Here is a 51,669-nt window from a genome sequence, read left to right as displayed (position 1 = left end):
GGCTCAGAACCGTTTTCCGGGCGCCGACTCGAACGTACCGCACAGTCAGTCGAATTTGTCGCCGACGAGCGGCCGCGACAGTAACAGTTGAAACGATTTACACACCGACCGCATCGCTCTCATGCGGTCGTGTATACAATGACTTTCAGTGGCTACGATAGGTCAGCTCCCTACCGCATCGTCTGCACGTCGACGAACGACCCTTCTCTCGCGGTCACCCACGTCGACATCCGTTCGATGCCGTCACTCGCTGAAGGGAAAATCGTACACTGGTCGGGTCTGTCCTCGTACTTTTCCACGATGGCCTGCAGTTGCTGTGCGGACACCTCTCTCCCATTCCCGTATCGACTCATGCTCGTCACCTCCCACGTAGAACACCTACTTTTCTATACGCTCTCTACCAACTGCGAATCCTGAATTACATCGTTGATACTTCCACTTTCTGTGGGGAGACTCCTGTTTTTCGGGCTCAAATCCCGCGGTAAGCTACTCTTACCGACGGCTCGTCTCGCGACGCCGCGATGGTCGGCCGCGCCCGCGTCACAATAGGGGCATCGAGCGGCTGGCAGCCGTCAGTTTCGCAGTCACTCTGTAGCTATCCCGCAAGAAACCGTGGTCCAATAGTACCCACACCTCACGCAATGTGACAGAACGCTTATCCGCTTAATTGTACCCTACCACGATATGCAGAGAGACGAGGACGATGGTAAGCACCGCTTGCTCGACAGACGAACGTACCTGAAGGCAACGGGCCTCACCGCACTGGCCGGAGTCACAGCCGAAACCACGGGTGCAACGGGTAGCACGGAGAGTTTGCTCGTCGATGCAGACGGGACCGTTGCGTACAGCTTCGACGTGAACGGGACGGTCGATCCGGTGTCGACGGACGCAGACGTGGCCGATTCCGTCGACAGCGGGTCAGTGACTGGCGAGGTAACGGACGGGCTCGCCGCGTATCGGCTCACGGGAACCCTCGATACAGTCGCCGTCGATGGTCGCGCACGACTCGCGTACGGCCCGGCAGCCGGCGACGACCTGCCGGATTCGCCGACAGAACTGGTCGTTACCTCTCCATCGAAAATCAACTACGAATTTACCGCGACTGGTCCCATCGAACCGCAGCAGACCGATAGCGACGAGGAGAGTCGCCGAGTCACTGCGAACGACGACGGCACCTGGACTGCTGCGGGCACCACCGGCGATGGGCTCGTCGACAGCTACGACGTTCACGGCGGGGTAACCTCGTTCAGCCCCAGTACCGGCGACTTCTCGATTCTGGTCGACGGAACCCCGATCAGTACGTACGAACTCACAGGGACCGAGCCACCGACCCACTCCCAGGCACAGGTCGGTGGCGATGGCGACGACACGGTCGATCCGTCGGCGGCGACTGCCACAGCGACAACTGTCGAGGAACTCACGTCGGCACTGAACGCGGCGAGTCGGGGCGACATCGTCTACGTGCCTGGCGATGCAGAACTCGACCTCGGGACGACGACCCTCTGGGTTCCATCGGGGGTAACACTCGCCTCAGACCGCGGTATCGACGGCGCTCCGGGCGGATTGCTTCAGACCACCGAGGCAACCTGGCCGATGGCCGTCGTCGAAGCCGACGCCCGCGTCACCGGGCTCCGGTTTGGGGGCTCGCAGACGACGTTCGTCCAGCACGACACTGACGAGCTCAGTGTGGGGCTGGACGTGGTCGGCAGCGGCGTCGAAATCGACAACTGCGACATCTTCGGCTTCACCTACGCGGCCGTTCACTGTGGCGCAGACACGCACGTCCATCACTCACGGATTCACCACAACCCGATGCACGGGCTGGGGTACGCCGTCTGCTGCCGGAACGGCCACCCTCGTATCGAATACAACGACCTGAACTACAACGGCCACGGCGTGACGGCCACCGGGACCGGTGGTTACACGGCAGCGTACAACCACTTCGGACCCGATACGCTCGGCCACGTCATCGACGCGCAGCGACCGGGAGAGACGGGTGTCGAGATTCATCACAACACCGTCGAAGCGACCACTCGGGTGCAGGACAGCACCACTCCCGAGAGCGTCGTCGTCCGCGGCGCTCCCGAGGACACCGTCACGATTCGAAATAACTGGTTCTACAACGACGACGCACCGAAGGCCTCACCGGACGGCCATGATGGGTCTGCATTTACGCAACTCCACACCGAGTCCTGGGACAGCGTCGAGTTCTCGGACAACCACTACGGGACCGACGAGCCGAGAGCACCTGTTGGCCACCCACGCTGAGCGGGCATCTCTGGCCGACGGACTCCCTGCTTAGAGAGACGACGAACTACCGAGGCAATTCTCCTGTACGGTGTAGCTGTTGCTCGCCAGAGTGAGAGCGAAAAAGAAAGAGTTGGTGTGTGTCCAGAATTACCCGAACATCTGGCGCATCATGGGGTGCATCTCCATGAGTTGCTCTTCTGCGATCTCCTCGTAGAGCTTGTAGGTAATCGAGACTGTCAGCAGCAGTCCAGTCCCAGAGACACCGCCGATGGTGCCGAGCATGTTCGCCATGACGGCGAGGAGCCCGACGAGTGCCCCACCGATGACAGTCACCTGTGGGATGTACTGCTCCAGCACGCGCTCGATAGAGCGGACGTTCTGGCGGAAGCCGGGAATCTGCATCCCGGAGTTGTGTATCTGCTGGGCCGTCGCGTCCGGACCCATGTCGGTGGTCTCCACCCAGAAGATGGCGAAGATGGCACCGCCGATGACCATGAACGTCAGGTCGACGCCGATCCGGAGCAGAATCTCCCACGGCGCGTTCCCGCCACCACCACCCGCAAACCACATCCAGTCGGATGGGTCACGGATGGGTGCCAGGAAGTAGAACAACCCGCCGGTCGGGGTGCCCTGTGAGTAACTGCCGAGCCACGTCGGCATATTCGCCAACTGTGCGTCGAGGATGCGCCCGAGGAACTGGATGTTCGCCTGCAGCGCGCGGACGAGGATCATCGGCAGGACGCTCGCGTAGATGAGCTTCACCGGGAAGCGACCGCGTGCGCCCTTCACCCGGGCGTTCGAGAGCGGAATCTCGACGCGGACGGACTCGGCGTAGACGACCACGACGAAGATGCCGATGGTCGTCAGGATCGGGACGACTTGCCCAACACCGAGCAACAGCGCCTGAATGCCGTCAGGTGTGAGCAGCGGTGGTACCGACTCGTTGCCCAGCAGTATCCCAATCCACGTCGGGATGATACCGCCAGACGAACCTTCCGGTGCGTTGAAGCCGGGAATCTGGATGAGCCCACCGATGAGTCGCTGAGAGACACCGGCGATGATGAACAGCCCGATACCGCTTCCGACGCCCCACTTGCTGATGACCTCGTCCATGTAGAGGATGAGGATTCCCCCAGCGAAGATCTGGGCGAACAGCAGGAAGCGGACGCCGGTCAGTCCGATACCGAGCGAGCTTGCGAGCGCCTGACTCGGTGGCAGGAAATCCCCACCGAAGACCATCGGCAGCCCCGTCAGGACACACATCACGACGACGAGGAACTTCTGCAGTCCCTGGTAGAGGACCTGGTCCCGCGGGTTGTTCTGCGTGTCGAGTCCGAGCAGGTCGGCACCGCCGAGTAGCTGGAGGACGATGCTCGCCGTGACGATTGGCCCAATGCCGAGTTGCAACACTGTGCCCTGTCCGCCAGCGATGATCGACCGGAAGCGGCCGAAGACGTCTCCGCCGCCACTCCCGAGACCGAAGAGGAAGACGTTAGTCAGGAAAAAATACAGCACCAGAATACCGACCGTCCAGCCCAGTTTCCGCTTGAACGGAACGTGTCCCTGCGGGCGACGGACGGACGGCATCCGGGTGAGTACCGGTTCGGCGGTGTCCTTCCAGCTCATGTTAGTCCTCGTCTGTCTCGTCTGCTGTATCCTCTTCGACTTCTGCTTCCTCGGCGCGCTCGGAGAGTGCTGCGGAGCCGCCCGACTCTTCGAGCAGTTCGCGTGCACTCGCGGAGAACGCGTCGGCGGTCACGTCCAGAGCGTTTCGGACCTGACCGGTGCCGAGCACCTTCACCGCGTCGGCGTCGTAGCTGTCTTCTGCCACGTCACGCGCGTCGACCGCGTAGCCGTCGTCGGTCTCCTCTGCAACGCCGTCTGCGGCGAGCAGTGCGGCGTCCTCGTCGAGTTTCTGCACGTCGACGGTAACGACATCGTCCTTGACCTTGTCCGGCCGGGAGAAGCCGTGTTTCCCGAGCGGTTCGTAGTTGTGAAACTCGTGTTTGTCGCGGCCGGCCGCACCGCGGCCACCGCGGTGACCGGCACCGCGACGGTTCTTGTGTGTGCCGCCACCGTGCGTGCGCGACCCGCGCTGTCGTTTCTTTTTGTTGCTCATTATCGCATCGCCTCCAGAAGGTCGTCGATAGCGGCAGGGTCGTGTTTACCGAGCTGCCCGCCCTCTTTGGTCGGGTGCTTGATACCGTCGTGACCGCCACGCGGCGGGTGCAGACGGAGCGTCGGCGAGAGACCCTCGTCCTGCAGTCGTGTCTCCTCGTCGACCAGCGCCTCGGCCAGCGCTTCGATGTCTTCGTAGTCCGTGTTCTCGGCGACCCACTCGTCGGTGATGTCGCCGTCGCCCTCGGCGGGTTCGCCGCGGGTTTCGAGCAGGAGTTCGACCGTCTCCACGCTCGGTTCGCCGTGTGCGACGTAGTCGTTGACCTTCGACACCATGCCGGTGTACGCGTCCGTCTCAGGGACGAACGTGGCGTGGTTGACGCGGTGGATGTTGAGCATCGCGAGCGTGTCCTGAATGTCGCCGTTCATGTTGACATTCCCGCGAATCTGGACGAGTGCGCGCATTACTCGATCACCTCGCGCTTCTCGAAGGTGCGCTGGGGAACGCGTGCCTCGGCCGTGTTCTGCAAGGCGTTGAACGTCGCCTTGGCGAAGTTGACCGTGGTACGGGTGTTCCCCGACGAGCGCGTCCAGATGTCCTCGATTCCGGCGAGTTCGAGCACCTTGCGGACGGTCTCACCGCCTGCAAGACCCAGCCCGCGCGGTGCGGGCTGGAGCTCGACCTCGACGCTCCCGGCCTTGCCCGTGGTGCGCAGCGCGACCGTGTGGGGACGGCCACAGCCACACTCCCAGGACCCGCAGCCGCGGGAGACGTCGATGAGGTTCAGCTTGCCGATCTCGATTGCTTTCTGGATTGCGCCACCGACCTGGTCGTCACGCCCCTCGGCGTAGCCGACGAGGCCGTCGCGGTTGCCCACGACGACGACACAGCGGAACTTCACCCGCCGTCCAGAGTCGGTCATCCGCTGGACCATATTGATGTCCAGCACTTCGTCCTCGAGTCCGGGGACGAGCTGGTCGACTATCTCGGGTTCCTTCAGCGGCAGCCCGGCGTTGAGCGCGTCCCGCATCGTCTCGATGTCGCCGTCTACGACCTTCTTGCCGAGCCGCGTCTGTGGTTCCCATCCGTTGTCAGCACTCATAGTTCGATGTCACCCATTAGTGTCTCCCGCGTCTCGTCGAAGTGCGCGGGCAACTCTGTGGCGTCGAAATCGCCGCTGTAGCCGCCATCGCCCTCCTCGGCGTACTCGGCGATGTGCTCGCCGCGGGTCCGCTCCCAGTCGGCGAGTACGTCGTCGTTGTGCGGGATTTCGAGCCCGGCGTCGATTGCGCCTTCCTGTACTGCAAAGACCTTGCTCCCCGGCGTCGGGGAGTTCAGTCCGATGTCGAGCACCGCTTCCTCGATGCCGGCCTCGATGGCCCGCAGTCCCGCGAGCAGCCCGGTGAGGTACGCGGCGGGCATGTTGCCCGTCGGTGCCTCCCAGCCGTACTCGGCGAGGTCGTTCGATTCGGCGGCGGCAACCGTCTGGTCGCCGGCGGGGCCAGTCGTCACCAGCTGCGCCCTGACTTGCTTGTTGCTCTTTCGAGCGACGAGCCGTGGCTTGCCGGATTTCAACAGGCGCAACCGCTGATGGTAATCTGTACGGGCCTCGCGGCGACGCCGCATCGGCACCGTGTATCGTGGTCCTGTCGCCATTATGTGTCACCGTAGTTGTTGTCGTCGATGAACCGATCCAGATCCGCGACAGAGTCGAACTCCCCACCGCCTGCTTTGTTGTACAGGTCGCGGTACTCCGACGGTTCGAGGGTCCCCTCGTCGCGGAGCTCACGCAGGTGTTCGCGCTGTGCGCGGATTCTCGATTGCCAGTTCTCCTTTTTGCCCTGGCGGGCACCGGCCTTCCCCTTCCGGGAGCCGGCTCCTTTCTGGTGCCCGTAGGAGCGTTTCTGCTGTCGTTCGCGAGCGCGGCCGCGGGAGTTGCCCTGTGGCTCCTCGGTGCGGATGACGCCCTCGTCGACCAGTTCGCGGATGTCTTCGCGGGTGATCGCTTCCGCGAGGTCACCCTGTCGTTCGGGGTCGAACCAGAGTTTGTTCTTCCCGACGTCGAGGACGTCCGCTGCCAGTCGCTTCTGTGCACTCAGGTCAGTCATTCACTTCGACCTCCTCGTAGGTGGGGTTGAGGACGCGGATATCGCGGTCCTCTGCTTCCTCCTCGATGCGTTCGCGCTTGCGGCCACCGACTTTCGAGGCGATTCGCACTGCCTCGGTGTCGCCGTCGACGCCCTCTAAGTCGTCGACGTTGTGGACGCGGACCTCTTCGAAACCGGACGGGTGCAGGCCACGGACCGCCTTCGGGGTACGGAATCCCGCTTCGACGGTGTCGCCCTTGCCCTTGTGTCCGCGGCGCTGCTTCGAGAGTTGGCCACGCGGGCGTCGCCACGACGTGCCGACGCGCTTTTTCTTGTGGTGGTCCTGCCGGTTGAACTGCGGTTTCCCCTCGCGTTTGCGCTGGGTGAGCAGGCGCTTTGCCTCGTCGTCGAGGTCCGGCGTCTTCTCGACCAGTCCGCGGGGCTGCAGTTCCGTCTCGACGTCCTCGTCTTCGACGTCCGGCGTCTCCTCTTCGACGTCGGCTTCGACTTCCTCGCTGACTTCGAGGTCGCCGACGTCGGCTTTGATACGGGCTGCGAGTGCCATCCCGACACCGTCGACGTCTGCCAGGTCGTCCTGGCTCGCGACGCGGATGTCGTCGACTGTCTCGTAGCCGGCTTCGGTCAGCGCGTCGGCCTTCGAATCGCCAACGCCGCTGATGTCGGTCAGCTCTTCGATTTCGTCCTCGGATTCCGTCTCCGCCTCGGTGGCCTCCTCGTCGGAGTCTGTCTCAGCCTCGACATCCTCTTCGGGTTCGTCGTCAGTCGACTCCGTGGCTTCCTCCTCGGTGAAGGCTTCCTCTTCGTCGACGTCCTGTTCGTCGTCTTCGAATGCGACTTCTTCGTCGTCGTTGTCTGCCATTAGGCGTCACCTCGACTCGGTTTCTGCGTGATGTAGACGCCGTCCTGGAAGACGCGAACGTCCTTGTCCGTGACGCGCGTCAACTGCTCGATGTCGGCGGCCGTCTGGCCGACGTCTTCGACGTTCGGTCCGCGCAGCGTCACGTTCTCGTCGCTCACTTCGACCTCTGTCTCACCGCGAATCTCGGTCCGTCGTGGGGCCTTCTCACCGAGGAAGTTCTCGATGACGACCTCGTCACCCTCCACTGCGACCTGCATCGGGAAGTGAGAGTAGAAGACTTCCATCTCGTACTCCCAGCCCTCGGTCACGCCGTGGAACATGTTGCGGACGTGGCTCTCGAAGGTGCCAAGCGTCGAGTTCGTCTTGGCGTCGTCCTCGTCGCTCGTGATGAGAACCTCTCCGTCCTCAACTGTAACCGAGATATCCGGGTACCAGAGGCGGCGCGTGACGCTGCCGTTCGGTCCCTCTACTGTGAGGTCGAGATGATCCATCTCGGCGCTCACGTCGTCGGGTATCTCTAGTGCTGTTCGTGTCATTGTTAGTAGACGTATGCGATGACCTGGCCGCCGACGCCCTCTTCGCGGGCCTCGTAGTGGCTCATAACGCCACGCGAGGTGGTGACGACGAGCGTCCCGTAGTCACGGGCGGGGAGGAATCGCTTCTCCCACTTTTCGAACTCGTCGGCCGTCGCGGAGTAGCGCGGCTTGACCGGGCCACATTCGTTGATTGCTCCTTTCAGGTCGACCTCGAACTGGCCGGCTTTGCCGTCGTCGACGAACTGGAAGCCGTCGATGTACCCGCGGTCGTAGAAGACCTCGAGGACGCTGCCGATTTCGTTCGAGGCGGGCTGTACTGTCTGGTCGAGATGGCCGACGCTCTCTGCGTTGTCGATTGCCGAGAGTGCGTTGGCGAGTGGGTCCGTTCCTGTCATGAGTATTTCTTGAATCCCATGCTCCGGGACACCTCTCGGAAGCACTGCCGGCACAGGTAGATGTTGTACTTTCCAACAAGTCCCTGTTCGCGGCCACAGCGCTGACACGACTGTAGCTGTCCCGTGCGTTTCGCGGCGTGCTCGCCGGTGCGCTCCTCGTCGCCGTCCTCAGTTTCACTCTCGCTCATTGGTCGACCTCCACGTCGAAGGTTTGTTCGACAAAGGCGACTGCGTCGTCGATGTTCAGCCGGTGAGCCGGCGGAATCGGTCGCGATGCCTTGTCCCGCTTTGCCACCCGGTAGCCGGGGCGGACGAGGTTGACCGTCACGTCCAGCCCGAAGATACCGATGGTCGGGTCGTACTCCTGGCTCGGGAACTCCGTGTGTTCCTCGACGCCGAAAGAGAAGTTGCCCGTGTCGTCGAACTGCGTCGCCGAGAGGTCCACCAGCGGGAGTGCCGTCCGCAGGAACTCCTCGGCGTCGTCGTCACGCAGCGTGACTTTCGTTCCGATTGGGTCACCTTCGCGGATGTTGAAGTCCGGTTCGGTCTTCTTTGCGGTGGTCCGTACGGGGTTCTGGCCAGTAATCTCGGCCAGAATGTCCTCGGCCAGTCCGAGTGGTTCCCCACCCTGACCGATGCCCATGTGGACGACGACTTTCTCGACGCGGGGTTCCCGCATCTCGTGGAACTCTCCGCCTTCAGTTTCCGAGCTCATTCGTCGTCACCCTCCTCGGATTCGTCGTCTGCGGTTGCGTCTTCCGATGCGGTCTCCGCGTCGCCCTCGATGAAGTTCTCGTCGATGACGACGACGTACTCCTCGACGGTCTCGAAGCCGCCCTCGTCTTCGATGCCCGGGATGTCGTCCTGGGCAGTGATGACGTTGTTCTGGGCACTGCTCGGCGTGACCTGGATCTCTTCGATTCGGCCAATGTCGCCGGCGTGTGCGCCGTCGACGGCCGTCACGAGTGCACCCTCTTCGTACTCGAAGTGAGCGACGATTTCGTTGTCCTCGTTGCCGACGACGAGCGAATCGCCGCCGTCGTAGTCGCTGTCTTCCTCGACGAGCAGCGTCTGCCCGTCGTGGAGTGTCAGCTGAACGTCGCCGCCAGGGATGTGTCGCTTCTCGGTAATCTTGCCGAGTTTCGACTGCGCGCTGTCCTCGTCGATGGGGGTCAGCGACAGCCGACCACCCTCGCCGGGGAACACGCGGTAGTACTCTTCGCGCTCGTCGAAGGCCAGAATGTCGAACATCCCGACCGGTCGCTCCTCGTCGGAGACGGCCGTGCCGTTGATGACGACGTTGTCCTCGTTGAGCGCGTACCGTGCTTCTTTGCGGCTATCGGCGTAGCCGAGCACGTCCCGCAGGATGATGAGCAGGGGAACCCCCGCCTCACCGTGGGGACCCGCGTCGGCTTTGACCGTGAACGTCTCGGTCTTTCGCTCGATGGGCCAGCTTTTCGGCACCGAAAGTCGTTTCTGATGTTTCGTCATGCGCTGTCCTCCTCGGATTCCAGGCGTGCCTCACGCCGCTCGTCGGAGAGGTCCAGACTGGTGACGCGAAGGTTGCTCGCATCGACCGGTCGTGGCACCTCTTCGCCGTCTGCTGTCTCCTGGGTGACCTCTTCGACGTGAATGATGCCCTCGCGGAGGTCGACGTTCACGACGTCTTCCTCCGTTCCGGCGTGGTCACCACGGAGCACTTCGACGGTGTCGCCTTCGTTGACCCGCACGTTGCGCTGTCCGTACTCCTCACGGAGGTCGTCGGACAGCGTCGCGCGCACGTCCTTGTGGCGTTTGTGCAGCGGGGCTTCGGCAGCCTGCTTTCGCTGTTTGCGTGGTTGTTCTGTCATACTATCATTGTCGCTGTTGACGCGACGCTTCCGAACCGCTCTGCGACTTCCCGTGCGATGGGGCCCTTGAGTTCGGTCCCGCGCGGTTCCTCGTTCTCGTCGATGATGACCGCGGCGTTGTCTTCGAACTTCACGCGGGTCCCGTCCGGGCGACGGATGGGCTTTCGCTGTCGAACGACGACAGCTTCGAGCACCTGCCGACGCATCTCGGGGGTCCCCTTCGTAACCGAAACCGTGATCTTGTCGCCGAGCCCCGCTTTGGGGTGGCGATTGACGGTTCCCGAGTAGCCGGCCGTGCTGATAACCTTCAGCTGCCGTGCGCCCGTGTTGTCCGCACAATTGATGAGCGAGCCCTTCTCCAGGCCCTGCGTGACGTCGGCCTTCAGTGCCTCCATCACTCCTCACCTCCTGTATCGGATTCCACGCTAACGACAACGTGGGATTTAGTTTTCGAGAGCGGTCGTGTCTCTGCTATCGTGACCGTGTCGCCGACTTCCAGCTCCACGCACGGTGGTGCGTGTGCCGGGACGCGGCTCCGTCGCTTCATGAGCCGGTCGTACTTCGGCACCGTTACGTCGTACTCTCGTTCGACGACGACGGTCTTGTCCATGTCTGTGGAGGCGACCTCTCCGTCGAGCGTCTGCCCGCGGACACTCAGTGTGCCGTGGAACGGGCAGTTCTCGTCTTCGCAGGTCTCCTCCGGTGTTGCTACGTTCAATCCTAGCGCCATTTCGAATCACCTGTCTGTTCCGTGCGTCGTGCCGGTCGCGCGACGAGTCGATCTCCGTCAACGGTGACGACCTGGTGGCCGCCGCCGCTCGGAATTGCAAACTCGAATGTCGTTCCGGCCTTCGGCACGTGAGACACCCGATCGTCCCGTTGAATGCCGAGCGTCTTCGTCGTCTCCGTCACGACTTCACCTGCAATGCCGACGAGGTCTTCGTTGTCAGCCGAGACAATCTCGGCGTCGAGTCCGACCAGTTCGTGTCGCGGGAGCGACTCGGGTGTCAACGGCATTTATTCGGCCTCCTCGGCGGCTGCGCCGCCCGCGAGGTCGCCCTCTTCGTTCTGAATCGTCTTGATGCGCGCGATGGTCCGCCGGAGTTCCTTGATACGGCCAGGACTGTCCGGCATCCCACCTGCTGCCTTCACTGCTTCTGCGTTGAGCAGTTCCGTTTCGAGGTCTTCGAGCTCCGACTCGCGTTCGGCGGCGGTCATGTCTCGAATCTCGGAGGTGTGCAGAATCGTCATTCCTCGTCACCCTCCTCGTCCTCGTCTTCCATCTCGTCCATCAGCTCTTCTGCTTCGGCTTCGGTGTCCTCGTCGAGTTCTTCGTCGACATCGGCCGCGAGGTCGTCGAGGTCCTCTTCGACGTCCGCCTCGTCGGGAACGTCGGGGTCCTCGAACTCCTCGTCAGCCTCCTCGATGACTTCCTCGTCGACTTCGACGTCAGCCTCTTTTTCGGTGTCCTCGGGTTCGTCCTCGGCGGACGGCTCTTCGGGTTCACCCTCTTCGTCGGGTTCGCCGGCGAGCAGTTCTTCGACGCCCTCGGCTTCCTCGACGTAGTCCTCGACCTCGACGTCCTCGTAGATCTCGAAGTCGTCGGGGAGTTCCGCGTCCGGCGGAATGATCTTGACCTGTACACCGATGGTACCGAGCTTCATCACTGCGGTGCCGATACCGTGGTCGACGATCTCCTCTGCGGGTTCGCCGTTGTGCTTGATGTAGCCACGGTTGAACTTCTCCACGCGCGAGCGTGCGCCTGTCACTTTTCCAGACAGGACGATCTCGGCACCGAGCGCGCCGGCTTCCATGATGCGGTCGATGGTCGTGTGACCGGCTTTCCGGAAGTACCAGCCACGCTCGAGTGCGTTGGCCAGTCGGTCGGCGACGATTGCCGCGTTGAGGTCCGGCTCGTCGACTTCCTGGACGTCGACCTGGGGGTCTTCCAGCCCGAACTCCTCTTCGAGCGTCGTCGTGACCTTCCGGATGTTCTTCCCGCCCTTCCCGATGACCATGCCGGGCTTTTCTGCTTTGAGCACGATCTGGGTGCCCATCGGCGTCTTGGCGATCTCCATCCCGCCGTAGCCGGCGCGACCGAGTTCGTCCTGGAAGAACTCGTCAATCTGCGTGCGCTGGAGACCGTTCTCGATGAACTGTTGTTCGTCCGCCATCACTCATCGACCTCCTGCAGGATGAGTTCGACGTCGAGTTCCGGCGCTGCCGTCGGGGAAGCCCGCCCCATCGCGCGGGGCTGGCGGCCTGCCTGTTCGCCGACCTTGTGGGGGGCGACGTGGACGATTTCCATCGACTCGCCGTCGAATCCCTGGTGGTCGGCGTTGCCGACTGCGTTCTCGAGCAGGTCGAGGAAGGCCTTGCTGGCCTTCTCGGGGTAGCGGCCGGCGTCCCAGCCGTCGATGTCGTTGCGGTGGCCGACGCCCGTGTTGTGCTGACGGAACGGGACCGACTGGTCCTCGTTGATGACGCTCTCCAGATAGGAGACCGCATCCTCGGCCGTCTTGCCCTTGATCTCTCGGGCGATGGCCTTGCTGTGCTTGAGACTTACCTGACGCTCCCGGAGCATCGCTTTCGCCGTCGTGTCCGGGTCTGCGTCGACTGAGTAGCTGATTCCCATATTATTTGAGTGGCACGAACTTCGAGGAGCGTGTCGCTCCAATCCCGGCCTGTCCGTGCTCGACCGATGTCCGGGTGAGCTGGAACTCGCCCAGGTAGTGCCCGATCATCTCGGGTTCGACCTTGACGCGTTCGAAGCTCTGGCCGGTGTGGACGGCGAAGGTCAGCCCAACCATCTCCGGGAGGATCGGCATACTCCGGAGGTGTGTACGGATGGGGTTGTTCGCCGTCTCCTCCTCTTCAGCCTCGCGGGCTTTCTCGAGGAGTTTCTCGTGTTCGACGGACAGTCCGCGTTCGATAGTTCGCCGCTGGCGCGCGGGAAGCAGTTCCGCAACCTCGTCGATGCTCATCTCCTGCAGTTCGTCGAGCGTGTAGCCACGGTAGGTGAACTCACCTTCGTGACCGATTTGGTAATCCGAGCTCATTCTGAGTCACCACCGCGACCGGTGCGCCGTGAAGCGATGTCACCGACTTTGCGGCCCGGCGGGGCGTTCCGCGAAATCGACTTGGGTTTGCCGGGGTGTTGCCGGCCACCGCCACCGAACGGGTGGTCGACGGCGTTCATCGCAACACCGCGGACGGTCGGGTACTTCGACCCGCGGGATTTCATCTTGTGGTACTTGTTGCCTGCCTTGACCATCGGCTTCTCCGTCCGGCCGCCACCGGCGACCACGCCGATGGTGGCGCGACACTGCGGGTCGAGTCGAACCACGTCGCCACTGGGCAACTGGACGACCGCGACGTTACGGTCGTGTGCCATCAGCGTCGCGTTGACGCCGGAGGCACGGGCGAATTTCCCGCCGTCGCCCTGGTTGGACTCGACGTTACAGACGGGGACACCTTCCGGAATCTCCGCGAGCGGAAGGGTGTTACCCGGCTCGATGGCCGAGGAGACGCCGACCTGAATCGTGTCGCCCACGCCAACGCCTTCCGGCGCGAGCACGAGGCGGTGGTCGCCGTCCTCGAACTCGACTGCGGCGACGGGTGCGCTCCGCGCCGGGTCGTGTTCGATGTCGACGACCGTCCCGGAGACGACGTCGCCGTCTTCGACGTTCCGATGCTGCAGGTCCGATTTGTAGCGGTGCGACGGTGCCCGGAACGTGGGCGTGCCGCGTCCGCGTCGTTGTCCCTGAATTCGTCGTCCCATCTCAGAACACCCCGATACGGCTGGCGATTTCCTGTGCGTCGTCGTCCGCCGAGAGGAGCACAGTTGCCTTCTTCTTGCCCTGTGGCGTGACCATCGTCGTCACGTTCTCGACGGTGACGTCGTACTGGTCAGCGATGTCCTCGGCGATCTCGCCCTTGTTGGCGTCGATGTCGACGATGAACTGCATCTTGTTCTCGAAGTCCATCTTGTCGACGGCCTTCTCGGTGACGTGCGGATGATGAATTACTGTCATCGGTCAGCCACCTCCTCGAGAGCGCTCTCGGTCCAGACGGTCAGTCGACCGCCCTGGCCACCGGGTGCGAGGTCTTCTGCGTTGACCTCGCCGGCAGTCGCCACGTCTGCGCCCGCGAGGTTGCGTGCGCCACGCGACGGTTCTTCACTGGTGACGAACAGAACCGACGTCGGACGGCGGTACTTGCGGCCCCGGGAGGAGCCACGACCGGCCCGAATCTTGGTCTCGTCTGCGCGCTCGATATCGGCGTAGATGTCGAGTGCTTCGAGCACATCGACGACTTCCTGTGTTTTGTGAACGTCCTCGAAGTCGTCGGAGACGACCAGCGGGAGGTCCACGTCACCGAAGTCGTGTCCGCGCTCTTCGACGACCTCGGCGTCCGTCGTGGCCGCGATGGCCGAGCGGACGGCGAGTTGCCGCTCTTTGTCGTTGATAGACAGCGAGCGGTCTTTCTCTTCTTTCGGCGGGTGTGCGCGACGGCCACCCACGGTCTGGGGGACGCGAGCGCCCTGGCCGTTCTCACGCGGTACGTGGGCCTGCCCACGACCGCTTCCGAACGATTCTGCTGGCGTTCGCAGCCCGGCGTAGTCGTCGGAACCGTAGTCCTGCTTGCGGTTTGCCTGCGCGGCGGTGACGGCCTTCCGGATGAGGTCCGGTCGGTACGTGGTCTCGAAGACCTCGGGAAGTTCGACCTCCCCGTCGTCGTCGCCGTTCAGGTCGTGTACTGTTGCCTGCATAGTTTATCCCTGATTCGACTCCTCGGAGACGTAGCGCACCTCGGGGTCGAGGCGCGGTTGGTCGTTCGGACGCACTGCCGGGCGCATGCGCACGAGGCGCTGCTCCGGTCCGGGCACCGAGCCCTTGACCAGCGCGAACGAGCCGTCGACCTCGCCGTAGTTGACGAAGCCACCGTCGACGGAGGCTCCCTCGTCGTCGAGGTCGATGAGGCGCTTGTTGAGTTCGGTCCGCTGATGGTAGCCCATCTGCCCCTGCTGTGGGACGGTCGACCGAACGCGGCTCGGGTTCCACGGGCCGAGGTTGCCGATACGGCGTCGCCACCCCTGGCGGGCGTGTTTGCCCTTCCGCTTCTGGACGCCCCAGCGCTTGACGGGACCCTGTGTCCCTTTGCCCTTGGTGACGGCGGCCACGTCGGCGTACTCGCCGGCGCGGAACACGTCGGTCACGTCGACTGTGCCCTCGTCGAGCAAGTCGAGTCCGAAATCAACGCGGTCAGCAAGAGAGCCGCCTCCGATGCGATTCTCCATGACATCGGGTTTCTTCTTCGGGACGCCGTCGAGTTCGCCGGGGACGGTGTGCGTGACCGCACGAACGTCCGCCAGGTCGCCCGATTCGAGTGCGTCTCGTACCTGTTCCTCTGTCGCCGCGGCGTCGTGGTCCTCGGGTACGTCCAGCGCGCGATCGAGTTCCGGGAGGAACTCGTCGGTCCAGACGTCCGTCAGCGGACGTTTGCCGTACGGCGTGTCTTCGTAGGCTCGCAGTGCTACGACCCGCATCGGAGGGGTTTCGAGGACTGTCACCGGGACAGTCTCCTCCATCCCTTCGCGTGCGGAATTTGGCTCGTCGTTGATCATCACGACGTGGCTCATACCAGCTTTGTAGCCGGCAAAGCCCTGTAGCCCCGGCTGGCCGTCGTCGTCGGGCCAGCTATTGAACCGCGGCGTCTCGTCTGACGCGCGGCTCCGCGGGCCGAAGCCCAGCGAACCTTTTCGTGGTCTGCTTGATTGTGGCATTGGTTCACTCCGTGAGGTTGAGGCAGGCGAGGGTGGCGAACATCGCTTCTTCGGTTCGCACCACCTCGCTGCCTTGATTCGGAACCGTATTCAGCCAGAGGTCAAATCTGCCTGTCTCGCCGTGGCCTCTCCCGATGTCGTCCGTGTCGGTGCCCAGAATGGCGGGGAGCCCCCGCTCGGGTGCACCGAACGCGACGGTCAGTTCCGGTTCGCCGCTCGTATATATCGTCCCAGCCAGCTGGCCGAGACGCGTCACGTCGAGCTCCTCCCCGTGCCGCGAAGCGGCGATGGCAGTGCCCGAATCGTCACGTGTGAGCGCCGAATCGAGGTCCGTGGCGTCGACGGCAAATCCCGGTGGGGATCTGTCGACGAGCTTCGCCCGGACCGGTTCTCGCGAAGAGACCCTGACGGTGACACGCTCTCGCTCCCTGACTTCCATTCCGGAAGGGACGGGAAGCGAGATTGGGTGTTGCAGTCCGCAATTGACCCGAACGTGCCCATCAGCACCGACCTCGGTCACGATTCCCTGTCTTAACGACCCCGAACCCTCGGATCCGGAGCCGGTCTGTGAGCGCACGCGGAGCGGTGGCAGGACGCCCGCGAACTCCAGTTCGTCCCGCTTGTCCCAGACCTCCTTTCGAAGGTATGGGGGCGTCGCGGCGTACCGAAGTACGGTTTCGACGAACCCCTCGTCCCATCTCCGGGTCCCGTCTGGGTCCGGATAGACCGTGAGTCGGTCCACCCGGAAGACGGTGGCCGCGCGGGCCACGTAACCGATTTTGCGAGTTGCCTCGCGTTTGTCCTCGGCTTCCCGGATGAGAGACGACGGCACGAGTACGCTGACAGTCATGCCGTAACGCTTCCACGTCGCGCCACTAGACTGTGCCGATTAATCTCCATCCCTAACTTAAAAACTACGCGCTTCACGCGCGCGGTGAGACGCGTTCACACGGCTCGCTGGGTCCCCTGCCGCTCGAATCTCGTTCACTCCCGGTATCGATAGCCAGGTGACCAGTCTCCAGGTAGCAGAAGAGCTGATAATAAACGGAGAGTGTCCGGAACGGATACCGACCGGGGAATCAGCGCCAGATGTTAGCCAGTCTGATTGGCCGTACCCGCCTCCGTCGGTGTCGTGACTGGCGTTTCGGTCATCTCATCTGTCTCGTTCGTTTCGGTCGTCTCGTCGACGGTTCCCTCTCCGTCCATCTCAGTCTCGTCGGCGACAGTCTCAGTCGTACCGTTCTCGTCCATCCCGGATTCGGTCTCGCCGGGCGTCTCGGTGGGCGTTTCATCGAGCGGTTCCTCGGGCGTCTCGGTGGGCGTCTCGTCGAGCGGTTCTTCAGTCTGCCCATCGTCTTCGCCGTCACCGGCGGGTGATTCACCGTCAGTTTCGTTGCCGTCGTCGGGGGAGCCACATCCTGCGAGGGCGACAGCCGTACAGAGGCTTAGGCCGGTCGCGGTCAGTACCATCCGTCGACTGGTGGAGGGTTCGTCTGTCATTGGTATCGGGGCTCTGGTAGGCCCATTTCGACCCCCGACAGGTCAGTCGAATTGTTATGTCGTCCGAATCGCCAAAACGGTCGGCGTCCTGATGTCTGAGATTCGAATAACCCTATCTTATCCGCGGCCAGACCGCGCAATCGGTGGCACGTTCCGCACGCAAGCGGCAATGATAGACGGCGTCGCCAGATGATTCGGCAGAACACATTTGGCTCCCGGAATCGAAGTGAAGACGCCATGTCTTCAGACAGCGTCGTCGAACTCCTCCGGAAGGCGTACAGCGACGAGATCGAGACGGTGATGAACTACCAGACGAACGCTATCGTCCTCGACGGTGTCCGCGCCGAAGAAATCAAAGAGAGTCTCCAACAGGACATCCAGGAAGAACTGGGCCACGCCGGACAGTTAGGTCAGCGGCTCAAACAACTCGACGCGCGCCCGCCCGGGTCCGCTGAGTTCACTGCCCGGCAGGATTCGCTCCAGCCACCAGAGGATTCAACAGACGTACTCTCGGTCATCAACGGTGTTCTCGACGCAGAAGAGGGCGCTATCGACACCTACCGCGACCTCATCGACGCCGCCGAAGAGGCGAACGACCCTGTCACCGAAGACCTCGCCGTGACGATTCTCGCCGACGAGGAAGCCCACCGTACCGAGTTCCGTGGGTTCCAGAAAGAGTACCAGAACGACTGAGCGACGCCGCTATTCGTCAACTTCGAATCCGATTTTTACTTTCGTTTTGAACTCCGGGTCTGACGGTGGATCGACCTGAATGGACTGGTCCTGGACCACGGCCCACTGCAGTTTTTCGATGGTGGCATCCATCCGGTCGACGGCGTTCAGCGCGGCGTCTTCCCACGACTCCTCGCTCGTCGCTGTGACAATAACCTCTTTGTGCACTGTCATTGTACGACGAGCTACTTCGTGCGGTATGTTAAGTATGAACAGAGTAATTGTATTTGATGGTGACACTGACGAGAGAGTGAAGGACATATTTTATATGATTTACATACAATTGTGTGGTATCTAGCGGGACAGGGTACGAAGGTAAGAACGAATGACCGAGACCACTGAAGCGATTCGCATCCTCCACGTCGACGACAACCCCGACATCTCCGAGTTGACAGCGACGTTTCTCGAACGGGAAGACGACCGCTTCGCCGTCGAGACGACTGCGACGGTCAGTGAAGGACTATCTTACCTCGCGGAGACCGACATCGACTGTATCGTCTCCGATTACAATCTGCCGGGTGAGAACGGGATCGAATTTCTCTCCACTGTTCGGGAATCACGTCCCGACCTCCCGTTCATTCTCTTTACTGGCAAGGGGTCCGAAGAGGTCGCCAGTGAGGCGATATCGGCGGGCGTCACGGATTACCTGCAGAAGGAATCGGGGACGAGCCAGTACGCTGTTCTCGCGAACCGCGTTACCAACGCAGTCGAACAGTCCCGGTCGAAACGCGCACTCGAAGCCAGCCAGAAGCGGCTCTCGCTGTTCGTCGAGCAGTCACCGCTTGGGGTTATCGAGTGGAACGACAACTTCGACATCGCGCGTCTCAACGATGCCGCCGAAGCGATTCTCGGCTATACCGAAGACGAGTTGGCCGGAGAGACGTGGGAGACCATCGTGTCGGACTCAGATGCGTCGTCGGTCGGTGACGTAGTGGACGAACTACTGAACGGCAGCGGGGGCTACCACAGTATCAACGAGAACATCCGGAAGAACGGCGAAACCATTGTCTGTGAGTGGCACAACCGCATCGTCACCGACGAGAACGACGACGTCGTCGCTATCTTCTCGCAGTTCCAGGACATCACCGAGCGAAAGAACCAGCAGTGGGAACTCGAACGCGACCAGAAGATAATCCAGGCGGCGACCAGTACCATCATTACGGTCGACGAGGCGAATACGATTCTCTCTGCGAATCCCTCCGTCGAACGGACGTTCGGACACGACCCCGACGAACTCGTCGGCAAACCGCTGACGGTTCTGATGGCCGACGAAGTGGCCGAGCGACACACCGCTGCGTTCGAGCGATATCTCGAAACAGACCAGAGAACGCTCGACTGGAACGACACCGAATTCCAGGGACAGCACCGAGACGGGACTCCGATTCCGCTCTCGGTCACGTTCGGCGAAGTGACGTACGAGGGCGACCGATACTTTGTCGGCGTCCTCCGTGACATTACGGACCGAAAAGAACGCGAACGAAAACTCGAAGAGACGAACAGCCTCCTCTCGACGCTGTTCGACACACTCCCCGTCGGTGTTCTCGCAGAAGACACCTCGCGAAACGTCCTGTCGATCAACGACCAACTGCTCGAGTTGTTCGAGATGCCCGGCACACCCGAGGATGTCATCGGGTCCGACTGTGAACAAGTGGCGACGGCAGCCAGCGAGTTGTTCGTCGACTCGGAGGCGTTCGTCGAACGGACGACCGAACTCGTCGCAGACCAGACCCCCGTCGTCGACGAAGCGTGGGAACTCCAAGATGGGAGGACGTTCACGCGGAATCATCACCCAATCGAACTCCCCGACGGGGAGGGGCATCTCTGGGTCTACCACGACGTGACAGACCGAATGGAACGCGAGCGGAGACTCGAAGCCCTGAATGGGATGACTCGAGAGCTGGTGACCGCGGAATCACAGGAACAAGTGGCCGAGATCGGGGTTAGTGCTGCCAGAGATATCCTGAACCTCGAAGCGAGTGCGATTCATCTCTACGACAAAGAGCGGTCCGAGCTAGTCCCGCTCGCTGCGACCGATGCGGTCTACGACCTCATCGGCGACGTGCCGACGTTCACGGGAGAGGACAGCATCGCCTGGCGCGTATACCAACAGGGCGACCCACTCGCTCTGGACGACATTCACGACGACCCAGACATCTACAATCCAGACACGCCAGTCCGGAGCGAACTCTATCTCCCTATCGGTGAGGTCGGTATCCTGGTTGCAGGCTCACCGACACCCGAGGCGTTCGACCAGCAGGATGTCGTCCTCGGTGAGATTCTGGCCGGAAACATCGCCACTGCACTCGAACAGATAGAGCGGACCGAACAGGTGCGCGTGCGCGAACAGAAGTTACGCGCTCAGAACGAGCAACTCGAAGAGTTCGCGAGTGTCGTCTCACACGATCTGCGGAACCCGTTGAACGTCGCGACCGCCAGACTTGCACTGCTCGGCGAGGAGTGCGACAGCGACCACATCGCCGCCATCGAACGCTCCCACTCGCGGATGAACAGGCTCATCGACGACCTGCTGGCACTGGCGCGTCACGGAAACAACCTACACGAAACCGAACCGGTCGACCTCGGGAAGCTGACTCGGAATTGTTGGCAGACCGTCGCGACCGCGGAGGCGACACTCGACACCGACACCACTGGCGAGGTTGTCGCCAACAGAAGCCGACTGCAGCAACTTCTGGAGAACGTCTTTCGGAATAGCGTAGAACACGGCGGGGACTCTGTGACAGTCACTGTGGGTGACCTCGACGGCGGGTTTTACGTCGAAGACGACGGCACCGGTATCCCCAAGTCAGACCGGGAGACGGTGTTCGACTCAGGATATTCCACGGCGGCAGGTGGGTCCGGGTTCGGCCTCTCCATCGTCGAACAGATTGCAAATGCCCACGACTGGGATGTCACTGTGACCGCCTCCCCCGAAGGCGGCGCTCGATTCGAGATTACGGGCGTCGAGTATACCGAGACGTAGAGCCGAGAGGACACGCGACACGGTGCTCGTCGAAATTATCAGTTACAGAAGTGCGCTGACCGAGATATTGAACGCGCCGAGACGTGCTCGCTTCGCTCCTGGCTTGCCTCCACTCCCTTCGGTGTCCTTCCCCTGTGGCACCCGTAGCCGGGCGTGGTCGTCGACGTGCTTCAGGTGCTCTGGTCGAATCTGTGGAATCTCGAACGACCGCAGGCCCAGCTCCCCACCCAGTTGGATGATGAGCGAGTCTCGATAGCTCCCAGCGGCCTGCTTCAGCTGCTTGTACTCGTCGGGGTTCATCCAGCAGCGGTACGAGTGGTGATTCTCGTTGCGCTCTATTCGCATGACGTTTGTTCCAACAACAGCGATAACTTGAATGTCCGAATCGGGCGGGCCCTGCTGAATATCAGGGCGATTCAGGGCTTCGCTGTCGCACTTGTGGTACAACTGCGACAGTGAGAATAGCCGGGTAATCTTTGAAGCGGCAACTGCTCACTAAGCGTGCAAACTTATCGATTTGCCCGCCTAAGTGGAAAGTCCCTTCAGTTCACTAAGTGCGTATCCAATAGCCACACCTCCAGACAGAAGACCTACCGTCCCCAGAAGTTGGTTTCGAGGTGCGACAGTCGTTTGAGACACGACCAGCAAGGCCATTAGGATGATATGTACGGCGAGTAGACGGTCGGTGAGATCGGACATATGATAATATTCCCTCTGTTTGATGTGAATCGTTCGGTTTTCTGTCTGTATTGACCGGTGCCCGACTTGTAATAGAACTACGACGGTGAGAAAAGCGGGTTTGGGCTGAGAACCGGACGCCCCTTTCGCACACTAAGCGTGCGTAGTGAGCGATACCGCAGTCGGACAGAGTAGGACAGTAATACGGAGATTACTGCCAGCAAAAGCACCGTGTTACTAATCGTGATTCGTTGGTTGAGTGTTGTAGGAAGGGTAGCTAAGTGGTATAGCACCATGGACCAGCGTCGTCCGTGGGGGCCCTCTTGGCCTCGTGGCGTTCAATTCCCACCCCTTCCGTTCCCCAGTCCGTACCAACACTATACTAACCAATTCACAACTTATCGGCAAGACATTACTACAGTGACTAGCTCATCTGAGTGAATGCGCTGCTCAGTAAGCGTGCGAATTGATCACTCAATTTCTAACTGGCCGCTCCCGCCATCCCCCTCATTGCCGTTCTCGTTCCATTCGAGTTCGAACTCAATACTCAATTCACCGGACCCGTCCGTTGGTCCCTCGCGTTCGGCTTTGACCTCAAACGTCGGTCGCGCTGGTGGTTCCATTGTCACAGACTCGGAACCGGATTTGAGTGTGATTGCATCCCCTTGTTCGAGCGTATCAGCGACGCTGCGGAGATACGATGCGATTTCTTCTCGGGTCTGGTCACTCTCTGATTTGAACAGGACTTCTTCAGGCATAATGAATGATACGTTGCCTGCACCGATAAGTGAATCCCCTGTATCCAGCAGATATCCATATTTGTGCTGAGAACCGGACACTGGTTCTGTTCAGAAAGCGTGTCTACATATCGAGTTCCGGGGAGCAATGTGGTAACTACTCTTTTTTGCGCAAGACTCAACCACTGACTTGAATCGGGCCAGAACGCTCATCCAACCCCGGTCAATACATGTTAACGATAACATCCTGGCTCAGGGCGAGGCTTGCTCGTTTACATTTCAGCGACTCTGGTGAAAACGAAAAAGAGGGAGAAGATTCCTTGCCCACAAACCACCTCCATGAGTGCCCTGAGTGCAGTACCGTCTATCTGAGTGATGGGCCGCGTAATTGTTCTGCTTGTGGTGAAATGACGGTATCCATCGGGACTGAAGACCGAATATCAACAGCTTCCGAAACAGATTCCGAGCAGTAAATAATGGTCGCTTAGTCTGCACTGAGGTAGTACCGAATCGAAAGTATGCGATTCAGTCTGGACAATCACTTTAGGAGTAAATATGTGCAAAACATACATAAAGTGTTAGTTCTGTCTGACGAGTCTTACCAGTTGTCTCACAAACACTCATGGTAGTCACGGGCAAATCTTTGTGTATGTCTGACACTGGCGGGTGGAGCCAAACTCCCGAACTGACCCAGAACACCAACACGAACGACTCCCTTTCTGTAAGTGAGCAGTGTGAGCTCTTAGCAGATAACCGACGGCGTGCTATACTTCGGTATTTGACTGCTCGGCCGGGCGAACCAGTCGGCATAGACGAGCTTGCGGACTTCCTTCTCGCCCACGGCGAAGAGGCTGACCAGCAGAATATTATTATCTCGCTCCAACACGGTCACCTGCCGAAGTTGGCTGACGCAGGCGTCATCACCTACCAGCGCGACCAGCGCCAGTTGATGTATCGAGGTTCGCGCGAACTCGGACAATTGCTTGACTTCCTGGAGAATCGGGACTAACCGCACTCTACTCGCAGTCAGCGTAAGGAGAGACAGAAGCGCTGTGTGATTCAGTTAAGAACTATTGCTGTGTCGAGCGTTGTTCGGGTTTGGGCGCAGAACCGGACGCTCAGATTCGGCGCTCGACTTCTTCCATGTGAACGAACTCACCGCAACCGCAGGTCACAGTCGGCGCTTCCCAGTTGACGGTCTCGACGAGAACGCGCTGGCCGCATTCAGGGCACTCGAAAACATACTCTCCGTCCATATCCTCACACATCAGAACTCCCTCTCAAACAGGTCCACGTCGTCCCGCAGGCAGACGACGACACAGCCAGTCTCGGGGTGGTAGCCCCGCTGGAGTGGGGCACCCTGCCCGAGACCGTGGGCCTGCACCTTTGCCAGCGGCAGCGCCAGGTAGTACGTCCCACGCCGCTCCTGCACCTTCGCGCTCCCCTCTGGGGACAGCGCGTTGTCGTCGCCAGTAACTGACTGCAACACCGCCCGTTCGGCCTCTATCTGTGCCATACCTGTTGGTGCGACGGACACCACTAAAATGCCCGAATCACAGGGGTAAGACCGCCGTACAGTGTGGGGTACACTGTGGTGTGGTTGGTCCGCGCTTTACCCTTCCGGGTGCTCTGAGTCGGTCCGTATGGAGGACGATAGATGAACTTCTGCCCGACTCACGGAGTCGAGTACGAGCCAGACGACGAGTGTCCGCTCTGCCGGAGGGATCGAGATGGAACCGCTGGCGGTGTCGAGGAGTGACCGGCGGTGGACTGTCCGCTTCCAGCCGGACGACCGCTTCGCGGCGGTCCAGTGTCCGGAGTGGGCGCAGTCCATCGCCCGCGAACACTCCCAAGGGGCGCACATCCGCCTCGGGCACGTCGGCACATCCCCCTGCGTCGAGGTGGTCGCACTGAGCCGCTATCGGTATCCGGAACGGTCCGACGCAGTCGAGGTAGCCGAGCGCATCGCGGAGGCGGTCGAATCGTGACACCGAGCGTCGAGTTCCCGAGCGGCAGCAAGAATGTGGCCGACACCTACCGCGACGACTACCCGGACTACATCTGCCCCGACGACGACCGCCGTCTTCTCACGGTGACGTTCACCAGTGACGCGCCCGACTGGCTGCTCGAACAGGCACGCCGAGACGCGGCAGACGCACGCGGCGAGCACGAAGAAGGCGCAGGCCAGGTCGGACTTACCGACCACTAGAAAGACGACATCGACTTCTCGAAGAAGCGGGTGAACGTCCCCCACGCCAGGGCTGTGAAGGGGATCGCCGCCAGCGAAGGCGTCGACGACTGGATAGACGAGCACGGCGGGCCCGACTCTCTTTCACCAGGTCAGACGATCATCGTGATGACCGTCGTCTGGGGCGGCATGGTCGTGATGGACGACCCCGCTATCATCGAAAACATCGGTGAGGAGGCTGATGCCTGATGTTCGGCATGGGCGGCAAAGTCAGCCAGATGGGGATGAAACAGGCGCTCAAGAGTCTCACCCCCTCGGAAAATCAGATGTTCGTCTCGCTGGCAGACATCATCAGCGGCATCGAGTACGAACAGGCCGACGCCATCGAGCAGTGTACCAACACTGCCGATATGGACATCACCGTCCAGCACGACCGCGAGAAACGCCGCGAGGAACTGCTCGCCGTGGCTGATTCGGTTGCCGATCAGGACTTCCGACACTACTGGTTCGCTGAGATCGTCGACATCGACCGGCCCGAACAGGCGGCCAAGTACGTCGACTACGACGGCGACCAGTGGCGCTCCCAGCTCGAAACGTGGTACCAGCAGTACCACGAGATGAGCATCGTCGACGCACCGCTGGCCAACGCCGACCGCGCGGATCTCGGGCACGTCGCTGCTATGCACGTCGAAGAGTCGTTTGGCATCAGCCTCGACGAGTTCGTCGCAGGCGTCATCAACGGGGACCAAGGCAGCGCCCTAGAAACAGTCATTGCTGGCCCAATCCGCAGCTACACGGGGGCGATCAATCGGCTGGCTGAGGAAATCGAGAAGCGAGACCAGCGCATCGAGGAACTGGAAGCTCGCGTCGAAGAACTCGAAGCCGAAACATGACACACGGGCTCGTCGGTGCGAAAAGCGGCTGGGGTAAGTCCTGGTTCTGCCAGTGGTGGACCGAGGACAACGTCCCCGAGTACGATTACCTGCTCGTACTCGACTACAAAGACGAGTACAGAGGACTCGTGAAGGCGAACCTCGCTCACTGGGGCATCGCCGGGCCCGACGAGGTGAGCGCTGGTGCGGCGGCCTGGAAAGAAGTGCTGGAGCAGAACGGTACGCTCGTACTCGCCCGTCACCGCCTCTGCACCGAAGAGTGGCGAGAGATGTGTGCAGCGGCAATTCGAGCTGCCCGACGACTCGACGGTACAGCGCTGGTCGTCATCGACGAAGCCCACTTCGTTGCGCCACAGTCCGGCAGCTACCCCGACACCATCGAAGGGCTCGCGACGACTGGACGCGGTGAGGGTGTCTCCTCGATGTGGGTGACGCAACGACTTGCCCGACTCGACGAAACAGTCGTCGCTCAGACGATGGTCCGGCTGCTCGGTGGGTTCTCGTCGACGGCAGACTTGAACAAAGTCGGCGGCGTCGTCGACTATCCCGAGGACGTGCACAATCCGCAGGTGTCGACCATTCACGGACTTCCCAGCGATCTCGAAGCCAGCGATGGACCGGTCCCGGTGCGTAAGTTCACCGAGAACGGCAAGACGCAGGGCTCAGAGTGGATATACAGCACCGACGGCGGAGACACGCGACGGGTCGACTCACGGATGCTCACAATGCAATCAACGCACTACGGCCCCGAGGGGGAGGGCCTAAGCACCCCAGGATAAGCATGGCTACGAAAAACGAACCGCTGAAACTCCACGGCGGACAGGCGAGACAATTTCGGAAACTACGGGACGCGCTCGAAAAAGAACTCGGTTATCGACCTCGGAAGACGCGGGTTTTCGATCAGCTGTTAGAGCACTACGATGGACCGCACTTCGACGGCTGAATTTCTGTACGGATTCAGTTCTGGAGGTATTTCTTCCAGAACCTCAATATCGGAACGACTGCTCACTAAGCGTGCTCACTCACCGGCTGCCGGTTGTGTGAACACATCTCTAAGGAGAATTCCGCCACCGCCGACAGCCAGTAGCCCACCAAGAAATTGGAAGATAACAAAGAGAGTACTTTCAGAGGTACTGGTTCCTGCAAATGCGAGGGTGAGCAATAACCCAACTAGCATAGTGTACAATGCGGTTCGATTCATGTCTGAACCTACCACTTTCAAGGGTTAAATATAATGGTCCAACCGGTACACGAACAGCAGCGTTCTCAGTGCGGCCTTGGGCAATGTATATTCTGTATCAAGCGTTCACTAAGCGTGCGGAGTGAGCACCAGCATCCGCGCGAGCGAAGCGAGCGCGGTTCACCGAGCACGAACGAAGTGAGTGCTCGGCCTTTTTCGCCCACGTTTTTGCCGGGAGTGGTTCGAGTGCGGCGAAGCCGCGACTCGAACCCGACCGGGAAAAAGGTGGTCTGTATTGAGCATTCACACTGTGGCGATGCGAACCGCAACGGACCGACACGCTATGCTCTAGTTCTCACACACTCCTCTAAAATCGGGCAGTAGCCACGTCCAGACGGACGCATGGCAGTTGATCTTTCAAACGCATTCGACCAACTCGCAGAACCGGACTACTGGACAGACGTAGTCCTCGTCTTCGCGGGCTTCATGGGCGCGATGATCGCCCGTGCAGCCGTCGAGAACATGGCCGGCCAGAACCTCCCCAACGAGGTGTACGGCGTCGGTGTCGGCGCACTCGGCCTCTCGATGGGGCAGTACGAAGTCGCCCTCGGCGGCGCTGTCCACGCAGTAGATAACCTCGCTGGTACGCTCGGCATCAAACAGTCCGTCGTCGGCATGGCAGGAGGTGGTGCCTGATGAGTCAGAAAACCCTCTCGCACCTCTCCGATGAGGTTACCCAAGAGCAGAATCAGACCGGGATCACCTCGCCCGTCCTCGTCGTCGACCCGGAGGATGGTACGCTCATCCACCTCCACAACCGAGTTTCCAGCGGTGACGCTGTCGGCCTCCCCATCTTCGGGAAGTTCCGCGACAGCGACGGCAACCCGCTCCCGACCGACACAAAACTCGTCCTACGGGCCCTTCGGCCGACCGACCACGAGCCCGTCGTCGTGGCGGTCGCCGAGTCCAACATCTCCCCGTGGAACCAGCTGAGTACGAGCGAGCAGCGCAACGAGGAGAACATCGACCAGGTGAAAATCGAACTCAAGGGAGACCACATCAACATCCGCGACAAGGACTTCCTCCGCATCGAGATGGAGAGCGACACCCAGATCGACTGGTCGAACTCTGAACTGTACTTCGCCCGGAACGGCGTTTCCGAGCACCCCTTCGAGGGCTAAATCCATGGCTCAGAGTATCATCGACGTACTCAAGCAGGTGCCCGCGTCGTCGACACAACTCCGCCGGCCGGACTTCGACCTCTCGAATGGAACGGCTGACCAGTGGACCAAAATCGCAGGGTATCAGGCTGAAACGCTGATGTTCCTGCGCCCGGACGCCGCCATGCGGCTGGCGTTCACCGCTGTCGAGCAGTTCGAGACGCCCGGCGACGGCTTGGAAACCACCTACGACCTCGCAAACGACATCATCGAGACCCCGAACACAGCGCCGCTGGTGCTGTACGAGGGTGGCAGCCGCGTGCAGCCGGCCAGCGTGGACTACTCGATGAACTCGCCACAGTAGTTGCAGATGGGCAACTCGATGCCCTCGGAGAGGCTCACGCAGACCACCTCTCAGAGCGGCCGCTAACTATCAGAGAACCCGGGAAAAGGGATATATGGGTAATGCGCTGGCCGAGATTTGAACTCGGGTTAGGACCGTGGCAGGGTCCTGTGATACCACTACACCACCAGCGCGCAGTACGCTCACCGCGAGCGCTTCTTGCACTACTTTGTTGGAGGGATGGGAGATAAAAACGTTCCGAATCTCCGGACAGCGGCGATATCGAAGAAATCCGGCCCTACTCGCCCTCCAGCGGTTCAACGGTTCCCATACTACCATCTGAACAGTCGGAACGGTATTGACGATACATCTCCGAGGTTAATGTGGTACGTCAACATGTCACTAATGGACCGGCTCAAGGGAGCGATGGGCAGCGACGAAGTCGAACGCGAGTTCAATTACCACTGTCGAGAGTGTGGCACAGAGTTCGAGACGGCAGAACACAGCCGTTCAAACGTCGAATGCCCCGAGTGCGGTGCGTCGGGAACACGGTCGTTGTCGAAGCTCTAACCAGACGAGATCGCTGCACTGTGAGAGCGCGGCCCCAAACAGGGTTATCCCAGCAATTAGGAGCCGTCGAAGCGTAAGCACGATTATGACAGCGAGTGGCTTTCTCACCGTCTCGCCGCGAGTCGAGGGGAGTATGGCACCGGAGATAGCGAAAGCCGTCGACGCCCTGGAGGAGTTCGACGTGCGCTACGAGACGATGGCGATGGGCACCATGCTCGAAGCCGAGGATGCGGCAACGCTCTTTGCCGCTGCGCAGGGTGCACACGAAGCAGTCGATAGCGACCGCGTCGGTACCTTCCTCAAAATTGACGACAAACGCGCGACAGACGACCCGATAGAAGCGAAAGTCGATGCGGTCGAAAAAGAGTTAGGCCGCGAACCCAGCGGTGGGTCGGAGTAGCGCCGAGTCTGGGAGTCCAGACCCGCGGGTTCTTAAGTAAGAGTGAGCGAAAGGCGAAGTATGGAGAGTCTCAACCGGATGGCCACCGAACTCATCGACGAGGCCATCGACTTCGCCGACGAACTCACTATCGACGTCTACGGACTACAGGGCGATGCCGCGGTTCTCGACTTCGGCGTCGACGTACCGGGTGCTGTCGAGGCCGGGCTCCTGCTGGCCGAAATCCAGACGGCCGGGCTGGCGACGGTCCAGACGCGAATGGACACCGTGGGCGGTGCGCCGACACCGCACGTCGAACTCTCCACGGATCACCCCGCGCTCGGGCTGCTCTGTGCCGGCAAGGCGGGCTGGGAACTCAGCGTCGACGGCTTCGAAGGACTGGGGAGCGGTCCCGCTCGCGCGCTCGTCGCCGAGGAGGACATCTTCACGCGCGTTGGCTACCGCGACGAGTTCGACTTCGCCGTTCTTACCCTCGAGAGCGACACCCTCCCCGACGAGGACGTGGCCGCGGCGGTCGCGGAACGCGCTGGCGTCCCGGAGAGTGGCGTCTTCCTCCCTACCTTTTCGACGGCCTCCATCACGGGCAGTGTCGTCGCCGCTGCTCGCGCTGCCGAACTCGCCACCTTCCGGCTCTCGGAACTGGGCTACGACCCGTCCGAAATCCTCTCGGCAAGTGGGTCCGCACCCGTCGCGCCCGTCGCGGGCGACGAGGAGGCAGCGATGGCTCGGACGAACGACGCGCTGGCCTACGGCGGGCAGGTCTCGCTCACCGTCGACGAGCCGTTCGACCGCTTCGACGAGATCGTCTCGACGGCTGGCGAGGAGTACGGCCGTCCGTTCGCTGACATCTTCGACGACGTCGACTGGGACTTCGACGAACTGCCGGTCGACCTCTTCGCACCTGCCCAGGTGACAGTCGACGTCGTCGGCGGCGACACCCACGTCGTCGGCGAGACGCACGAGGACATCCTCGCCGAAAGCTTCTACTGAGATGCGCTACAAGGTCGTTCCCGCCCCGGCCGACCGTTCGCTGTTGACCGACGTTCACGAGGCGCTCCCGCTGGTCCCGGGCAGTGTCGAGGACTGCTGTACGCGCATCCGCGACCGGACGAGTGTCCCCTCTCGTGACGAGGCCCGCGAGTGGCTCACCTTCGCGACGGCGCTCGGCTTGGCAGCGGAAACCGAGCGTGGCTATCACCGCGTTCGGGACCCGCCCGACAACGACACACTCACCGACAACTTCAGGAAAAGCATCTTCGGCGTCGAGGAAGCCCTGGCTGCTCTCGGCAACGCTGATGCCCCGCTCGACGACAGTGCAGTGTTCGAGTCGATCCGCGACATCGTGCCGCGCTGGGAACGCAACCGCTACGCAGACTGGGAGAGCGAATGGACCGGCCGCATCAGACTCCTGCTTTCGTGGTGTGAGGTGTTCGAACTGTGTACGCGCAGCGACGGCGGGTACGTACTCGCGTAAGCGGCGCCCTTTTGCACACTCGGCACCTACCTTGGCCCGATGCAGTCGTCCGTAGACGCGGTCCTGTTCGACATCGACGACACCCTCTGCTCGTACCGGCGCAGCGGTAGCGAGATTCTGCCGCTGGCGTTCGAACAGGCCGGTGTCGACCCCTTCTTTACCGTCGATGAGTATATCGACCGCTATCGTGAATTTACAGCTGAGAGCGACGACATGCGAGACCTCCGCGAGCGGTGTTTCGCGACCTTCGCTACCGAGCGCGGCTACGACCCCGAAGTCGGACGGGCGGTCGCGCGGGCGTACGAATCAGAGCGTGATCACACGAACGTCCAGTTGTGTCCGGGTGCCCGTGAGACGCTGGCGATGCTCGACGGCGAGGTGGCGCTTGCCGCGGTCACCAACGGCGCACCGGAGATGCAATCGGTGAAACTCGAGACGCTGGGATTCGACAATACGTTCGAGACAGTGGTCCACGCCGGCTACGACACCGCGCCAAAACCCGAGCCGGACCCGTTCCACGCCGCGCTCGACCACCTCGACGTCGCGCCCGAACGGGCGCTCCACGTTGGAAACTCACTCGCCTCCGACATCGCCGGTGGCCGGCGTGCTGGCGTCCAGACGGCGTGGATTCACGGGGACGCCGACCCCGCCGAGGCAGACCCCAGACCGGACTACGCACTGTCGACGGTCGGTGAGTTACGCACGTTCTGGAAGTGACAACCGAAGTGCTCGTAATCGCGTTCAGCCACGGTGTTTTCGGTACGTCGGGACTGTCACTGACTCTCCGGACGCTGCTGCCTCGCCACGCATTGCCGCTAGCGTCCCGTCGTCCTCCCACGTCCGGACAATCTGCTGGAGTCCGTTGCAGTACGTCGGATATTCGGGCGCCCAGTCCGTCGCCCGTCTGAACTTCTCGCTGATCGTCGGCATCGGTGTGGTCAGGAACCGAACCATGTCTTTGCCCGCCAGTGGTCGTGCGATCCACCAGGGAACCCGCCTCGGTACCGGTGCATCGAGCAACTCGGCAAAGGTCCGGAAGTACTCTGCGACAGTCACTGGCCGGTCGTCGACGACGTGGTACAGACCGGCGATTGACTCGTCGACGCTGACTGTGACCGCTCGGGCAGCATCGTCAGCGTGAATCAGGGACAGTTCGGCGTCACGCCGACCGAGAAGCCCACCGCCGACGATTGGTAGGTCGCCTGCGAGCAGGTTCTCGGCGAACGTTCGGGTATGCCGGCCGTCTGGGGCATAAAAGAATCCCATCCGAATAACAGTCGCATCGAAGGCCTGTCGGTCGGATTCCTCACCGAGAAGATCCTCGACATCGGCGGCGGACTGAGTCGACCGAGAGGGGTGGCGCGGGGAGTTCACGTCGAATGTCGACCCATCGGGCTGACGGGCCACCCACACGACGCCCGGAAAAACGAACTGGTCGATATCATCGCCAACGGCGTCAAGGAGATGTTTCGCACCGTCCAGACGCACGCGGTCGTTTCGCTCCCAGTACTCGGCTGTCGTCTTCGTCTCGGGTGGGAGCCGCGTCGCCGCGTGAACGACCACGTCTACGTCGCGCTCACCGACTGCCGTTTCCAGTGTATCCGGTTTGAGCAAATCGCCGACAACTGGCGTCCCGCCGTGAGACTCCACTACGCTCGTGCCCGCGTCGTTGCGGGTCAGTCCGAAGACCGTGTGTCCGTGGTCAGTCAGTTGGTCGACGATTCTGTGTCCGAAAACACCCGTCGCACCGGAGACGAGAACGTGCATCGTAACTTCGACTACGCTGCTGTGGCAGGAGTCGCTACTGCAGGATGTGCACGGGAGGTTTAAGTCGTCGTCCGGACATCGACGGAATATGAAGCACGTCCGGGTGCGCATCACGGCCGAGGGTCGTGAAGACGAGATTCACCCGATGTACGACGTGATGATGAACGCGCCGTTCGTCGAGCGCGGGACGGCACTCCAGTGGAATTTTACTGGAGACGCACTGGGCATCCTCCACTACATCGAGGGCGACGCCGACGCCTACGCCGAAGTAGCCGCGGAGGTTCCCGAGGTGCTGGGGTTCGATATCGTCGATACCGGTGAGGACGCCTTCTACGCGTACATCCGGGACGCGACGACCGACGCACTACAGGACCTCTTTGGCCCGATGACCACCGGCGGACTCCTCGTCGTTCCGCCTATCGTCTATCATGAAGACGGCACGGTGACGCTGTCTTTGTTCGGCCCGACAGACGAGATGCAAGATGCAATCGAGGCAGTGCCGCCTTCTATCGATGTGACTATCGAGGAAGTCGGCGGGCTGGCTGCGACTCGCCCGGCCGTCGAAGCCAGGCTCAGCGACCGCCAGCGCGACGCGATTACGACCGCACTGGAACTGGGCTACTACGAGATACCCCGCGAAGTCAGTCACGAAGACGTGGCCGAGGCCATCGGATGTGCGCCGAGTACTGCAGCCGAACACCTCAGAAAAGCCGAGTCGAAGGTCCTCCGCGACGTGTTCCTGTGACGAACTGATAGAATCAGTTGCTCACTCCACGCCAGTTACGTCAGTGACGGTCCCGACACCTTTCGAACTCCCCTCGCGGAAGACGAATCGCTGCCCCGCTTCGACGAGGTAGGGTCGGAATTTGAACTGGACGCGAGCCTTACCGGAATCACCAGGCAAGAGCTGGCCACCCTCCGGATAGAACGCCGCTGCCTCGCTAGCTGTTTCGAGGTGGACGACGGGTTCGTATCCGTCCCCGATGCGAGTCGGGTGGTTCAACACCATCACCTCAGCCTCGAACTCCCGGACAGGGTCGGGATCCGACCCCCTGGGCAACAGGACCATCCCGCGCTCGATGTCGGCTTCGTTGACACCCTTCAGCGCGATGCCGACGATACGGCCGGCGCTAGCTTCGTCGACGCGGTGGTAGTGCATCTCGATTGAGCGGACCTCTACGTCCCGGAAACTGCCGTCCGCCATCGGGCCGAGCAGTAGTTCGTCGCCGGCCTCGACTTCGCCAGACTGGATCGTTCCAGAGGCGACGGCACCGACGCCAGTGACACTGTAACTCCGGTCGACGTACATCCGGAACTGCCCCTGTTCTTCCGAGTTGGTAGTCTTCGGCAGGCGCTCGAACAGTTCGTCGAGCGTATCGAGACCCTCGGTCGTGACGGCACTCGTCGACAAGATGGGGACCACAGTTTCGGAGATCTCGTCGATAGCCGCCTCGACGCCGTGGCGCTCGACCCGGAGCGGCGTCTTCTCGGCGTCCCGGAGCAGCCGTTCGACCTCCCGCTCGACTTCGAGCAGGCGCTCCTCACCGACGATATCGGCTTTGGTGATCGCGACGATTGTCGGCAGGTCCGTCGCCAGCAGGATGCCGAGGTGTTCGCGGGTGGTCTTGGTCGGGCCGTCGTCGGCGGCCACAGTCAGCAGTCCGTAGTCGAGTTTCTGCCCAACCAGCCCGCGGATTGTCGTTCGGAGCCACGGCTCGTGGCCGACGGTATCGACGAATGACACCAGGCGATCGGCCTCCTGGACAATGCGTGCGCGGTCGCCTTTCCGGTGCGGGTTGTCCATCCGAACGGGACCGTCTTCGTCGAAGCCGTAGACACCGTAAGAGAGGTCCGCGGAGAGCCCGCGTTCGATTTCGTGGGGCTGTACGTCGAGGAAGCTCCGGGTGCCGCCTTGGCCATCGTCGGCTTCGCCGGTGACGAGTGACCCAACGAGCGTCGACTTGCCGTGGTCGACGTGGCCCGCAGTGCCGACGACGATGTGGGCGTCGTCGGTCATCACGGTTCCCTCAAAGATGGTCGCGACGCCGACGAGTCCACCGGCAGAGCCGTCGTCTTCGGTGTCCGCGTGGCCGTCTTCGTCAACACCCCACGTCTGGACCTCGTCGATGTGTGCGCCGGCCTCTTCTGCGAGCAAGGAGAGGACGTCCATCGATTCGGAGAAATCCTCGGGGGCGATGCCGGCGATACCGCCATCGTCAGTGACGCCGACGACATACGTGGCCTCGCCGTCACCCGAGAGCACGCGGTGGCGCAACTGGGCAGCGAGACTCTCTCGCCGCCCCTCTGCGAGGTGCAGGTCTTTCGTGAGCCGCTCTTTGAACTCGACGCTACCGCCCTCTTTCTCGCCGCGGTCGAGCGCACGGCGAAGGACGGCCCGGTCGGGGCTCATGCGCGTGGCTTACGGGCCGGCAGCAATAAGCTTTCCCCGGGTTTGTGGGGTTCTCGCGGCCGATTCGCTACTGATAGATGGGGTCAGCAACCACTGCGAGCTATTGTCACAATAGTGACGTACAGAGTGGAGATAAATGACAAGTAAGTAGCTATAAGACCACCCACAAGCCATTCCTTTCATCCACAACGTAGGGGATTAATTGGTAGAGTGAGTGTGCAGATGAAGCGCTTCGATGTCGGAAAACTGCTTGAGTACTATCATAAATAGTATCATCAGAAGGGAATAAAATTATCATACTATGGCCCTCCGTCCCCGTGAAGTCCTGTACAGCGTTGTGTTCGCTCTCGTGGCTGGTACGATTCTCTGGCCACCTGCTTCAGAGTTGATTTACTGGGATGTCTTTGATGCAATCGGTGATGCTGTTATTCTGGTGGTCCTTGGCACGAGTGTTGCTGTTGGGTTCGTATTCGCCACGCTCACAACGGTTTCACCCCAATCATTCGCCGTAGGCGGGACGCTCGCATACCTGATTGGAATGGGGGCCATCGAAGCAGCCCTCACACCCGATAGTCCCGTTCACTTTCTGCTGTACGGAATCATCCTCATCGGGATGTGTGTTGGTGTCGTGGTCGCGGAGGTCGGATTGGGTATCGCTAACGGCAAGAAATCCATTTAAAACGGAGCCGCTTCTGATGAAAATAGTACACTAACAGAATATCATAGAACTGTTCATAAGGTGTATATCTTCAGTGTCGACTGCTGAAATACGCTGCTCAGTAAGGTTGCGGAGTGAGCACCAGCATCCGCGCGAGCGAAGCGAGCGCGGTTCACCGAGCACGAACGAAGTGAGTGCTCGGCCTTTTTCGCCCACGTTTTTGCCGGGAGTGGTTCGAGCGCGGCGAAGCCACGACTCGAACCCGACCGGGAAAAAGGTGGTCTGTATTGACCGGTTCACTTGATGAGTCGTGAGGTTGCGTGAGCGGTTCTATGACCGCTCAATAGGAAGCTACGGAACGGCGAACCGTTCGACTGCCTCCAGAAATCCATCGGCAAAACGCGCATCTGTGACGTGGTCAGCAGCAGCGAGCGCACGGTCGTCCGCGTTCGCGACGGCGACAGAACGGCCGGCCACCTCGAAGGTCGGGACGTCGTTCTCCGAATCGCCGATGGCCAGGAAATCGCCGGAGTTCAAATTCAACTCCGCGGCGACGACGTTCAGTCCAGTTCCCTTGTCCACCATCGGAGATTTGACATGGTATGCGTAGCCAGTGTCGACGACGACGAGTCCGTACTCGTCTGCGATTTCTTGCAGCGGTGCCAGCGGCATCTCGCGGGCCACGGCCAGTTCAGTCTCTCGCCAGCGGTTGACCAGGTCCGCCTCACCCCAGCCGAGTCCGTACCCGGCATCGCGGTAGGCTGCAGCGACTGCATTCGCTGCCTCCCGGTCACCCTCGATACGGACGGTGTCCCGGCCAGCGACGACCACGCCACCGTTCTCCGCAATCACTAGCTGTTCGATTCCAAGAAACTCACAGAGCGCAACGGGATACGGCATCGATTTTCCCGTCGCGATGACGATGGGGGTGGGCCAAGCCCGAAGAACGGGAATGACTCGCGGATCGAGCGCACGCTGGTCGTTAGTGAGCGTTCCGTCGATGTCGACGGCAAGCGGCGGTGCATCGTCGGGAACCGACGGCGTGTCCATACGCTCGCTATTGGGTCTGCCGGGTTTCCCGCTTGCGTTTCAGTCGGTCAGTCGCTCGTAGGCGGCCTGGACGCGCTTGAACTCCTCTTCGTCGCCGTCGTCGGCATCGGGGTGTACATCTTTGATCCGCGACCGGTACGCCTGTTTTATCGCACTCTCGTCCGCATCGGGACCGACACCGAGAATCTGTGCCGCCTCCCGAACAGTCGGTCCAGACCGTTGCTGGACGGCGTTTGTCCGCCGACGGCGCTGTCCGCCCCCGGCGCGCCGCCGCTGACGGGCCTGCTGGACGCGTTCGCGTGCGGTCTGCTGGCGTGCCTGCCGGCGTTGCTCCTGCCGAGGTGGCGTCCACTCTTCGCGGGGACCGGCACCGAACCCGCCGCGGTTACGCTCGGTCGCGCCGGTCGCAGCCTTGCGTTCGACACTCCGATAGATGCGGTCGAGCATGCGACCGCTCGCCTGATAGTACAATAGGTACGTGACAGCGCCGAAGACGACTGCGAGAATCAAAAGCGCCGGACTGTAGACGATTCCGGCGACGCCGAGGATGGCCGTCATCAGGGCGAATGCTGCTGCCAGACCGGTGACCAGACGCTGCTGCACGGGTCACTGTTTGGTCGGCACGACTGTAAGCCTCTCGCTGCCTGCAACCGACAGAGGGTTGAAACCCGCGGGCGTGCTACTGATGGACATGAGCGTGTCGAGTCCCTGTGAAATCTGCACTACCGCGGACGTTGACGGTGTCTGTGACCGCTGTGGAAAACTCGTCTGCAGTCGCCACTACGACGACGAACTGGGGCTGTGCATCGAGTGTGCCGCCGATGTCAGCGGCGGCGAGCGCGAACACATCCCGAACAGCGAGGACATGCCCGACGGCGTCGACACCTACCGGTTCTGAGTGAAAATCGCCGCAGTCACGTGTCCGTGACCCCGCGCGAGCACGTTACAGAGGTGCAACGAAACAAGTGCGACGACGAAGCCGACCACACTGAGAACGAGCGCCTCCGGGAGCGTGTCGACGACAATCGTCCCGACACCACCGACAGTTTCGATTTCGTACTGCGCGAACGGCAGCCAGTAGAGCAACGGCGCGAGTATCGAGACGAGCGACAGGGAGACCACAATGGCCAGCAGCGTAAACAAAAAGACACCGACGGGAAAACTCGCCAGGAGATACACGATAACGAGATACGTCTGCACATCGGTAAGCACACCTTTCAGGAAGTCAACCAGTGGTTTCTCGTTCGGAGCAGGCAGTTCGTAGTCGATGTCGAAACCGAGCAACCGGTTGGCGAGGAATACCTCGAACGCACCGACGTACGCTGCACCGACGAGAATCAGTGGGAAGATGAGAAAGCCGACGAGAACGACTGTCAGCCCGACACCGAGTGCGAATCCGGTCACCAGCAGCGTGAAGTACGCAATGCCGAGTGGAAATCGGAGAAACAGGTAGAGAATGTTCTGGTACGTCTGTGCATCTGTGACGACGCCAAAGACTGGCGAACTGGCCGACTGGTCGGTGTCGGCCACAGTGGTGGAGGACATCTGTAAACACGATGTGATTCGTCGTCCCCCCACCTATAACCTAAAGAAAGGTCAAACAGTGTGATACCCACCGCAACCGTTATTATCGGTACTCGTTGAGTCGCCGTTTCAGTCGCTTCGCGGACGCGCCTGCAGCGTCGAAGTACGCGGCTTCGTCACCCCGAATTTCGCCGTCTCGCGGCTGTGCCGCTCGACCGTCCGAGACGCGTCGCGCCTCGCTGTCTTCTCCGGCGAAGATGATACCACGTGAGGAGTTGACCAGGCCGACCGGTGTCGTTCCGGGTTCTGTCTCGGCCAGGCCGTACTCGACGGCGGCCTCCGCGTCGCCGCCCTGTGCCCCGACGCCCGGGACGAGGAACGGGATCTCCGGGACGACCTCACGGACTTCTTCGAGTTCGTCCGGTGCCGTTGCGCCCACGACGAGGCCGACGTTGCCGTGCTCGTTCCACACGTCGGCCAGCGCCGCGACGCGCTCGTAGAGGGGTTCTCCAGTGTCGAGTTCGAGGTCCTGGAGGTCAGCCCCTCCAGCATTCGAGGTTCGACAGAGGACGAACACACCCTTCTCCGCCTGCGCGAGAAACGGGTCCAGTGAATCGCGACCGAGATACGGGTTGACCGTGATAGCATCCGCGGCCGGACCGTGGTCGTCGTCGAGAATCGTCGCGTACTGGCGGGCCGTGTTGCCGATGTCGCCCCGCTTGGCGTCGAGGAGAACTGGCACGTCCTTGCCGTGAGCGTAAGCGATTGTCTCGCGGAGGGCGCGCCAGCCGTCGCTGTCCTCGTAGAAGGCGGCGTTCGGTTTGTAACAGGCGGCGTGTTCGTGAGTGGCGTCGATGATGCGCCGGTTGAACGCCCAGCGGGGCAGGTCGGCATCGGCAACGGCGTCTGGCAAGCGGTCTGGGTCCGGGTCAAGGCCGACAGAGACGACGCTGTCGACGGCCTCGATGCGGTCGCGCAGACGGTCGAAAAAGGTCATTGTAGATCCTGGGCGCGACTGGAAAATAAAGGTTCGACGTTTCCGGCGCGGTTCACAGCTCCTGGTCTTCGAGGTCTGCAGCGAGTGATTGCACAGTCTTATCCAGGTCTGCAACGGTCTCGGTCTGGTCGGCAGTCGCCTCGGCAATCTCCGTGATGTTGTCCGACACCGTGGCGGTCCGCTCGGCGAAAGTCTCGACGTCGCTCTGGAGAGTCTGAATCTTCGCGGACTGGCTCTCGACGGATTCGGCGACTGCCGTCATCTCCTCGGTGACTTTCCGGACGTGGCCGGTGATATCGCTCTGCGTCTCCTCCAGCGATTGTGCGTCGACGACCGCATCGTCCAGTTCCGCCTCCAACTGTGAGATTCCCTCGACAGTCTCCTCGATGTTCGCCTGAATCGCCTGGACCCGTTTACGGACCTTGTCGACCTCGTCCTGGGACTGCGTGGCCAGGGCTTTGACCTCGTCGGCGACGACTTCGAACCCGTGGTTGTCGGTCCCGCCGCTGCCGCCCATTCCCGCGCGTGCGGCCTCGATGTTGGCGTTGAGCGCCAGCAGATTCGTCTGCTCCGCGATGTCGTCGATGGTCTCGGTGACCTGCGTAATCTCGGCGGCCTGCTGTTCGAGGTCCGACGCCAGTTGCTCGACGTTCGCACCCACGTCTGCGGCCTCTTCGATGGAATCGGTGACCGCTCCGACGACTTCCTCCGAGCGGCTCACCGCCTCTTGCATGTCCCGGCAGTGGTCGTCGATGAGCTGGGCCCGCTGGGCGACTTCCTCGGCCTCCCGGGAAACCTCCGTGAGTTCAGCACGGATATCGTCAATGTCGCGGGCCTGTTCGGTCGTCGCTTCCGTAATCGCCTCCGTGTTCTCGGCCGTTTCAGTCAGCGAACTGTGAAGCCGCTCGGTGGCCGTCGCCACCTCGTCAGTGATGCGGTCTTTCACGTCCGAGAGCTTCCGGTTTCGCTCGACGATGTCCGTCACCACCGTGTTGATCTGAAACGCCCCGATCGTCCGCCCGTCCTCGGGGTGCGTGAGCGGGAAGCCCTTCGCCTGGACAGCCCAGATATCACCCCCGGGAGTCTCCCCGACACGGGGTTCGTCTTCTGCTATCGGTTCCCCCAGCCGAGCCACCTTTTCGGAAAGCACCTCGTCCTGACCTTCCGTCCCCACCACGTCGTACGCCTGCCGGCCATAGGCATCGTCACTCGCCACACCAGTCAGGTCAGCCAGACCCTCGTTCCACCCGGTGACGACGCCGTCTGCGTCGACGACACCGGCAGGGTCCGGAAACCGCTCGAACACCGTCTCGAAGAGATGCTTGTAGAAGTCACGCTGCTTTCGCAACGCCTCCTCCGACTCTCCGTCGGCTATCTCTTCCGGCAATAATCGCTCTGTCTGCATCACTCACCCATTCAGCTTGATCCGTGTTGTGTCTTACCATATCTTACAGATTGTTAATATAATTCCCTGTAGAAGTAAACGGTCGGAAACAGACAGGCTCTAATCGGTCGCTCACCTACTGACGCTCAATGACACTGGCCGCGGTCGTCTTCGACCTCGATTACACACTGGCGGTCCCCGACCGCGACCGCCAGACGCTACTGGACGAGGCGACCGCGGCCGCCGGCGGACGGGACATCGACCGGTCTGAATATCTGTCCGAACACCGAAAACACCGGGCGACGGAGACGAGGACACCGATTTTCGAGGGATTACTGGCGACGGGCGATCCAGCCGAGGCCGCCGAAGCCTACCGCGAAGGGGTCAACGAGGCACTGGTCCCCGTTGCCGGCGTCCCAGAGCTCATCGAGGAACTCCGAACTCAGTACCGAGTGGGACTGTTGACCGATGGACCCGTTCAGGCACAGGAGGCAAAACTGGAGACGCTGGGCTGGACCGGCCTCTTCGACAGCGTCGTCGTCACCGGGTCGTTGCCCGCCGGCAAACCGGACGGTCGAGCGTTCGAAGCGGTCCTTGGCGAACTCGGCGTCGCAGCGGGTGCGGCGGTGTACGTCGGTGACAACCCCGACGCCGACATCCGGGGTGCGAAAGACGCCGGGATGCTGGCAGTGCAGGTACTGAGCGACCGATTCGAGCGCGCGCCCGAAGCGGACGGCTACATCGAACGCGACCAGTTGGCCGACGAACTCATGGCGTTCCTGGATCAGCAGGTCGGCTGGCGCTGAGACTGCCGATATCAGTGTTCCCGACCGTGATCCGGGAGCGCGTCCCGCAGTACGTCGACCGCGCGTTTGACAGCAACACCTGAAGAGAGGGTGAGTCGAGTCACACCCTCACCTGTCTCGACAGTGAGACGGTCATCGTCAGAACCGACGACGGAGATATCGTCGAGTTCGACGACGGCGCTGTCGGGATACAGCAGGACACGCCCGACGGCGCGCTCGTCGAACGCGATCGCGTAGGCAGTTGTGCCGTCGGGGCTCGGTGTCGCCGACTCGTCGGCATCGACGACCGTCACGCGGTCCAGTGGCGGCGTTTCCAGCCCGGTGAGTTCGGATGCGAGTAGCTGTGCGACGCGCTTCGGGTCAGTACTCGAGTCCTCGACCATTAGAGTTCACTCCGTGCGTTCGCGGCGAGTCCGCCCACGTCGACGCCACGGCGGCGGGCGTACAGCACTGCTGCGGCCTCGATTGTGATTCCCAGTTCCGACTGCAGACGGTTGATATCTGCGACCGCCTCCTGTTTTTCGACGCCAGTGTCGACGACCGATTCGAGTACCTGTTCGAAGACCGATCGTTCCTGGATGACCGACTCGTCGGGGACGAAGTCCTCTGGAACGTTGACGGTTCCCACGTCGAAGCTGGCGACGATGTCGTCGCCGTCCCGGTCGAGCAGTCCCTCGCCGGTGGCGACGTCGACGAGTCGCTTTGCCTGGTCGGGGGAGAACCAGTCGCGGTCCAGCGAGAGCGCGACGACGAATTCGCTTTCGTTCATACGGTCGACGCCGCGCTGGCGGAAGGGCGCAGCGACTGCCCGGCGGAGACTCATCGTCGGTGACAGCGCGCGGGTGACCCCTAAATCTGTCGTCCCGCGCCGACGAGCATCGAGAGGTTCAAGTGGCCGCTGATACTTTCGACGGGTATGAAGTACCAGGGACCGTCCACGCGCAAGCGGACTGGCGGCCGACGACGCCCGGCAAGTAACAAGAAGAAACACCAGCTCGGCTCCGAGTTCACTGAGACGCAGGTCGGCGAGCCGAAGTTCAAGACCGTCGACACCCGCGGGAACACCGACAAGACCCGCGCGATTACGACCGACACGGCGAGCATCTCCATCGACGGCGAAACCGTCGCTGCCGACATCGAGAACGTCGCCGAGAACCCCTCGAACCCCAACTACGCCCGCCGGAACATCATCACGAAGGGCGCTATCCTCGAGACCAGCGAGGGGCGCGCTCGCGTCACGTCCCGTCCGGGACAGGACGGTCAGGTCAACGCGGTCCTCGTCGAGGAGTAACCTGTTTTCTGCGAGCGGTACGTCCGCTCGTGTCCAGCATTCTCGAACAGTAATTCACTGCTGGGGCTCTCGTGATGTGTGTCCTGCAGAGTGCCGACAGCCAGTACTGAATGCTTCGCACCCGAATCGTAATCGACCAGGTGAAGAAAACGCCGGATGGACTGACGGTGACGAGCCGTCAGGACGTGCGTGACAGACGTGTGTTTACAGGTGGATTCGAACCGGCACGCCATCGGATACTCCCACCGGAACCGTCAAAAGGCTCGCTAAGTGCCAGACCGGTGTGTTGAATTCTCAGGGGTCCTTCGCCGACCGATATATATCACTCAATACCGGACCCAAACGCTCATATAAACCGTATACAGCCCCCGTGGTGTGCCAGTTCGTAGATGGGACAACACGGACAACAAGAGCGCGATTCGCCAGTCGAATTCGCCGAATCGGTCACACAACAGCACCACCGAATCGACCCCGGGAACTGGGATAACGTCTACGTCGTCGGTGACGTTCACGGCTGTCTCGATGCGTTCGAACGGTTGCTCGAGGAGCTCGCAGTCGATGCGGACGACCTGATTATCTGTGTCGGCGACCTCGTCCGGAAAGGACCCGACAGCAAAGGTGTTCTGTCGCTAGTTCGCGAGCGCGACAACGTCCTCTCCGTTCGCGGAAACAACGAACAGGGGCTGCTCGATGGCAGTAAATCCGACCCGGCGCTCGACGACGACGATCTCGAATATATCGAGACGCTTCCGCTCGCCATCTCCTTCGACGACGCGCTGGTCGTCCACGGTGGACTGGACCACCGCAAGCCGGTCGGAGACCACGACGCAACGGACATTCTGGAGATTCGCTCGCTCACCGGCAGCGGGTACGAACGACCCTACTGGTTCGAGAAACGCACGCGGAAGCCACGCGTCTTTTTCGGACACACCGTCCTCTCGGAGTCCTTTGCGACGCCCGCCGCCGTCGGTCTCGATACCGGCTGTGTTTACGGCGGACAATTGTCGGCGTATGACTGGAAGAGCGAGACGTTCGTCTCAGTCGATCCGGCCGAAACCTACAGGGAACGCAGTTCGGATTCGATTGTCGATCCCCGTCCAGCAGAGCCGCTCACTGAGTGACGATGCCGGAAGACGACACTGACCTGACCGACCCGTCGCTATATCTGAATCGGGAACTCAGCGAACTCGCCTTCCAGCAGCGCGTGCTGCACGAAGCACTGGACGACCGAACCCCACTGCTGGAGCGCGTGCGGTTTCTGGCTATCTTCACCCGGAACATGGACGAGTTCATCATGAAACGGGTGGGCGGACTCAAACAGCAGATTTCAGCCGGTGTCATCGAGCGGACTGTCGATGGACGCACGCCTCGCGAACAGTGGGCAGAGGTTCTCGACGAAGCCAGGCCGATGTTCGAACAGCAGGTCGAGTGCTATCACGAAACGGTTCGGCCGGCGCTCGCCGACGAAGGAATTCACATCCTGGATTACGAGGACCTCTCGGCTGCCGAGCGCGAGAGAATGCGGACGTACTTCGAGCAGGACGTGCTCCCGACCCTGACCCCGCTGTCGTTCGACCCGGCCCACCCATTTCCCTTTATTTCCAACCTCAGCCTCTCACTCGGTGTTCTCACACAGCACCACGACGAGGAGGAGCCGACATTCACACGGGTGAAAATCCCGCCCAACCGACCGCGACTCGTTGCAGTCGACGAGGAGAGCGACGAAGACCGATACGTGCTCATCGAGGACGTGGTCCGGGCGAACCTGGATCTGCTCTTTCCGAGCGTCGACGTCGTCGGGACGGCGCTCTTTCGGTTGACGCGCAACGCCGAGGTCCGCCGCAACGAGGAGGTCGCAGAGGACCTCATCGACATGATAGAGGAGGTGCTCGAACAGCGCCGGTTCGGGACGGTGGTTCGCCTGGAGCTGGAAAAAGACCCGCCGGAACGCATCCGACAGACGCTCGTCGAGCAGCTAGACCTCGACGGGCGGGAAGTGTTCGAGGTGCGACCGCCGCTGGACCTGGAGGACTTCGAGGTACTGACCGACCTCGACCGACCCGACCTGAAAGTCGACCCGTGGACGCCCGTCCCGCATCCCCGGCTCGATACCGGCGGGCAGTACGATGGGACGCTCGGCGCGACTGCAGACAGCGACCACAGCGTTTTCGAGGAGATAAACCGCGGTGACATCCTCCTACACCATCCGTATCACTCGTTTACTCAGACCGTTCAGCGTTTCCTCGACGAGGCGGCACACGACCCCGACGTGCTGGCCATCAAAGCCGCAATATACCGGACGGCCAGCGACTCGCAAGTTATTCAGTCCCTCATCGACGCCGCGAAAAACGGCAAACAGGTGGCGGTGATGGTCGAGTTGAAAGCGCGGTTCGACGAGCAGAACAACCTGGAGTGGGTCCGGACCCTCGAAGAACAGGGGATTCACGTCGCGTACGGGACTATCGGGCTGAAGACCCACACGAAGACGGCGCTCGTGGTCCGCGAGGAAGCGGACGGCGTCAAGACGTACTCCCACGTCGGCACCGGCAACTACCACTCCAAGACGGCGAAAGGCTACGTCGACCTCGGTCTGCTGAGTAGCGATCCCGACATCGGCAGAGACCTCCTCAAGGTGTTCAACTCCTTTACCGGCCCGGCGCTCGACGAGGAGTTCCGAAAACTGCTCATCGCACCGGTGACGATGCGTGAGCGGTTCACCCACTTCATCCGGCGCGAAGCGGCACACGCTCGCGCCGGCGAACCCGCGCGCATCGTCGCCAAGGTCAACGGACTCGAAGACCCGGATATCGTCCGCGAACTCTACGAGGCGTCGCGGGCAGGCGTCGACATCGACCTCTTCGTCCGGGACATCTGTCGGCTCCGTCCCGGGCTGGCCGGGGTTAGCGAGAACGTCGAGGTCTACAGCATCGTCGGGCGGTTTCTCGAACACTCCCGAATCTTCTACTTCGAGAACAATGGCGAGCCGGAGTACTACATCGGCTCTGCGGACTGGATGACGCGCAATCTCGACAAGCGGGTCGAAGCCGTCACGCCCGTCGAGGACCCTACACTCCGTGAGCAGTTGCGATTCATCCTCGATTTGATGCTGGCGGACAACCGCCGTGTCTGGGAGATGGACAGCGACGGGAGCTACGCACAACGCCACCCCGAACCGGGTGAGCGGATGATCGATACGCAGGCCGTGCTGATGCGAGAGGCAGCGGCGGCGAGCGAACGTGACGGAGTAAGCGTGGGCATCCCAGGTCTCACGGAGGTTCCAGACACCGGGTTGCGAATCGATTCCGGACACAATAGCGCTGACGAAGAGCCGACGACCACTGCCGACGACGCGACTGCCACGACCGAGGACGCAGCGCCAGCGTCCGACACTGCGGAGCTCCCCGAACTGCTGACCGCGCACCGAGAGAAGTGGTACGAACCGGACAGCGGAACGTATACGTACGCCATCAGGACACCTGACGGCGACAGAGTCTACCGGAAGACACCTGACGGAGCGGCGACGGTCATCGCTCGACACTACGGCGAGACGGTAGACGAGGCCGACGATTCGGTCGGAGAAACAGCAGACCGAGACTGAGGCTCAGGGACTCGGGGCAGCCTTCTGCAGCGCGCTTTCGGCAATGTTACCACCGTAGTCAGCGGTCCGCGACAGCGAGTCGGCGACCAGACCGAGGACCTGTGCGAGTTGCGGGTCGTACTCGTGGATCACCTTGTCTACCTCACGGACCTTCTCGTCGACGTCACGAATCTGGTCGCGAGCCTCGTTTGCCAGTTCGACCGCCTCGTCGGGTTCATCAGCCAGGAGTGCGTCCATCGCTGTCTCCGGAACGACGCTGGCCTCCTCGTGGAGCGCCCGGATGGGGTCGGCCACGCTATCGGGAATATCGTCGACTTCCAGCGCGAGGTCGGCGATTTTCGTCGCGTGGTCGCCGATACGCTCCAACTGGCGGGCGCTGGACTGGAAGTCGTAACTCGTCTCGCGGGAGAAGCCGATTTCGTTGGCCGCGGTCGGATTTCGGAGGATCGTCCGGAAGACGCGAGAGACCATGTACCAGAGGCGGTCCACGTCGTCGTCGCGCTCTTTGACGTCGTGAGCGAGTTCCTCGTCGTCGGTCAACAGCGCCTCGATGGCGTCTTCGAGCATCGTCATACTCACGAGTCGCATGCGCGAGATGGCGTTGTGGACCGACAGCTCCGAGGAGTCGAGGAGGTCCTGAAGGACGACCCGGTCGGAGGTTTCTTCGATGACCTCGAGTCCGACGAGTCCCTGTGTCGCGTCTCGAATGACACGCCGCTGGGTCGCTGTGATACGAGCGGTCTCCAGTCTGATGACGTCGAACCCGCTGACGTACATCGTCATGACCGCGCGGGTCAACTGGTGTTCCGATTCGAGTCCAGTGATGTCGAGGCTCCCCTCGATGCGGTCCTCCTCGCGCTGTGGCGCGAGCAAGAGCAAGTCTTCTTCGGAGTGAAACTCGACGACGCTCCCCGCGCTGACTTCGTTGTTAGTCGCCCAGTCTTTCGGAAGTGAGACCGTGTACGTGGAACCGCCGGTGACCTGGACCTTGCGCGTCTCCATAGACGACTCTCGCAACTCCAGTGATATAAATCACTCCGTATCTATATATCCAACCCACAATAGCAGTAATAGTCGTACATAGTACACTGTACTCGGCAGGGACGACCAACCCATCTTATTCGGTAAAAGAACTACCCATAGCAGAGTTCTGGCCGGAAATTATCACCAAAACGCCCTTAAACAGCCCAATTCGCGCCATTGTGGCTGACGTGTCGGTCAGAGATATCTTGTGGAGCCAGTGCCAACTATAACCCAATATACCCCTATATTTTCTATATAGATGTAATAGTAGGGTATTTACCCAACACATCTCTCCGTTCAACTAATGAGACGTGACAGCGCTGGGAGCACGTCGCGCCGAGAATTTCTCTTGACCGCCGGTGTGGTCGGTAGTGCCGCACTCGGTGGCTGTATCGAGAACGTGACCGAGAGCGGTGGGAGTACCGACTCGGCCGAAGTGGTCGTCACCGGGAGTAGTACGGTGTTTCCGGTCAGCGATACGATGGCCGAGAACTTCATGGCAGACAACGACGTGAACGTCACCGTCGACTCGACCGGGACCGGTGGTGGCTTCCAGAATCACTTCTGCCCGGGTGATTCGGCAATCAACGGCGCCTCGCGGCGGATAACCGACGAAGAACTCTCCCGGTGCGGGGACAACGACGTCGAGCCGATAGAGTTCCAGGTCGGTGCAGACGCGCTTACCGTCGCAGTCAACAACGCCGCGACGTGGGTCGACTGCGTGACCTTCGAAGAACTCTCCCGTATCTGGCGAGAGGACGGCGTCGAGCAGTGGTCTGATGTCCGGTCGGACTGGCCAGACGAGGAAATCGGGCTGTTCGGACCGCCGCCGACGTCCGGCACGTACGACTGGTTCGCCGAGAACGTCATCGGCGAGGAGTACGAACACACTGCCGACCACGAGCAAACCGAGGAAGACAACGTCCTCCTGAAAGGAATCGAAGACAACGACAACGCGATGGGCTATTTCGGGTACGCCTACTACGACGAGAACAGAGACCGCGTCAAAGCCCTCCAGATCGAACGCGAGGAGGGGGACGGCTGTACGGATCCGTCTCTGGAGAACGCCTCAGACGGCTCTTACCCGATGGCCCGACCGCTATTCATTTACGTCGACCGGAACGCGCTGGACCGAAAGGCAGTGTTCGACTTCGCCAGCTTCTATCTGAAACAGGCGGCAACCGAACTGGTGACCGAAATCGGGTACGTCCCCACGAACGAAGAGGTTCGTGACGAGAATCTCCTGAAACTCATCAAACAAAAGCCATGATAGTACCTCGCCTATTGGGCTCTCTGGCCAGGATTGACAGAGGTGAGCGTCGATGAGTACTGAGGATATTACCACCCCGGCCGGCAACGCCACCAAAGAGCGACTCTATCGGTCCGCGCTCTTTCTCTGTGCTGCGCTGTCGGTCGCCGTTACGATAAGTATCATCTTCGTGCTCACACGCGACGCCATCGATTTCTTCGGGATTGTCAGTCCAGCGGACTTCTTCACTGGTACCAGATGGGTCATCAGAAGCAGTTTCGAGAGTAGCTCGTACGGCGTGTTGCCGCTGGTAAGTGGGACGATAATCGTCACAGTCGTCTCAGCTGCTATCGCGTTGCCAGTCGGTGTCGCGGCAGCAGTCTATCTCAGCGAGTACGCGAGTTCTCGCGCACGCGCGGTCCTCAAACCAGCCCTCGAAGTGCTGGCCGGTATCCCGACGGTCGTCTACGGCTACTTCGCGCTCGTCTACGTGACGCCCTTCTTCCAGACTTTCGGCGTTCCGCTCGGGACGTTCAACGCCCTGAGTGCCTCGGTCATGGTCGGTATCATGATTATCCCGATGGTGTCGAGTCTCAGCGAGGACGCGATGAGTGCCGTGCCGGACTCGCTCCGGCAGGCGGGCTACGGTATGGGTGCGACGAAATACGAGGTGTCGACCGGTATCGTCATCCCGGCGGCGCTGTCGGGTATCTTCTCCTCGTTCATCCTGGCTATCTCGCGTGCCATCGGCGAGACGATGATTGTCGCCGTTGCGATGGGGTCGAACCCGCAACTGCTCCAGTTGTTCGATCCGGCTGCCAACCTGATCGAGGGGAACCAGCCGATGACGGCTGCGATGATACAGCTGGTTACGTCGGACGTTGGCGGTGGCGGCCCGGCCTACAAGGCGATGTTCGCAATCGGACTCACGCTGTTCGTCATCACGTTCCTGTTGAATCTGGCGAGCAACCGAGTTGCAGCCCGGTACAAGGAGGAATACGAATGATTCAGACACTGACCGACGACATCCAGGAGGTGCACAATGGCGACGAGTGATTCCTCGTGGTATGGGACTGGCGGCCGCGTCAGCCGGCGAATCGGCCGACTCTTCGAACTCGCCACCCTGACGGCGACCTCGGTGGGAATTCTTTCCGTCTTCGTCCTGCTCATCTACGTCACAAACGACGCCTTCAGACCGCTCTCGGCTGACCCGATGTGGTACGCCGTGTTCGCGGTCACGCTCGTCGCGCCGGTCGTCACGCTCGCGGCCTACTATTACCGGTCCGACTCGCCAAACGGGGAAGTCGCTTACGTGACGACCGGTCTCCCTGTCGTTGGCGTGCTGGTTGCCGGCGGATTGTTCGTCCTGTTCGTCGAGATTATGCCGATAAAGGAGTGGTTCGCACTCGGACTCTCGGTCGCCGCGGTCGGCGCGGTCCTCTACGGACACACGCGGGTGCGACCACAGGCTATCATCGAACGGACGTTGCTGGGGATTCTGGTGCCAATTGTCGCCATCTTTGGCGCTCCCCCCGTTTCGGTCGCGCGACTGGTCGGGCTCCCGATTCGAGTCGTGAGTCTCCGGGAGTTCGTGCTGCAGTTGCCGTATCTCCCACTGCCGCCACTGCAACTCACGACGACGCTGACACTGCCGGCTGCTGCGGTCGCTGGCTGGTGGGTGTGGAAGGGACGCGAAAGCCGCCGCGACGGCCTCGTTGCTGGCGGCCTGGTCGTCGCTGGTGCACTGGTCGGACTCGTGGCCGGCGAGCCACTCGGCATCGGCGCGGACGGCTGGGTCATTATCTACACGATGACCGTCGTTCCGGTCGCAGTGTACACCGAAGGTGTCTTCCGGCGCGGCGAGGGTGTCGCAGGCCTGCTGTTGCCGGTGACGCTTCTGGTCGGCGGGGCGCTCGGAGGGTTCCTCGTCGGACAGCTTGGTGCATCCGGGCCGGAGACGTGGCTCGACTGGGAGTTCCTGACAAGCATGACGACCCGGTCGGCTGAGACGGCCGGTATCTATCCGGCGCTCGTCGGCTCGGTCATGCTGTTGATCGTCATCGTCGTGACGACGTTCCCGGTTGGTGTCGGTGCCGCAGTCTATCTCGAGGAGTACGCTCCGTCCAGTGGACCGGTCGGAAAGCTCGTCACGCTCATTGAGATTAATATCGCCAACCTGGCCGGCGTTCCGTCCGTGGTGTACGGACTACTCGGGCTGGCAGTGTTCATCCGGTTTTTCCAGATGCCCTCCGGTTCGATCATCGTCGGTGGGCTGGCAATCGGGCTGTTGATACTGCCAATCGTCATCATCTCGGCCCAGGAAGCCATCAGGGCAGTGCCGGACTCCCAGCGGCAGGCCTCCTACGGGATGGGCGCGACCCAGTGGCAGACGACCCGGAACGTCGTCCTCCCCGAGGCGTTGCCCGGAATCATGACCGGAACGATTCTCGCACTCGGGCGCGCGATCGGGGAGACCGCGCCACTGCTGCTCATCGGGATGGCGGCGTCGGTCCGAGAAGCCCCCAACAGCTTTTTCGACAAGAGCAGTGCGATGCCCCGCCAGGTGTTCTCGTGGGCGTTCGAGATAGAGCCCGCATTCCGCTACGGCGTCCTCGCGGCCGGCGTCGTCACGCTGCTGGTTGTATTGCTCGTGATGAACGCGTCAGCAATTGTCATCCGAAACAAGTATCAGCGAGACCAATGACATCGATGCACCGACAGACGACCGCGACAGTACTGGCCGACCAACAGCGTATCACAACTACCCATGGCATCTGACACGGACACGACGAGCGAAAGAGAGACAGAGAGCACGGAGACGAAAGACCCGTCGGGCGAACCGCTGGTCGATACCACGCCCAACGTCGGCGCGACAGCCAGTGAATCCGAGTCACACCGCACCGCCGGCGCCTCGGAGACGATTATCGAGACCCGCGACCTCAACGTCTTCTACGGCGAGACACAGGCACTCCAGAACATCAACATGGAAATCCCCCGCAATCAGGTGACGGCGATGGTCGGGCCCTCGGGCTGTGGGAAGTCGACGTTCCTGCGGTGTATCAACCGCATGAACGACCTCGTCGACGCCGCCCGCATCGAAGGGGAACTCCTCTTTCGCGGAAAGAACGTCTACGACGACGACGTCGACCCGGTGGCGCTCCGGCGGAAGATCGGG

The 51,669-nt window shown here is 61.5% G+C and carries 71 protein-coding genes and 2 tRNA genes; 30 read left to right on the top strand and 43 right to left on the bottom strand.

From position 1 onward, the window contains the following. Nucleotides 1-170 precede the first annotated feature (170 nt). On the bottom strand, nt 171-353 hold the full coding sequence (locus WDJ60_RS14375) for a DUF7511 domain-containing protein (RefSeq protein WP_340101280.1): 183 nt from the start codon (nt 351-353) through the stop codon (nt 171-173). 331 nt (nt 354-684) lie between these two features. Between WDJ60_RS14375 and WDJ60_RS14370 the strand changes: the two genes are divergently transcribed. Beyond that, on the top strand, nt 685-2,268 hold the full coding sequence (locus tag WDJ60_RS14370) for a right-handed parallel beta-helix repeat-containing protein (protein WP_340101279.1): 1,584 nt from the start codon (nt 685-687) through the stop codon (nt 2,266-2,268). A 129-nt stretch (nt 2,269-2,397) separates the two neighbouring features. Here the strand turns inward: WDJ60_RS14370 and secY are convergent, their stop codons facing one another. From secY to WDJ60_RS14240, 26 genes are all read right to left on the bottom strand, one after another. Further along, on the bottom strand, nt 2,398-3,876 hold the full coding sequence (gene secY / locus WDJ60_RS14365) for a preprotein translocase subunit SecY (protein WP_340101278.1): 1,479 nt from the start codon (nt 3,874-3,876) through the stop codon (nt 2,398-2,400). 1 nt (nt 3,877) lies between these two features. Further along, nucleotides 3,878-4,369: an uL15m family ribosomal protein gene (locus WDJ60_RS14360; protein ID WP_340101276.1), complete on the bottom strand. Its 492-nt coding sequence runs from the start codon at nt 4,367-4,369 to the stop codon at nt 3,878-3,880. Beyond that, a complete protein-coding gene (locus tag WDJ60_RS14355) occupies nt 4,369-4,833 on the bottom strand; it encodes a 50S ribosomal protein L30 (protein WP_340101275.1) in 465 nt (154 codons plus the stop codon). Before WDJ60_RS14355 ends, WDJ60_RS14360 begins: the two co-directional genes overlap by 1 nt. Beyond that, nucleotides 4,833-5,471 carry a 30S ribosomal protein S5 gene (locus tag WDJ60_RS14350; protein ID WP_340101274.1) on the bottom strand — a complete coding sequence of 213 codons (639 nt, stop codon included), beginning with the start codon at nt 5,469-5,471 and terminating at the stop codon, nt 4,833-4,835. The genes WDJ60_RS14355 and WDJ60_RS14350 overlap by 1 nt, the downstream gene beginning before the upstream one ends. Beyond that, entirely contained in the window at nt 5,468-6,025 is a 558-nt protein-coding gene (locus tag WDJ60_RS14345; protein ID WP_340101273.1) for a 50S ribosomal protein L18, read from the bottom strand. The genes WDJ60_RS14350 and WDJ60_RS14345 overlap by 4 nt, the downstream gene beginning before the upstream one ends. Beyond that, entirely contained in the window at nt 6,025-6,477 is a 453-nt protein-coding gene (locus WDJ60_RS14340) for a 50S ribosomal protein L19e (protein WP_340101271.1), read from the bottom strand. The genes WDJ60_RS14345 and WDJ60_RS14340 overlap by 1 nt, the downstream gene beginning before the upstream one ends. Next, a complete protein-coding gene (locus WDJ60_RS14335) occupies nt 6,470-7,336 on the bottom strand; it encodes a 50S ribosomal protein L32e (protein ID WP_340101270.1) in 867 nt (288 codons plus the stop codon). The genes WDJ60_RS14340 and WDJ60_RS14335 overlap by 8 nt, the downstream gene beginning before the upstream one ends. Next, entirely contained in the window at nt 7,336-7,872 is a 537-nt protein-coding gene (locus WDJ60_RS14330; RefSeq protein ID WP_340101268.1) for a 50S ribosomal protein L6, read from the bottom strand. Before WDJ60_RS14330 ends, WDJ60_RS14335 begins: the two co-directional genes overlap by 1 nt. Nucleotides 7,873-7,874: 2 nt before the next feature. Beyond that, a complete protein-coding gene (locus WDJ60_RS14325) occupies nt 7,875-8,267 on the bottom strand; it encodes a 30S ribosomal protein S8 (protein WP_302081132.1) in 393 nt (130 codons plus the stop codon). After that, the gene (locus WDJ60_RS14320; RefSeq protein ID WP_340101267.1) at nt 8,264-8,455 is read right to left on the bottom strand and encodes a 30S ribosomal protein S14; all 192 of its coding nucleotides are present in this window, start codon (nt 8,453-8,455) and stop codon (nt 8,264-8,266) included. The genes WDJ60_RS14325 and WDJ60_RS14320 overlap by 4 nt, the downstream gene beginning before the upstream one ends. Further along, on the bottom strand, nt 8,452-8,982 hold the full coding sequence (locus WDJ60_RS14315) for a 50S ribosomal protein L5 (protein ID WP_340101266.1): 531 nt from the start codon (nt 8,980-8,982) through the stop codon (nt 8,452-8,454). The genes WDJ60_RS14320 and WDJ60_RS14315 overlap by 4 nt, the downstream gene beginning before the upstream one ends. Then, complete coding sequence (locus tag WDJ60_RS14310; RefSeq protein ID WP_340101265.1) at nt 8,979-9,758, bottom strand: 30S ribosomal protein S4e; 780 nt, start codon at nt 9,756-9,758, stop codon at nt 8,979-8,981. Before WDJ60_RS14310 ends, WDJ60_RS14315 begins: the two co-directional genes overlap by 4 nt. Beyond that, on the bottom strand, nt 9,755-10,117 hold the full coding sequence (gene rplX / locus WDJ60_RS14305; RefSeq protein WP_340101263.1) for a 50S ribosomal protein L24: 363 nt from the start codon (nt 10,115-10,117) through the stop codon (nt 9,755-9,757). Before rplX ends, WDJ60_RS14310 begins: the two co-directional genes overlap by 4 nt. Beyond that, nucleotides 10,114-10,512, bottom strand: a complete 399-nt coding sequence (locus tag WDJ60_RS14300; RefSeq protein ID WP_340101262.1) for a 50S ribosomal protein L14 — start codon at nt 10,510-10,512, stop codon at nt 10,114-10,116. The genes rplX and WDJ60_RS14300 overlap by 4 nt, the downstream gene beginning before the upstream one ends. Further along, nucleotides 10,512-10,847: a 30S ribosomal protein S17 gene (locus tag WDJ60_RS14295; protein ID WP_340101261.1), complete on the bottom strand. Its 336-nt coding sequence runs from the start codon at nt 10,845-10,847 to the stop codon at nt 10,512-10,514. Before WDJ60_RS14295 ends, WDJ60_RS14300 begins: the two co-directional genes overlap by 1 nt. Next, on the bottom strand, nt 10,838-11,134 hold the full coding sequence (locus tag WDJ60_RS14290; RefSeq protein ID WP_340101260.1) for a ribonuclease P protein component 1: 297 nt from the start codon (nt 11,132-11,134) through the stop codon (nt 10,838-10,840). The genes WDJ60_RS14295 and WDJ60_RS14290 overlap by 10 nt, the downstream gene beginning before the upstream one ends. Further along, nucleotides 11,135-11,368, bottom strand: a complete 234-nt coding sequence (gene rpmC, locus WDJ60_RS14285) for a 50S ribosomal protein L29 (protein WP_340101259.1) — start codon at nt 11,366-11,368, stop codon at nt 11,135-11,137. Then, nucleotides 11,365-12,291, bottom strand: a complete 927-nt coding sequence (locus WDJ60_RS14280) for a 30S ribosomal protein S3 (protein WP_340101258.1) — start codon at nt 12,289-12,291, stop codon at nt 11,365-11,367. The genes rpmC and WDJ60_RS14280 overlap by 4 nt, the downstream gene beginning before the upstream one ends. Beyond that, entirely contained in the window at nt 12,291-12,752 is a 462-nt protein-coding gene (locus WDJ60_RS14275) for a 50S ribosomal protein L22 (protein ID WP_340101257.1), read from the bottom strand. The genes WDJ60_RS14280 and WDJ60_RS14275 overlap by 1 nt, the downstream gene beginning before the upstream one ends. A gap of 1 nt (nt 12,753) precedes the next feature. After that, the gene (locus WDJ60_RS14270) at nt 12,754-13,176 is read right to left on the bottom strand and encodes a 30S ribosomal protein S19 (protein ID WP_340101256.1); all 423 of its coding nucleotides are present in this window, start codon (nt 13,174-13,176) and stop codon (nt 12,754-12,756) included. After that, complete coding sequence (locus WDJ60_RS14265; RefSeq protein WP_340101255.1) at nt 13,173-13,898, bottom strand: 50S ribosomal protein L2; 726 nt, start codon at nt 13,896-13,898, stop codon at nt 13,173-13,175. Before WDJ60_RS14265 ends, WDJ60_RS14270 begins: the two co-directional genes overlap by 4 nt. A gap of 1 nt (nt 13,899) precedes the next feature. Beyond that, the gene (locus WDJ60_RS14260; protein ID WP_340101254.1) at nt 13,900-14,151 is read right to left on the bottom strand and encodes a 50S ribosomal protein L23; all 252 of its coding nucleotides are present in this window, start codon (nt 14,149-14,151) and stop codon (nt 13,900-13,902) included. Then, a complete protein-coding gene (rpl4p, locus tag WDJ60_RS14255) occupies nt 14,148-14,888 on the bottom strand; it encodes a 50S ribosomal protein L4 (RefSeq protein ID WP_340101253.1) in 741 nt (246 codons plus the stop codon). Before rpl4p ends, WDJ60_RS14260 begins: the two co-directional genes overlap by 4 nt. Nucleotides 14,889-14,891: 3 nt before the next feature. Beyond that, on the bottom strand, nt 14,892-15,902 hold the full coding sequence (locus tag WDJ60_RS14250) for a 50S ribosomal protein L3 (protein ID WP_340101252.1): 1,011 nt from the start codon (nt 15,900-15,902) through the stop codon (nt 14,892-14,894). Nucleotides 15,903-15,906: 4 nt separating this feature from the next. Then, nucleotides 15,907-16,752: an RNA methyltransferase gene (locus WDJ60_RS14245; RefSeq protein WP_340101251.1), complete on the bottom strand. Its 846-nt coding sequence runs from the start codon at nt 16,750-16,752 to the stop codon at nt 15,907-15,909. 242 nt (nt 16,753-16,994) lie between these two features. Beyond that, nucleotides 16,995-17,402, bottom strand: a complete 408-nt coding sequence (locus tag WDJ60_RS14240; RefSeq protein ID WP_340101250.1) for a hypothetical protein — start codon at nt 17,400-17,402, stop codon at nt 16,995-16,997. A gap of 237 nt (nt 17,403-17,639) precedes the next feature. Here WDJ60_RS14240 and WDJ60_RS14235 point away from each other — a divergent pair, with 237 nt between their 5' ends. Further along, the gene (locus WDJ60_RS14235) at nt 17,640-18,095 is read left to right on the top strand and encodes a ferritin-like domain-containing protein (protein ID WP_340101249.1); all 456 of its coding nucleotides are present in this window, start codon (nt 17,640-17,642) and stop codon (nt 18,093-18,095) included. Nucleotides 18,096-18,104: 9 nt separating this feature from the next. On the opposite strand, the gene WDJ60_RS14230 is transcribed toward WDJ60_RS14235, so the two are convergent. Further along, entirely contained in the window at nt 18,105-18,308 is a 204-nt protein-coding gene (locus WDJ60_RS14230) for a dodecin family protein (RefSeq protein ID WP_340101248.1), read from the bottom strand. A gap of 151 nt (nt 18,309-18,459) precedes the next feature. On the opposite strand from WDJ60_RS14230, the gene WDJ60_RS14225 reads away from it, so the two are divergent. Next, nucleotides 18,460-21,114 carry a PAS domain S-box protein gene (locus WDJ60_RS14225; protein ID WP_340101246.1) on the top strand — a complete coding sequence of 885 codons (2,655 nt, stop codon included), beginning with the start codon at nt 18,460-18,462 and terminating at the stop codon, nt 21,112-21,114. A gap of 42 nt (nt 21,115-21,156) precedes the next feature. Here the strand turns inward: WDJ60_RS14225 and WDJ60_RS14220 are convergent, their stop codons facing one another. Beyond that, the gene (locus WDJ60_RS14220; RefSeq protein WP_340101244.1) at nt 21,157-21,459 is read right to left on the bottom strand and encodes a site-specific integrase; all 303 of its coding nucleotides are present in this window, start codon (nt 21,457-21,459) and stop codon (nt 21,157-21,159) included. A 600-nt stretch (nt 21,460-22,059) separates the two neighbouring features. Here WDJ60_RS14220 and WDJ60_RS14215 point away from each other — a divergent pair. After that, nucleotides 22,060-22,149 (top strand) — tRNA-OTHER (locus WDJ60_RS14215). A 113-nt stretch (nt 22,150-22,262) separates the two neighbouring features. Here WDJ60_RS14215 and WDJ60_RS14210 read toward each other — a convergent pair. Beyond that, on the bottom strand, nt 22,263-22,550 hold the full coding sequence (locus WDJ60_RS14210; protein WP_340101242.1) for an amphi-Trp domain-containing protein: 288 nt from the start codon (nt 22,548-22,550) through the stop codon (nt 22,263-22,265). A 601-nt stretch (nt 22,551-23,151) separates the two neighbouring features. On the opposite strand from WDJ60_RS14210, the gene WDJ60_RS18920 reads away from it, so the two are divergent. Beyond that, nucleotides 23,152-23,538 (top strand): DUF7344 domain-containing protein, encoded by a 387-nt coding sequence (locus tag WDJ60_RS18920; RefSeq protein WP_465269246.1) that lies wholly within the window; start codon nt 23,152-23,154, stop codon nt 23,536-23,538. Between the two features lie 109 nt (nt 23,539-23,647). Here the strand turns inward: WDJ60_RS18920 and WDJ60_RS14200 are convergent, their stop codons facing one another. Together WDJ60_RS14200 and WDJ60_RS14195 are read right to left on the bottom strand one after the other, a co-directional pair. Then, complete coding sequence (locus tag WDJ60_RS14200; RefSeq protein WP_340101238.1) at nt 23,648-23,785, bottom strand: hypothetical protein; 138 nt, start codon at nt 23,783-23,785, stop codon at nt 23,648-23,650. 11 nt (nt 23,786-23,796) lie between these two features. Further along, on the bottom strand, nt 23,797-24,045 hold the full coding sequence (locus WDJ60_RS14195) for a hypothetical protein (protein ID WP_340101236.1): 249 nt from the start codon (nt 24,043-24,045) through the stop codon (nt 23,797-23,799). 214 nt (nt 24,046-24,259) lie between these two features. On the opposite strand from WDJ60_RS14195, the gene WDJ60_RS14190 reads away from it, so the two are divergent. The 9 genes from WDJ60_RS14190 to WDJ60_RS14150 all read left to right on the top strand — a co-directional run bounded on the left by WDJ60_RS14190 (nt 24,260) and on the right by WDJ60_RS14150 (nt 28,314). Further along, entirely contained in the window at nt 24,260-24,517 is a 258-nt protein-coding gene (locus tag WDJ60_RS14190) for a hypothetical protein (protein ID WP_340101234.1), read from the top strand. Continuing rightward, nucleotides 24,514-24,738 carry a hypothetical protein gene (locus WDJ60_RS14185; RefSeq protein ID WP_340101232.1) on the top strand — a complete coding sequence of 75 codons (225 nt, stop codon included), beginning with the start codon at nt 24,514-24,516 and terminating at the stop codon, nt 24,736-24,738. The genes WDJ60_RS14190 and WDJ60_RS14185 overlap by 4 nt, the downstream gene beginning before the upstream one ends. 54 nt (nt 24,739-24,792) lie before the next feature. After that, a complete protein-coding gene (locus tag WDJ60_RS14180) occupies nt 24,793-24,966 on the top strand; it encodes a hypothetical protein (RefSeq protein ID WP_340101230.1) in 174 nt (57 codons plus the stop codon). Next, entirely contained in the window at nt 24,966-25,610 is a 645-nt protein-coding gene (locus WDJ60_RS14175; protein ID WP_340101228.1) for a hypothetical protein, read from the top strand. Before WDJ60_RS14180 ends, WDJ60_RS14175 begins: the two co-directional genes overlap by 1 nt. Then, entirely contained in the window at nt 25,607-26,389 is a 783-nt protein-coding gene (locus tag WDJ60_RS14170) for an ATP-binding protein (RefSeq protein ID WP_340101226.1), read from the top strand. Before WDJ60_RS14175 ends, WDJ60_RS14170 begins: the two co-directional genes overlap by 4 nt. 2 nt (nt 26,390-26,391) lie before the next feature. Then, complete coding sequence (locus tag WDJ60_RS14165; protein WP_340101224.1) at nt 26,392-26,553, top strand: hypothetical protein; 162 nt, start codon at nt 26,392-26,394, stop codon at nt 26,551-26,553. Between the two features lie 639 nt (nt 26,554-27,192). Further along, nucleotides 27,193-27,486, top strand: a complete 294-nt coding sequence (locus tag WDJ60_RS14160) for a hypothetical protein (protein ID WP_340101222.1) — start codon at nt 27,193-27,195, stop codon at nt 27,484-27,486. Continuing rightward, entirely contained in the window at nt 27,486-27,971 is a 486-nt protein-coding gene (locus WDJ60_RS14155) for a hypothetical protein (protein WP_340101221.1), read from the top strand. The genes WDJ60_RS14160 and WDJ60_RS14155 overlap by 1 nt, the downstream gene beginning before the upstream one ends. A 4-nt stretch (nt 27,972-27,975) precedes the next feature. Beyond that, a complete protein-coding gene (locus WDJ60_RS14150) occupies nt 27,976-28,314 on the top strand; it encodes a hypothetical protein (RefSeq protein WP_340101220.1) in 339 nt (112 codons plus the stop codon). Between the two features lie 102 nt (nt 28,315-28,416). Here the strand turns inward: WDJ60_RS14150 and WDJ60_RS14145 are convergent. Next, nucleotides 28,417-28,487 (bottom strand) — tRNA-Gly (locus WDJ60_RS14145). Between the two features lie 202 nt (nt 28,488-28,689). On the opposite strand from WDJ60_RS14145, the gene WDJ60_RS14140 reads away from it, so the two are divergent. The 5 genes from WDJ60_RS14140 (at nt 28,690) to WDJ60_RS14120 (ending at nt 31,454) form a co-directional block, all read left to right on the top strand. Beyond that, nucleotides 28,690-28,863 (top strand): zinc ribbon domain-containing protein, encoded by a 174-nt coding sequence (locus tag WDJ60_RS14140; protein ID WP_340101219.1) that lies wholly within the window; start codon nt 28,690-28,692, stop codon nt 28,861-28,863. Between the two features lie 85 nt (nt 28,864-28,948). After that, nucleotides 28,949-29,263 (top strand): thiamine-binding protein, encoded by a 315-nt coding sequence (locus WDJ60_RS14135; protein WP_340101218.1) that lies wholly within the window; start codon nt 28,949-28,951, stop codon nt 29,261-29,263. A 60-nt stretch (nt 29,264-29,323) separates the two neighbouring features. Then, nucleotides 29,324-30,253, top strand: coding sequence for a methenyltetrahydromethanopterin cyclohydrolase (mch, locus tag WDJ60_RS14130; protein ID WP_340101217.1), 930 nt, complete (start codon nt 29,324-29,326; stop codon nt 30,251-30,253). A 1-nt stretch (nt 30,254) separates the two neighbouring features. Then, the gene (locus tag WDJ60_RS14125) at nt 30,255-30,737 is read left to right on the top strand and encodes a double winged helix-containing putative transcriptional regulator (protein WP_340101216.1); all 483 of its coding nucleotides are present in this window, start codon (nt 30,255-30,257) and stop codon (nt 30,735-30,737) included. A 39-nt stretch (nt 30,738-30,776) separates the two neighbouring features. Next, on the top strand, nt 30,777-31,454 hold the full coding sequence (locus tag WDJ60_RS14120) for an HAD family hydrolase (RefSeq protein WP_340101215.1): 678 nt from the start codon (nt 30,777-30,779) through the stop codon (nt 31,452-31,454). A gap of 24 nt (nt 31,455-31,478) precedes the next feature. On the opposite strand, the gene WDJ60_RS14115 is transcribed toward WDJ60_RS14120, so the two are convergent. Further along, a complete protein-coding gene (locus WDJ60_RS14115; RefSeq protein ID WP_340101214.1) occupies nt 31,479-32,504 on the bottom strand; it encodes an NAD-dependent epimerase/dehydratase family protein in 1,026 nt (341 codons plus the stop codon). A gap of 88 nt (nt 32,505-32,592) precedes the next feature. Here WDJ60_RS14115 and WDJ60_RS14110 point away from each other — a divergent pair, with 88 nt between their 5' ends. Then, a complete protein-coding gene (locus WDJ60_RS14110) occupies nt 32,593-33,249 on the top strand; it encodes a helix-turn-helix domain-containing protein (RefSeq protein WP_340101213.1) in 657 nt (218 codons plus the stop codon). Between the two features lie 21 nt (nt 33,250-33,270). On the opposite strand, the gene WDJ60_RS14105 is transcribed toward WDJ60_RS14110, so the two are convergent. After that, nucleotides 33,271-34,914, bottom strand: a complete 1,644-nt coding sequence (locus WDJ60_RS14105) for a GTPBP1 family GTP-binding protein (protein ID WP_340101212.1) — start codon at nt 34,912-34,914, stop codon at nt 33,271-33,273. Nucleotides 34,915-35,215: 301 nt separating this feature from the next. Here WDJ60_RS14105 and WDJ60_RS14100 point away from each other — a divergent pair, with 301 nt between their 5' ends. Further along, nucleotides 35,216-35,593: a hypothetical protein gene (locus WDJ60_RS14100; RefSeq protein ID WP_340101211.1), complete on the top strand. Its 378-nt coding sequence runs from the start codon at nt 35,216-35,218 to the stop codon at nt 35,591-35,593. A 330-nt stretch (nt 35,594-35,923) separates the two neighbouring features. On the opposite strand, the gene WDJ60_RS14095 is transcribed toward WDJ60_RS14100, so the two are convergent. Both WDJ60_RS14095 and WDJ60_RS14090 read right to left on the bottom strand, forming a co-directional pair. Next, entirely contained in the window at nt 35,924-36,622 is a 699-nt protein-coding gene (locus tag WDJ60_RS14095) for a phosphoglycolate phosphatase (protein WP_340101210.1), read from the bottom strand. 39 nt (nt 36,623-36,661) lie between these two features. Further along, nucleotides 36,662-37,225: a J domain-containing protein gene (locus WDJ60_RS14090; protein WP_417750462.1), complete on the bottom strand. Its 564-nt coding sequence runs from the start codon at nt 37,223-37,225 to the stop codon at nt 36,662-36,664. A 10-nt stretch (nt 37,226-37,235) separates the two neighbouring features. On the opposite strand from WDJ60_RS14090, the gene WDJ60_RS14085 reads away from it, so the two are divergent. After that, a complete protein-coding gene (locus WDJ60_RS14085; RefSeq protein WP_340101209.1) occupies nt 37,236-37,520 on the top strand; it encodes a hypothetical protein in 285 nt (94 codons plus the stop codon). Here the strand turns inward: WDJ60_RS14085 and WDJ60_RS14080 are convergent. From WDJ60_RS14080 to WDJ60_RS14070, 3 genes are all read right to left on the bottom strand, one after another. Beyond that, nucleotides 37,508-38,167: a sensor domain-containing protein gene (locus WDJ60_RS14080; protein ID WP_340101208.1), complete on the bottom strand. Its 660-nt coding sequence runs from the start codon at nt 38,165-38,167 to the stop codon at nt 37,508-37,510. The genes WDJ60_RS14085 and WDJ60_RS14080 overlap by 13 nt on opposite strands. An 82-nt stretch (nt 38,168-38,249) precedes the next feature. Then, complete coding sequence (gene pyrF / locus WDJ60_RS14075) at nt 38,250-39,143, bottom strand: orotidine-5'-phosphate decarboxylase (protein WP_340101207.1); 894 nt, start codon at nt 39,141-39,143, stop codon at nt 38,250-38,252. A 52-nt stretch (nt 39,144-39,195) separates the two neighbouring features. Next, a complete protein-coding gene (locus WDJ60_RS14070) occupies nt 39,196-40,548 on the bottom strand; it encodes a methyl-accepting chemotaxis protein (protein ID WP_340101206.1) in 1,353 nt (450 codons plus the stop codon). A gap of 128 nt (nt 40,549-40,676) precedes the next feature. On the opposite strand from WDJ60_RS14070, the gene WDJ60_RS14065 reads away from it, so the two are divergent. Next, nucleotides 40,677-41,333 (top strand): HAD family hydrolase, encoded by a 657-nt coding sequence (locus WDJ60_RS14065; RefSeq protein WP_340101205.1) that lies wholly within the window; start codon nt 40,677-40,679, stop codon nt 41,331-41,333. Nucleotides 41,334-41,344: 11 nt separating this feature from the next. Here the strand turns inward: WDJ60_RS14065 and WDJ60_RS14060 are convergent, their stop codons facing one another. Beyond that, nucleotides 41,345-41,716: a DUF7993 family protein gene (locus WDJ60_RS14060; protein ID WP_340101204.1), complete on the bottom strand. Its 372-nt coding sequence runs from the start codon at nt 41,714-41,716 to the stop codon at nt 41,345-41,347. Then, entirely contained in the window at nt 41,716-42,156 is a 441-nt protein-coding gene (locus tag WDJ60_RS14055; protein ID WP_340101203.1) for a DUF2240 family protein, read from the bottom strand. Before WDJ60_RS14055 ends, WDJ60_RS14060 begins: the two co-directional genes overlap by 1 nt. Before the next feature lie 93 nt (nt 42,157-42,249). Here WDJ60_RS14055 and WDJ60_RS14050 point away from each other — a divergent pair, with 93 nt between their 5' ends. The 3 genes from WDJ60_RS14050 to ppk1 all read left to right on the top strand — a co-directional run bounded on the left by WDJ60_RS14050 (nt 42,250) and on the right by ppk1 (nt 46,222). Further along, on the top strand, nt 42,250-42,624 hold the full coding sequence (locus WDJ60_RS14050) for a 30S ribosomal protein S8e (RefSeq protein ID WP_340101202.1): 375 nt from the start codon (nt 42,250-42,252) through the stop codon (nt 42,622-42,624). A 389-nt stretch (nt 42,625-43,013) separates the two neighbouring features. After that, nucleotides 43,014-43,745, top strand: coding sequence for a metallophosphoesterase family protein (locus WDJ60_RS14045; RefSeq protein ID WP_340101201.1), 732 nt, complete (start codon nt 43,014-43,016; stop codon nt 43,743-43,745). 2 nt (nt 43,746-43,747) lie between these two features. Further along, nucleotides 43,748-46,222: a polyphosphate kinase 1 gene (gene ppk1 / locus WDJ60_RS14040; protein ID WP_340101199.1), complete on the top strand. Its 2,475-nt coding sequence runs from the start codon at nt 43,748-43,750 to the stop codon at nt 46,220-46,222. Between the two features lie 3 nt (nt 46,223-46,225). Here ppk1 and WDJ60_RS14035 read toward each other — a convergent pair whose 3' ends face one another. Next, nucleotides 46,226-47,224: a PhoU domain-containing protein gene (locus WDJ60_RS14035; RefSeq protein ID WP_340101198.1), complete on the bottom strand. Its 999-nt coding sequence runs from the start codon at nt 47,222-47,224 to the stop codon at nt 46,226-46,228. Between the two features lie 325 nt (nt 47,225-47,549). Here WDJ60_RS14035 and WDJ60_RS14030 point away from each other — a divergent pair, with 325 nt between their 5' ends. The 4 genes from WDJ60_RS14030 to WDJ60_RS14015 form a co-directional block, all read left to right on the top strand. Then, nucleotides 47,550-48,515 (top strand): PstS family phosphate ABC transporter substrate-binding protein, encoded by a 966-nt coding sequence (locus WDJ60_RS14030; RefSeq protein WP_340101197.1) that lies wholly within the window; start codon nt 47,550-47,552, stop codon nt 48,513-48,515. Nucleotides 48,516-48,567: 52 nt separating this feature from the next. Then, nucleotides 48,568-49,500 (top strand): phosphate ABC transporter permease subunit PstC, encoded by a 933-nt coding sequence (gene pstC, locus WDJ60_RS14025; RefSeq protein WP_340101196.1) that lies wholly within the window; start codon nt 48,568-48,570, stop codon nt 49,498-49,500. 36 nt (nt 49,501-49,536) lie between these two features. Next, nucleotides 49,537-51,198, top strand: a complete 1,662-nt coding sequence (gene pstA / locus WDJ60_RS14020; protein ID WP_340101195.1) for a phosphate ABC transporter permease PstA — start codon at nt 49,537-49,539, stop codon at nt 51,196-51,198. Nucleotides 51,199-51,261: 63 nt separating this feature from the next. Next, nucleotides 51,262-51,669: ATP-binding cassette domain-containing protein (locus WDJ60_RS14015; protein ID WP_340101194.1), on the top strand; the 408-nt coding region annotated here is incomplete at its 3' end.

It is taken from the genome of Salinibaculum salinum, assembly GCF_037645885.1.
GTDB lineage: Archaea > Halobacteriota > Halobacteria > Halobacteriales > Haloarculaceae > Salinibaculum > Salinibaculum salinum.
This window is presented reverse-complemented; position numbering and strand designations above follow the sequence as displayed.

Coding starts and splice junctions, on each gene's coding strand:
- WDJ60_RS14375 (WP_340101280.1), bottom strand. CDS start 353: ATGAGTCGATACGGGAATGGGAGAGAGGTGTCCGCACAGCAACTGCAG.
- WDJ60_RS14370 (WP_340101279.1), top strand. CDS start 685: ATGCAGAGAGACGAGGACGATGGTAAGCACCGCTTGCTCGACAGACGA.
- secY (WP_340101278.1), bottom strand. CDS start 3,876: ATGAGCTGGAAGGACACCGCCGAACCGGTACTCACCCGGATGCCGTCC.
- WDJ60_RS14360 (WP_340101276.1), bottom strand. CDS start 4,369: ATGAGCAACAAAAAGAAACGACAGCGCGGGTCGCGCACGCACGGTGGC.
- WDJ60_RS14355 (WP_340101275.1), bottom strand. CDS start 4,833: ATGCGCGCACTCGTCCAGATTCGCGGGAATGTCAACATGAACGGCGAC.
- WDJ60_RS14350 (WP_340101274.1), bottom strand. CDS start 5,471: ATGAGTGCTGACAACGGATGGGAACCACAGACGCGGCTCGGCAAGAAG.
- WDJ60_RS14345 (WP_340101273.1), bottom strand. CDS start 6,025: ATGGCGACAGGACCACGATACACGGTGCCGATGCGGCGTCGCCGCGAG.
- WDJ60_RS14340 (WP_340101271.1), bottom strand. CDS start 6,477: ATGACTGACCTGAGTGCACAGAAGCGACTGGCAGCGGACGTCCTCGAC.
- WDJ60_RS14335 (WP_340101270.1), bottom strand. CDS start 7,336: ATGGCAGACAACGACGACGAAGAAGTCGCATTCGAAGACGACGAACAG.
- WDJ60_RS14330 (WP_340101268.1), bottom strand. CDS start 7,872: ATGACACGAACAGCACTAGAGATACCCGACGACGTGAGCGCCGAGATG.
- WDJ60_RS14325 (WP_302081132.1), bottom strand. CDS start 8,267: ATGACAGGAACGGACCCACTCGCCAACGCACTCTCGGCAATCGACAAC.
- WDJ60_RS14320 (WP_340101267.1), bottom strand. CDS start 8,455: ATGAGCGAGAGTGAAACTGAGGACGGCGACGAGGAGCGCACCGGCGAG.
- WDJ60_RS14315 (WP_340101266.1), bottom strand. CDS start 8,982: ATGAGCTCGGAAACTGAAGGCGGAGAGTTCCACGAGATGCGGGAACCC.
- WDJ60_RS14310 (WP_340101265.1), bottom strand. CDS start 9,758: ATGACGAAACATCAGAAACGACTTTCGGTGCCGAAAAGCTGGCCCATC.
- rplX (WP_340101263.1), bottom strand. CDS start 10,117: ATGACAGAACAACCACGCAAACAGCGAAAGCAGGCTGCCGAAGCCCCG.
- WDJ60_RS14300 (WP_340101262.1), bottom strand. CDS start 10,512: ATGGAGGCACTGAAGGCCGACGTCACGCAGGGCCTGGAGAAGGGCTCG.
- WDJ60_RS14295 (WP_340101261.1), bottom strand. CDS start 10,847: ATGGCGCTAGGATTGAACGTAGCAACACCGGAGGAGACCTGCGAAGAC.
- WDJ60_RS14290 (WP_340101260.1), bottom strand. CDS start 11,134: ATGCCGTTGACACCCGAGTCGCTCCCGCGACACGAACTGGTCGGACTC.
- rpmC (WP_340101259.1), bottom strand. CDS start 11,368: ATGACGATTCTGCACACCTCCGAGATTCGAGACATGACCGCCGCCGAA.
- WDJ60_RS14280 (WP_340101258.1), bottom strand. CDS start 12,291: ATGGCGGACGAACAACAGTTCATCGAGAACGGTCTCCAGCGCACGCAG.
- WDJ60_RS14275 (WP_340101257.1), bottom strand. CDS start 12,752: ATGGGAATCAGCTACTCAGTCGACGCAGACCCGGACACGACGGCGAAA.
- WDJ60_RS14270 (WP_340101256.1), bottom strand. CDS start 13,176: ATGAGCTCGGATTACCAAATCGGTCACGAAGGTGAGTTCACCTACCGT.
- WDJ60_RS14265 (WP_340101255.1), bottom strand. CDS start 13,898: ATGGGACGACGAATTCAGGGACAACGACGCGGACGCGGCACGCCCACG.
- WDJ60_RS14260 (WP_340101254.1), bottom strand. CDS start 14,151: ATGACAGTAATTCATCATCCGCACGTCACCGAGAAGGCCGTCGACAAG.
- rpl4p (WP_340101253.1), bottom strand. CDS start 14,888: ATGCAGGCAACAGTACACGACCTGAACGGCGACGACGACGGGGAGGTC.
- WDJ60_RS14250 (WP_340101252.1), bottom strand. CDS start 15,902: ATGCCACAATCAAGCAGACCACGAAAAGGTTCGCTGGGCTTCGGCCCG.
- WDJ60_RS14245 (WP_340101251.1), bottom strand. CDS start 16,752: ATGACTGTCAGCGTACTCGTGCCGTCGTCTCTCATCCGGGAAGCCGAG.
- WDJ60_RS14240 (WP_340101250.1), bottom strand. CDS start 17,402: ATGACAGACGAACCCTCCACCAGTCGACGGATGGTACTGACCGCGACC.
- WDJ60_RS14235 (WP_340101249.1), top strand. CDS start 17,640: ATGTCTTCAGACAGCGTCGTCGAACTCCTCCGGAAGGCGTACAGCGAC.
- WDJ60_RS14230 (WP_340101248.1), bottom strand. CDS start 18,308: ATGACAGTGCACAAAGAGGTTATTGTCACAGCGACGAGCGAGGAGTCG.
- WDJ60_RS14225 (WP_340101246.1), top strand. CDS start 18,460: ATGACCGAGACCACTGAAGCGATTCGCATCCTCCACGTCGACGACAAC.
- WDJ60_RS14220 (WP_340101244.1), bottom strand. CDS start 21,459: ATGCGAATAGAGCGCAACGAGAATCACCACTCGTACCGCTGCTGGATG.
- WDJ60_RS14210 (WP_340101242.1), bottom strand. CDS start 22,550: ATGCCTGAAGAAGTCCTGTTCAAATCAGAGAGTGACCAGACCCGAGAA.
- WDJ60_RS18920 (WP_465269246.1), top strand. CDS start 23,152: ATGGTAGTCACGGGCAAATCTTTGTGTATGTCTGACACTGGCGGGTGG.
- WDJ60_RS14200 (WP_340101238.1), bottom strand. CDS start 23,785: ATGGACGGAGAGTATGTTTTCGAGTGCCCTGAATGCGGCCAGCGCGTT.
- WDJ60_RS14195 (WP_340101236.1), bottom strand. CDS start 24,045: ATGGCACAGATAGAGGCCGAACGGGCGGTGTTGCAGTCAGTTACTGGC.
- WDJ60_RS14190 (WP_340101234.1), top strand. CDS start 24,260: ATGGAACCGCTGGCGGTGTCGAGGAGTGACCGGCGGTGGACTGTCCGC.
- WDJ60_RS14175 (WP_340101228.1), top strand. CDS start 24,966: ATGTTCGGCATGGGCGGCAAAGTCAGCCAGATGGGGATGAAACAGGCG.
- WDJ60_RS14170 (WP_340101226.1), top strand. CDS start 25,607: ATGACACACGGGCTCGTCGGTGCGAAAAGCGGCTGGGGTAAGTCCTGG.
- WDJ60_RS14165 (WP_340101224.1), top strand. CDS start 26,392: ATGGCTACGAAAAACGAACCGCTGAAACTCCACGGCGGACAGGCGAGA.
- WDJ60_RS14160 (WP_340101222.1), top strand. CDS start 27,193: ATGGCAGTTGATCTTTCAAACGCATTCGACCAACTCGCAGAACCGGAC.
- WDJ60_RS14155 (WP_340101221.1), top strand. CDS start 27,486: ATGAGTCAGAAAACCCTCTCGCACCTCTCCGATGAGGTTACCCAAGAG.
- WDJ60_RS14150 (WP_340101220.1), top strand. CDS start 27,976: ATGGCTCAGAGTATCATCGACGTACTCAAGCAGGTGCCCGCGTCGTCG.
- WDJ60_RS14140 (WP_340101219.1), top strand. CDS start 28,690: ATGTCACTAATGGACCGGCTCAAGGGAGCGATGGGCAGCGACGAAGTC.
- WDJ60_RS14135 (WP_340101218.1), top strand. CDS start 28,949: ATGACAGCGAGTGGCTTTCTCACCGTCTCGCCGCGAGTCGAGGGGAGT.
- mch (WP_340101217.1), top strand. CDS start 29,324: ATGGAGAGTCTCAACCGGATGGCCACCGAACTCATCGACGAGGCCATC.
- WDJ60_RS14125 (WP_340101216.1), top strand. CDS start 30,255: ATGCGCTACAAGGTCGTTCCCGCCCCGGCCGACCGTTCGCTGTTGACC.
- WDJ60_RS14120 (WP_340101215.1), top strand. CDS start 30,777: ATGCAGTCGTCCGTAGACGCGGTCCTGTTCGACATCGACGACACCCTC.
- WDJ60_RS14115 (WP_340101214.1), bottom strand. CDS start 32,504: ATGCACGTTCTCGTCTCCGGTGCGACGGGTGTTTTCGGACACAGAATC.
- WDJ60_RS14110 (WP_340101213.1), top strand. CDS start 32,593: ATGAAGCACGTCCGGGTGCGCATCACGGCCGAGGGTCGTGAAGACGAG.
- WDJ60_RS14105 (WP_340101212.1), bottom strand. CDS start 34,914: ATGAGCCCCGACCGGGCCGTCCTTCGCCGTGCGCTCGACCGCGGCGAG.
- WDJ60_RS14100 (WP_340101211.1), top strand. CDS start 35,216: ATGGCCCTCCGTCCCCGTGAAGTCCTGTACAGCGTTGTGTTCGCTCTC.
- WDJ60_RS14095 (WP_340101210.1), bottom strand. CDS start 36,622: ATGGACACGCCGTCGGTTCCCGACGATGCACCGCCGCTTGCCGTCGAC.
- WDJ60_RS14080 (WP_340101208.1), bottom strand. CDS start 38,167: ATGTCCTCCACCACTGTGGCCGACACCGACCAGTCGGCCAGTTCGCCA.
- pyrF (WP_340101207.1), bottom strand. CDS start 39,143: ATGACCTTTTTCGACCGTCTGCGCGACCGCATCGAGGCCGTCGACAGC.
- WDJ60_RS14070 (WP_340101206.1), bottom strand. CDS start 40,548: ATGCAGACAGAGCGATTATTGCCGGAAGAGATAGCCGACGGAGAGTCG.
- WDJ60_RS14065 (WP_340101205.1), top strand. CDS start 40,677: ATGACACTGGCCGCGGTCGTCTTCGACCTCGATTACACACTGGCGGTC.
- WDJ60_RS14060 (WP_340101204.1), bottom strand. CDS start 41,716: ATGGTCGAGGACTCGAGTACTGACCCGAAGCGCGTCGCACAGCTACTC.
- WDJ60_RS14055 (WP_340101203.1), bottom strand. CDS start 42,156: ATGAGTCTCCGCCGGGCAGTCGCTGCGCCCTTCCGCCAGCGCGGCGTC.
- WDJ60_RS14050 (WP_340101202.1), top strand. CDS start 42,250: ATGAAGTACCAGGGACCGTCCACGCGCAAGCGGACTGGCGGCCGACGA.
- WDJ60_RS14045 (WP_340101201.1), top strand. CDS start 43,014: ATGGGACAACACGGACAACAAGAGCGCGATTCGCCAGTCGAATTCGCC.
- ppk1 (WP_340101199.1), top strand. CDS start 43,748: ATGCCGGAAGACGACACTGACCTGACCGACCCGTCGCTATATCTGAAT.
- WDJ60_RS14035 (WP_340101198.1), bottom strand. CDS start 47,224: ATGGAGACGCGCAAGGTCCAGGTCACCGGCGGTTCCACGTACACGGTC.
- WDJ60_RS14030 (WP_340101197.1), top strand. CDS start 47,550: ATGAGACGTGACAGCGCTGGGAGCACGTCGCGCCGAGAATTTCTCTTG.
- pstC (WP_340101196.1), top strand. CDS start 48,568: ATGAGTACTGAGGATATTACCACCCCGGCCGGCAACGCCACCAAAGAG.
- pstA (WP_340101195.1), top strand. CDS start 49,537: ATGGCGACGAGTGATTCCTCGTGGTATGGGACTGGCGGCCGCGTCAGC.